Source organism: Cryobacterium fucosi (genome assembly GCF_004403515.1).
Classification (GTDB): Bacteria; Actinomycetota; Actinomycetes; order Actinomycetales; family Microbacteriaceae; genus Cryobacterium; species Cryobacterium fucosi.
In genome coordinates this window covers 1-55,213 of the sequence record NZ_SOHH01000014.1, presented here as the reverse complement: position 1 = coordinate 55,213, position 55,213 = coordinate 1, and the positions used below count along the sequence as shown (strand labels likewise).

Here is a 55,213-nt window from a genome sequence, read left to right as displayed (position 1 = left end):
TGCATGATCGACACCGGCAAGCCCGCCGAGTACGACCGGGATGAACCACGCCGGGTGGCCGAGTCCGTCGTCAAGATGCAGCTGCGTTACGCCACCGTCACCGGTGTCGCCCGCGACGACCAGCCCGACGAGGGCTCATGGATCTACGCCGAGACGATCCGGCAGATCCACCAGCAGAGTCCGGGCACCGGGGTGGAGATCCTCGTCCCGGACTTCTCAGGCAACCCTGACCACCTGGGTGAGGTCTTCTCGGCGAAACCAGAGGTGTTCGCGCACAACGTGGAAACAGTGCCGCGCATCTTCAAGCGGGTTCGCCCGGCGTTCCGGTACGACCGTTCCCTCGACGTGCTCAGCCAGGGCCGCAAGGCGGGCCTGATCACCAAGTCCAACCTCATCCTGGGCATGGGCGAAGAACGGGCCGAGGTCAGCCAGGCCCTGCAGGACCTGCACGACGCCGGCACCGACATCATCACGATCACCCAGTACCTGCGTCCGAGTGCTCGCCACCTGCCGGTCGCCCGCTGGGTGAAGCCGGAGGAGTTCGTCGAACTCAAGCAGGAGGCGGAAGCGATCGGATTCATCGGGGTGCTCTCCGGCCCGCTGGTGCGCTCCTCCTACCGCGCCGGACGCCTCTGGGCCCAGTCCATGCTGGCAACCGGTCGTGAGGTGCCGGCAGAGCTGCGTCACCTGGCGGATGCGACGCTCGGGTTCGCCCAGGCCGTCAGCTGACCCTAAAAACGGTCACCCTCCAGGCGAGCGACTCGGTAGTCTTGGAACCATGGCACGCAGCAAGGACAAGACTCCCCGCACCCCCAAAGAACCCGGCCGCCTGAAGCAAATGTGGCAGGTGTTCCAGATGACGAGGCGTTACGACTCGAACATCGTCCTGTTCATGATCCTGGCGTTCCTGATCCCGGTCGCGATCAGCCTCGTGCTCGCGTTCGTGTTCTCCCCTGGCAACGTCGTCACCATCGTGCTCTGGGTGATCGCCGGGGCCCTCGGCGGCCTCCTCGCCATGCTCATCATTCTCGGCCGCCGCGCCGAGAAGGCCGCGTACTCGCAGATCGAGGGCCAGCCCGGCGCGGTCGGCGCGGTGCTCCGCAGCTCGCTCAAGCGCGGCTGGGTCGGCAGCGAGATGCCGGTCGCCGTCAACGGCAAGACCCAGGATGCGGTCTACCGCGCGGTCGGTCGCGGCGGCGTCGTGCTGATCAGCGAGGGTCCGCGCACCCGCACCGCACGTATGCTCGACGAGGAACGGCGTATGGTCACCCGTCTGGGCGGCAGCATCGCCGTGACCGTGATCTCGGTCGGACCGGACGCCGACGCCGTTCCGCTTCACAAGCTCGCCCGTCGCCTCACCCGGATCAAGCCGACGCTGACCAAGGCCGAGGTCCTCGCCGTGAACAACCGCCTCTCGTCCATGACGAAGAAACTCCCGATTCCCAAGGGCGTCGACCCGATGAAGGCGCGGCCGCAGCGCGGTAACTAGCCGAACCCGGCATCCGTCAACTGCGGATGAGGACGGTGCCCGCGATCTTGTCGTGGAATCCGCGCTGGTCCGAGTCCCAGACCAGCGCGGGGATGGCGAAGCCCAGCAGCACCGAGCGAAGCATGGGGCGCCACACGCCCGGCCGGCCGCCGGTCAAGGAGATGACCCGGAGCCCGGCCAGCCGGTGACCGATGCTGCCACCGAGGGTCGGAATGAACACGATCTGAAGCAGCACGAACATCCCGCTCACGGCAAAGCCGTTGTAGTCCAGGAACGTGTAGTCGAACGCCCAGAATGCGGCCCCCGTGGCGAGAACCTGGTCGATGGCCAGGGCCGCGACCCGGCGGCCGACCCGGCCGACCGAACCGGCGCCGTCGTTCGGCAGGCCCAGTCGCTCCCCCGGCCATCGGCTCGGCGGAAGCTGTCCGAAGGTGGTCGGTTTGGAGGCTGAGGCAGACACGCGATGAGTCTAGCGAGCCGTCCCCGCTGTAACATGTGTGAAACATAAGCGTCACTGTCGGGTAATGCAGCCCCACTAATCTCAATGGAGCCGCAGTGCGCGACTTTTCGAGATTAACGCCCACGTCGTTTGGAGTAAAACCGCATGTTCCGCGATTCGTCAGAAGTGCTCAAATTCATCAAGGACACGGACGTCAAGTTCCTTGACATCCGTTTCACCGACCTGCCGGGTGTGCAGCAGCACTTCAACATCCCCGCGTCGACCGTCGACGAAGAATTCTTCACGGTCGGCCAGATGTTCGACGGTTCGTCGATCCGCGGCTTCGCATCGATCCATGAATCCGACATGCAGCTCATCCCCGACGTCACCACGGCGTACATCGACGCCTTCCGCACCGAGCGCACTCTGATCATGCTCTTCGACATCTACAACCCGCGCAACGGGGAGATCTACTCGAAGGATCCGCGCCAGGTTGCCAAGAAGGCCGAGAAGTACCTTGCGTCGACCGGGATCGCCGACACCGCTTTCTTCGCGCCCGAGGCGGAGTTCTACATCTTCGACGACGTTCGCTACGAGGTCAACCAGTACTCCAGCTTCTACTCCGTCGACTCCAGTGAAGGCGCCTGGAACTCGGGCCGCAAGGAAGAGGGCGGAAACCTCGCCAACAAGACGCCGTTCAAGGGCGGCTACTTCCCGGTCAGCCCGGTCGACCAGCACGCCGACATGCGCGACGACATCTGCCTCAAGCTCATCGCGGCCGGCCTGATCCTCGAGCGGAGCCACCACGAGGTCGGCACGGGCGGCCAGGGCGAGATCAACTACCGCTTCGACACCATGGTGCACGCGGCCGACGACCTGCTCAAGTTCAAGTACATCGTGAAGAACACGGCCAACGAGTGGGGCAAGACGGCGACGTTCATGCCGAAACCGCTTTTCGGCGACAACGGGTCGGGCATGCACACCCACCAGTCCCTCTGGGCCGGCGGCAAGCCGCTGTTCTACGACGAGGCAGGCTACGGCGGGCTCTCCGACGTCGCACGCTGGTACATCGGCGGACTGCTCAAGCACGCCCCGGCCGTGCTCGCGTTCACCAACCCGAGCGTGAACTCGTACCACCGCCTCGTCCCCGGCTTCGAAGCACCGGTCAACCTGGTCTACTCGGCCGGTAACCGCTCGGCGTCCATCCGGATCCCGATCACGGGCACAAACCCGAAGGCCAAGCGCATCGAATTCCGCGCGCCGGATGCCTCCGGCAACCCGTACCTCGCATTCGCCGCCCAGCTGATGGCCGGCCTCGACGGGATCAAGAACCGGATCGAACCGCACGAGCCGGTCGACAAGGACCTCTACGAGCTGCCGCCCGAAGAAGCCAAGAACATCCCCCAGGTTCCGGCGTCCCTCGAGGCCGCGCTGCTGGCCCTCGAGGAAGACCACGACTTCCTGCTCGCGGGGAACGTGTTCACCCCTGAGCTCATCGAAACCTGGATCGACTTCAAGCGCGAGAAGGAAATCAAGCCGCTGGCCCAGCGTCCGCACCCGTTCGAATACGAACTGTACTACGGCGTCTAGACCGTCTGGTCCGTTCGGTGATCGAGCTTGTCGAGATCTCGACAGGCTCGATCACCGGCGTCTCGATCACCGGCGTCTCGATCACCGGCGTCTCGATCACCGGCGTCTCGATCGCCGGCGTCGCAGGGAACAACGGCTCAGCCCCCGAAGGGTCCGGCGCGTTCGACGGGGCCGTAGAATCGACGTTCGAAGACGGCCCGCGCGCGGCGCGTCACGGCCAGGTAGTCCTCTTCGAGCCGATTCGCGGAGCCGGGCGGATACTCGAGCACCCGCGCGACGCCTTCGAGCTGGATCCGGTCGGCGGGGAGCACATCCGCGGTCCGGTTCGTCCAGAGGGTGATCGCGGAACGGCACCGGGAGGCGAACAGCCAGGCGGCCCGGAGGGTCTCGGCATCCGCTTCGCCGACCAGGTCTGCCCCCACGGCGGCCCGGAGCGCACCCAGGGTGGACGAGGTGCGGAGCGCGGGGATGCGCGCCGCATGCTGGAGTTGAAGCAACTGCACAAACCACTCGACGTCGCTGAGCGAGCCGCGCCCCAGCTTGAGGTGACGGTTCGGGTCGGCTCCTTGAGGGAGCCGCTCGCTCTCGACCCTGGCCTTGATCCGCTTGACCTCCCGCACCTCCAGCTCGCCGATGCTCTCCGGGTAGCGCACGGCGTCGGCGACCCGGTCGAAGTCGTGGAGGAGCGCGGTGTCGCCGGCCACTCCCCGACCGCGCAGCAAGGCCTGGGCCTCCCAGGTCAGGGACCATCGCCGGTAGTACGCCTCGTACGATTCGAGGGAACGGACGACCGGCCCGTTCTTGCCCTCGGGGCGAAGGCCCATGTCCAGGTCGAGCGGAAGCCGGTTGTCGTCGGTGAGCCGGTTCAGTTCCCGGACGATGAACGTAGCGCGGTCGTGCGCGGCTCCCCCGTCGAGCGCGCCGGCCCGGAAGACATACATGACGTCGGCGTCGGAGCCGAACCCGAGTTCGGCACCGCCGAAACGACCCATCCCGATCACCGCGAATTCGATGCCGTCGGTGGGCGCGCCCGGCTCCCCCGAGAGGTTCGTCCCACGGATGGCGGCGGTCACGCCCTGGATGATCGTGGCGGTCACGTCGGTGAGCCCCGCCGCAAGCTCGTCGATCGACAGCCGCCCGAGGATGGCGGAGAAGGCCAGCCGGAGCACCTCGCGGCGCCTGGCGGTGCGCATGATCGACGCCGCCGCGTCGGGGCTCTCGTGCCTGGCCAGCACCGCCCTGGTTTCCTCCTGGAGGGTGGCAACGGACCGCGGGCGCAGATCGTCCTCGTTTTCCAGCCAGGCCACTGACTCCGGGATCGTCTCGAGCAGTTCCCCGATGAAGCGGGAGGAGGAGAGCACCCGGGTGAGCCGTTCGGCCGCGCCGGACGAGTCGCGGAGCATCCGCAGGAACCAGTAGGTCGAACCGAGGCTGTCGCTGAGCCGCCGGAAGGACAAAAGGCCGTAGTCCGGATCCGCGCCCTCGGAGAACCACTGCAGCAGCACGGGGAGCAGGTGCCGCTGGATGGTCGCCCGACGGGACACCCCGCCGGTGAGGGCCGCGATGTGACCGAGGGCTCCCTTGGTATTGCGGAAGCCGATGGCGGCAAGCCGCGCCTCGGCCTGAGCGCTGGTGAGGTTGAGTCCCTCGGCCGGCAGTGCGGCCACAGCCGAGAGCAGCGGACGGTAGAACAGTCGCTCATGCAGGCCGCGAACGCGGCGCTTGACCTCGGCCCAGCGCAGGGTCAGCTGCGGGGCACTCGCGGCCAGGCCGGTCGCCCGGGCGAGAATGCGCAGGCTTGCCTCGTCCCGGGGCATCAGGTGGGTGCGCCGCAGCCTCTCCAATTGCAGCCGGTGTTCCATCAGCCGCAGGATGCGGTAATCCCGCGCGAATTCGGCGGCCTCTGCCCGACCGACGTATCCGCTGTCCGCCAGCGCGGTCAGCGCGGGGAGGGTGCCGGCCTGGCGCACGGCAGGGTCGGCCTGACCATGCACGAGCTGCAGCAGCTGCACCGTGAATTCGATGTCGCGCAGCCCGCCGGGTCCCAGCTTCAGCTGCACCGCGACCTCGTCGTCCGGGATGTTCTCGGTGACCCGCTCACGCATCCGCTGCACCGATTCCACGAAGTTCTCGCGGCTGGCACTGGTCCACACCATGGGTGCCACCGCCTCGATGTATCGCAGGCCGAGGCCGAGGTCGCCGGCGAGGGGCCTCGCCTTGAGCAGAGCCTGGAATTCCCAGCTCTTGGCCCAACGCTCGTAGTAAGCAAGATGGGATTCGAGGGATCGCACGAGCGCTCCCGACTTGCCCTCCGGCCGGAGATTCGGATCCACCTCCCACAGCTCGGATTCGATCGTCGGCTGGTTGAGTCCCCGCATCGTGAGGATGGCCAGCCGGGTGGCGATATCGACCGCCCGGGACGTTTCCAGCTCCTCGGCTGGGTCGGCCTCGGCGACGAAGATGACGTCGACGTCGCTCACATAGTTGAGCTCCGCGGCACCCGCCTTCCCCATCCCGATCACGGCGAGCCGGGTCGCCCGCACCTCGGCGGCGGGGAAGACCCCGTGCGAGGCCACGGGACCGCTCGCCATGCTGCGGGCCACGGCCAGTGACGCCTCGAGCGCGGCCGCAGCGAGGTCGGCGAGTGCCCGGGCTATGCCGTCCAGGCCGGCCACCGGGTCGGCCTGCTCCAGGTCGAACGCCGCCAGCTCCGCCAGCCGCCTGCGGTAGCGCACCCGCAGGGCAACCCACCCGGCGTCGTCGACGAGCGTCGCAAAACCGTCGACGGAGCCGACCGAGTCGAGAAGGTCAGCGGTCAGCGCCGGCCCGGCAGGCAGGTCGGCGCGAGCCTCCGCGAGCACTCCCAGTTCCTCGGGGTGCTGGAGGAAGAACTCGGCCAGGCCGCTGGAGGCGCCGAGCACCCTCAGCAAGCGCAGCGGCGCACCGGGGTGGGCCAGCAGAGCCCGCAACTGCGTCGGGGCCTGCCGGAGCAGCGCCAGCAATCCCGTGAGGGCACCGTCCGGGCTTGCCGCCAGGGCGAGCAGGGGCAGGAGGACCGACGGCTCAGGGCCGCCCAGTTCGGTGACCTCCTCGAGCCGGGCCCCGACCTCGCCGAGTTCGACGAATCCGACCCGGGCCAGGTCGGTCAGAGTCAGCGGATCCGGCTTCATTGCGTCCCGTCCCTCAGCCTGCGTCAGAGCATCTCCAGGTTCTTGTCAAGCTCGAACGGAGTCACCTGGGAGCGGTATTCCTTCCACTCCTGGCGCTTATTGAGCAGCACGTAGTTGAATACGTGCTCGCCGAGGGTCTCCGCCACCAGCTCGGATTCCTCCATGAACTGGATCGCGTGGTCGAGGCTCGCGGGAAGCTGACGGTAGCCGAGCGCCCGGCGCTCGGTGTCGCTGAGCCCCCAGACATTGTCCTCAGCCTCCGGCGGCAACTCGTAGCCTTCCTCGATCCCCTTGAGCCCCGCGGCCAGCATGAGCGAGTAGGCAAGGTACGGGTTGGCGGCCGAGTCGATGGCACGGTACTCGATCCGTGAGCTCTGGCCCTTGTTGGGCTTGTAGAGCGGCACCCGAATCAGTGCGGAGCGGTTGTTGTGCCCCCAGCAGACGAAGCTGGGCGCTTCGTCGCCGCCCCAGAGCCGCTTGTAGGAGTTGACGAACTGGTTCGTCACCGCGGTGATCTCCGGCGCGTGTTTGAGCAGGCCCGCGATGAACTGGCGGCCGGTCTTCGACAGCTGGTACTGCGCGCCCGCCTCGTAGAAGGCGTTCGTGTCGCCCTCGAAAAGAGACAGATGGGTGTGCATGCCGGAACCGGGCTGGTCGGACATCGGCTTGGGCATGAACGTCGCATAGACGCCCTGCTCGATCGCGACCTCTTTGATCACGGTGCGGAAGGTCATGATGTTGTCGGCGGTGGTCAGGGCATCCGCGTAACGCAGGTCGATTTCGTTCTGACCGGGGCCGGCCTCGTGGTGGCTGAACTCCACCGAGATGCCGAGGTCTTCGAGCATCCGTACCGACCGGCGCCTGAAGTCGTGGGCCGTGCCGCCGGGCACGTTGTCGAAGTAGCCGGCGGAGTCGACCGGGGTGGGCCCGTTCTTGCCGTACTTCGACGACTTGAGCAGGTAGAACTCGATTTCGGGGTGCGTGTAGAAGGTGAACCCGCGTTCGGCCGCCTTCGCCAGGGTGCGCTTGAGCACGTTCCGCGGGTCGGCGACGGCGGGCTGGCCGTCCGGAGTGGTGATGTCGCAGAACATCCGGGCCGTCGGGTCGACCTCGCCGCGCCAGGGCAGGATCTGGAACGTGGTCGGGTCGGGGTGGGCCAGCACATCCGCTTCGAACGAACGGGTGAGTCCCTCAATCGCGGACCCGTCGAATCCGAGGCCTTCGGCGAACGCGCCCTCGACCTCGGCCGGCGCGATGGCGACCGATTTCAGTGTGCCGACGACGTCGGTGAACCACAGCCGAATGAACTTGATGCCCCGTTCCTCGATGGTCCGAAGAACGAAATCGCGCTGCTTGTCCATTCACGCCCCTTCTTGTTGCTCCCTAGGCTACTGTCTGGCGCCGCATCCGGGGTGTAACAGGCCGCCGGCCGCCCGAATGCCGGCCCTGACTACACTTGAGGCATGCCAGAGCCGACCTCGTCCGACGCGCCAGCGCCCGTCATCCCGCAGAATCCGTTTGTCCCGGCGCCCGCCGGGCCCAAGCGAGTGCGAACCAGGCATTTCCACAACGCCAAGCAGCAGGGCATCCCGATCACGGGGCTGACCAGCTACGACATGCTCACGGCACAGATCTTCGACGCGGCGGGAATCGACTTCCTCCTGGTCGGCGACTCCGCGGGCAACAACGTCTTCGGCTACGAGACGACGCTGCCCGTCACGGTCGACGAGCTCATCCCCCTCACCCGCGCCGTCGCCCGCGCCGTCACCCGCGCCCTCGTCGTCGCCGACATGCCCTTCGGCTCATACGAGACCGGCCAGACCGAGGCGCTGCACACGGCCGTGCGGTTCATGAAGGAGGCGCAGGCCCACGCCGTGAAGCTCGAGGGCGGCGTCCGCAGCTACAAGCAGATCAAACGCATCGTCTCCAGCGGCATCCCCGTGATGGGCCACGTCGGTTTCACGCCGCAGAGCGAGCACGGGCTCGGCGGGCACATCATCCAGGGCCGCGGCGACGACGCCGAGCGCCTGATCAAGGATGCCCTCGCCGTCCAGGAAGCCGGGGCCTTCGCCGTCGTCCTCGAGATGGTTCCGGCGACCGTCGCCGCACAGGTCACCGCCCGGCTCGAGATACCGACCATCGGTGTCGGCGCCGGACCGGACGTCGACGGCCAGCTGCTGGTCTGGACCGACTTCGCAGGGATGACCGACGGCCGGGTCCCGAGATTCGTGCGCCAGTACGCGAATGTCCGCAGCGTCCTGACGGATGCCGTGCACCGCTTCAAGGACGACGTGCAGACCGGCGCGTACCCCGGCCCTGAGCACAGCTACGAGTAGCCGCTAGCGCCCTTCTGCCGCGTCGTCCGCGGCCCATTTGGCGCTGTTCGCGCGCAACTTCTCCAGCGCGTGGGATGCTTCCTCCCTGGTGGCGAACGGGCCGACCCGTTCGACAGACGGGGACTCGAAACCCTGTTCGACTGCGCTGGTGCGCATGTTGTACCAGAACTGCTCGCGCTCATCATCGGACATAAGGTTGATCCTATGCCTAAGGATTCCATCGGTCACCTGCTCCCCGGAACGGTGTCCCCGATCCGACCAGTTCCCCGCCACATCACCCGCCCGGAATATGTCGGGAAGGACGCGCCGGCCCGATTCACCGGATCGGATGTCTACTCCGCGCAGAAGATCGAGCTCATCCGCGAATCCGGACGGATCGCGGCCCGGGCGATTGAGGCTGTCGGCCGGGCGATCCGCCCCGGTGTCACGACCGAAGAGCTCGACGCGGTCGGCCACGACTACCTGGTCGCCAACGACGCGTACCCGTCGACGCTCGGCTACCGCGGGTATCCGAAGTCGCTGTGCAGCTCGGTGAACGAGGTGATCTGCCACGGCATCCCCGACAGCACCGTGCTGGAGGAGGGTGACCTCGTCAACATCGACATCACCGCGTTCAAGAACGGCGTGCACGGGGACACGAACGTCACGTTCATCGTCGGCCAGGCCGGCGAAGACGTCACCCTGCTAGTCGAGCGCACCCGTGAGGCCCTCGCCCGCGGCATCAAGGCCGTCGCCCCCGGCCGCCAGGTCAATGTGATCGGCCGCACCATCGAGTCCTACGCCAAACGCTTCAACTACGGGGTCGTCCGCGACTTCACGGGGCACGGCGTCGGCGAGGCCTTCCACTCCGGCCTGATCATCCCGCACTACGACTCCGCACCGGTCTATGACACCGTGATGGAGGTGGGCATGGTCTTCACAATCGAACCGATGCTCACCCTGGGTTCCCCCGACTGGGACATGTGGGCCGATGACTGGACCGTCACCACGAAGGACAAGGGCATCACCGCGCAATTCGAGCACACCCTCGTCGTCACCGAGACCGGTGCCGAGATCCTGACGCTTCCCTAACCGATAGGTTCTAACCATGAGTTCAACCACGGCAATCGGCATTGACATCGGCGGCACCGGGATCAAGGGGGCGGTGGTCGACCTCTCGACCGGTGCGCTCCTCTCCGATCGAGTGAAACTGCCCACGCCGAAGGGCGGTCGTCCTGCGGACATCGTCGAGACGGTGAAGGATCTGCTGAAGACCGTGTCCGAAAAGGCCGCCGCCCCCGACCTCCCGGTCGGGATCTGTTTCCCGGCCGTGGTCAAGAACGGCCACACGATGTCGGCGGCGAACGTCTCCGACAAGTGGATCGGGCTCGCCGCGGAGAAACTGTTCGAGAAGGGCCTCGGCCACCCCATCCACTTCGTCAACGACGCGGATGCCGCCGGTTACGCCGAGTCGCAATTCGGCGCAGCCAAGGGCGTCCCCGGCGTCGTCCTCCTGACCACCCTGGGGACGGGCATCGGAACCGCGCTGCTGAACGACGGCATCCTGGTGCCCAACACGGAGCTCGGACACCTCCAGATCGACGGCGTCGACTACGAGACCAGGGCGGCGTACTCCGCGAAGGAACGGGAAGACCTGACCTGGGAAAAATGGGCCGGTCGTCTGCAGAAGTACTACTCGACCCTCGAAACGCTCTTCTCCCCCGACCTCTTCATCGTCGGCGGCGGGGTGTCGAAGAACCACCAGCACTTCCTGCCGCTGCTGGACCTGAAGACACCGATCATCCCCGCGGTCCACCGGAACAACGCCGGCATTCTCGGAGCGGCCGCGCTCGCCGTCAAGAACCGCGCCTGACCCGGAAGTGGAATGGGCCGGCTGATACGCCGGGTTCTGTCCCGGTGCGCGAAGCACCCTGGACGGCCATCTATCTGGGGACTACGTTGCCGCAGCCCTCTAGCGGTCTACCCGGAAACTCGGCGAGCCGCCTTAACGTTTCCTGTCTGACCTTGCTCCGGACGAGGTTTACCAAGCCGACCAGGTCACCCTGGCCTCTGGTGGTCTCTTACACCACCGTTTCACCCTTACCTCCGGCCGAAGCCGGGGGCGGTCTACTTTCTGTGGCACTGTCTCGCGGGTTGCCCCGGGTGGGTGTTACCCACCGCCCTGCTCTGTGGAGCCCGGACGTTCCTCGGCATCCGACGCCCTGCGGCACCGGATGTCGCGACCGTCTTGCCGACCCATTCCGAAAGTCAATCCTACAGGTGCGATCCCCGACTCAGATCCCGGACTCCTCCGTGCGAACGAGGATGGCGCCGCAGTCCGGGCAGAACAGCACCTCGTCGGCCGGCGACGAACGGACTGCGTCCAGGTCGCTGCCGGTCAGCGTGATCGTGCAACCGCTGCAGGTGCGGGCGCGCAGCAGAGCGGCCGCGTTGCCTCGCCCCGACACTAACCGCTTCTCGTAGAGCGCAGCCAGGTCGTCCGTGATGCTGCCGGCGATGGCAGCACGGTCACGACGCAACTCGCCGAGTTGACGGTTCAGGTCGTCGAGACTCAGGTCACGGGCCTTCTCGGCGTCGGCGACCCGAACGGCGATAGCATCGCGTTCGGCTTCCACCTCGGCGACGGCGGTCTCGGCCTCCTCGAGCCGTTCCATGACCGCGATCTCGATTTCCTCGAGCGCCAGGAGGCGTTTGCGGAGCGCGACGAGCTCGGTCTCCAGCGCCTGGACGTCCTTCACCGAGGAGGTGTGCTGCACCCGGTCGGAGTCTCGGGCGATCCGTTTCTCGACCACGTCGACATCCGACTCGATCCGGTGCAGTTCGATTCGGATGTCCTCCGCGGCGCCGGCGCGGGTGCCGAGGGTCATCCGCGTCTTGTCGGCGGTGGCGGCGAGTTCCTTGAGCTCGGCGTGCTGCGGGAGCGCCTTCGTCTGGTGCTCGACCTGCTGCAGCCTGATGTCGAGGGCCTGAAGCCGGAGAAGCTCCTTCTGTTCTACGGGAGATGCCTTCACTTGTGTCCTGACCTTCGGGTTATTGGGTTGCGGTAGTGAATGTGAACGGGATGGTGAGTTCTGGGCAGGCTACTGCACGATGACGAAGTCCCACGGATCGGTGCGGAGGTCGCTGACGGTCACGCGCACCCCGGGCAGCGCCGCCCGGAGCACGTCGGCCGCGGTGTCCAGCCACAGCCATTCGCTGGCCCAGTGTGACACGTCCATCAGGGCCGGGGTGTTTCCGTTGAGGCGGGCCTGCTCGCGAGCCTCGGACGCCGGATGGTGCCGCAGGTCCGCGGTGACATACACGTCGCTCCCGACCACGGCGGGGGTGCCGAGGAGCGAGTCCCCGGCGCCGCCGCACACGGACACGGTCTCGACCGTGCTGCCGTAGTCGCCGGACACCCGTACTCCTGACGCGGTGGCGGGCAGAAGATCGGCGACCCGGCGGGCCAGCGCGCCCAGCGTGGTCGGCTGTTCGAGTCGGCCCACCCGGCCGATGCCCGTTCCGGGCACTGACCCTCCGGAGATCGGTCGGGTGTCGATGAGCCCGAGGCGGCGGGCGAGGATGTCCGAAACGCCGTCGGCGACGACGTCCGCGTTGGTGTGCGCGGCGAGCAGAGCACAATCGGCCCGGATCAGGCGGCTGAGGAGTGCGCCCTTGTACCGGTCGGCGGCGACCGACGTGACCCCTCGAAGAAGCAACGGATGGTGCACCAGCAGGAGGTCGGTTCCGGTCTCGATGGCCTCGTCGACGGTGAGTGCCACGGCGTCGACCGCGAGGTGAATGGCCTCGATGCCGCGTGCGGGATCCCCGCTGGCCAGGCCGGGCGCGTCCCAGCTTTCTGCCCCGGCCAGCGGCCACAATTCGTGGACGGTGCGGGTGACTGCGGCGAGCGAAAATGACACGTCGCCAGCCTACCGTCGGCCGGGGTCAGCCGCCTTCCGGGTGACCCGGCACATCGCGGACGGGTGGGATGCCGCGGCGCCTCAGCGCGGCGGCCACCAGCGGCGAAGCCCACGGCGGCGCGGCGCACCGTGGATCACGCTCGCCTCAGGTTCAAGCCGCGGGCTGGCTCGTGGCGGCGAGACCGCGCCCGACACATCGTCCGCGTCGTCGGGCAGGTCCTCGTCCACCCCGGCCGGAAGCACCGGATGGGATCCCGTCACAGCCGCAAGACCATCATCGACACCACCTTGAGGCCGGCCAGGGCCGGCTGGCTCTGGGCCGGCTGGCTCTGGGCCGGCTGGCTCTGGGCCGGCTGGCTCTGGGCCGGCTGGCTCTGGGCCGGGTGATGCGAGGGGATCCTGCCCCGTCGAGGCGAACTCGGGCATGACCCGATTCTACCGAAGAATCCTCAGGTTTTTCGTCGGGATTGCGTCAGACCTGGGTGGCCGCGCCGAGGACCAGACAAATCCCGGCCAGGGGACTCACCAGCCGCGCGTGCCGGGGTCACCCTTGAACGGACCGACCACCCGCGACGTGATCCACCCGCCGTAGAAGTCGCCCGGTTGGGGGCGGACGGCTTCGCCGTCCACCGTGCACGAGTCCATCCGGCCCGGGTAGACGGCCACCCGGTCGGCGAGTTCCTCATAGCCGCTCCACGGCGCCGGATAGGTCCAGGCCGCGGCGTCCTCGCGCCGGCCGCGAGCGACAACGGACAGATAGGCGGCCTGGCCCTTGTACTCGCAGATCGACCGCCCGGCGGCGGGCACGAGACTGCCAGGACGGAACGCCGTGCGCGGCAGGTAGTAGACCGGCGGGTGGCTGGTTTCGAGGACCCTCACCGCGTCGGTTGTGTCCGCGATCACTGTGCCGCCCAGCCTGATCACCACGTGCTGCGTGCTCCGCTCGATTCGGGGCGGACGCGGGTAGTCCCAGACCGATTCCTGCCCGGGGCCGGGAAGGATCGGCTCGATGCGCTCTGACTTCATTCGGCCAGCGTACCGGGACCGAAGGCCCGAACCCCTTCCCTCGCGGCCGGTTCGCGGTTGTGCAGTTCGGCGCCGTACACGGCTGCCTGGGTGCGCCTCTGCATCCCGAGTTTTCCGAGCAGTCCGGAGACGTAGTTCTTGACCGTCTTCTCGGCGAGGTCGAGCTGCTCGCCGATCTGACGGTTGGTCAGACCCCGCGAGATGAGCTCCAGGACCTGGCGCTCCCTGGCGGTGAGGGTCGCCGCCGGTTCGGCCCGATCGGCCCCGAGCGAGGTGACCACGTGCGCCGCCACCGCCCGGGTGACCAGGGTCTCGCCCAGGGCCACCCGTCGGATGCTCTCGATCAGCCGCTGGCCGCGGATGTCTTTGAGGACGTAGCCGGACGCCCCGGCCAGCACCGCGGCATACGTGGCCTCGTCGTCGTCGAACGCGGTGAAGATCAGGCACTGAACCGTCGGGTTCTTGGACCTGATCGCACGGCAGACGTCGATCCCGCTGCCGTCGGGCAGGCGCACATCGAGAACGGCAACGTCCGGCAGCGTCGCGGCGAGCCGCGCCACCGCCTGCCTGGCCGTCGACGCCTCCCCCACGACCTCCAGATCGGCTTCCGCATTGATCAGGTCGGCAATGCCTCGGCGCACGACCTCGTGGTCGTCGACCAGGAATATCCGGATCATTGTGCCGGTCCTTCCCGTTCGCCGGTCAGCCGCGCGCTCCACCGGAGAAGACATCCCCCCGCGTCGATCCCGGTCAGGGCGAGGGCGCCATGCCAGCGTCGGGCGCGCTCCGCAAGGTTGGCCAGGCCGCTTGACGTGACGGCCCCCGCTGGCCCGACCCCGTCGTCGACGATGTCGACCGTGATGGTGTCGCCGGCGACCCCGACGGACACCGTTGACTCGCGTGCCCCGGCGTGCCGGAGAACATTGGTCAGCCCCTCACGGAGGACAGCCACGAGGTCGTCCGCCAGCGCGTCCGGGGTGAGCAGGTCGATCGGGCCGGAGAAGGTGATCCGCGGGGGATGCTCGAAGAGCGGGCCGAGTTCGGCGAGCAGGTCGAGGATTCGGTGCCGGACCGACGGCCGGTCGGGGTGGATCTGGGCCGAGAGGGCGAAGATGGCCGTCCGGATCTCGGCGATGGCGTCGTCGAGCGCGTCGACCTGGGCGAGGATCCTGTATCTGAGGTCCGGCTCGACAACCGTGCGGGCGATGGCCTGCAGCCCCAGCCCCGCGGCGAACAGCCTCTGGATCACCTGGTCATGCAGGTCCCGGGCGATCCGGCTGCGGTCCTCGAGAACGGCCAGTCGCTGTCGCACCGCCCGGCCGCGGGCCAGTTCGAGTGCGACACCGGCCTGCCCGACGAAATCCGCTGCCATCTCCAGCTCGCCGGGCGAGAAGCCAGGTCGCCCCGCCCGGCGGGACGCCGTCAGGACGCCGTAGGGCCGACCGGCCGTCCGTAGCGGAATCACCATTGTCGGCCCGATCAGGATCACCTCGTCCGGATGCCCCGCCGCGCCGTAGGTCAGGAAGGGCTGACCGCTTTCCAGCGCCCGCCCGCACACCGCAGCGGATGCCGGGAAGACGAGCCCGCGGACCTGATCGGCGAGCGCGCCGCGTGCGGTGTCCACCAGGAGAGTCTCGGGGCTTCCCGGCACGACGACGCAGACGAGGTCGGCACCCGCGATCGCCCCCAGCCGATCGGCAAGCAGCGCCCGCGGGTCGTCGGCGCGTTCCGACAGCAGCGCCGCGCTGATCTCGGCGGTGCCGGCCGACCACCGCTGGTGCCGCTGGGTCTCGTCGAACAGACGTGCGTTCTCGATCGCGATTCCGGCGGTGGCCGCGAGCACGCAAAGCAACTCCTCGTCTTCGCCCGTGAACGCGCCCGATGCCGGCTCGGTCAGGTAGAGATTTCCAAAGACCGCCCCGCGAACCCGCACGGGAACCCCCAGGAAGCCGTCCATCGCGGGGTGGCCGTCCGGGAAACCGACGGAACGGTCGTCGTCCCCCAGCCTGGCCAGCCGGATCGGTTGCGGCTCGTCGATCAGGGCGCCGAGCAGACCCAGGCCGACCGGCAGGTGGCCGATCCGTTCGGCCAGGCCATCCGGCATGCCGACGTGGATGAACTGCTCAAGACCGCCGTTCGGCGCGATCACGCCGAGGGCGCCGTAGCGCGCCCCCACGAGTTCGACCGCGACGTCGACGATGCGTCGCAGAACCGAGGAAAGCTCCAGTTGCTCCACAACGGACTGGCTGGCCTGGAGCAGGCTACGCAGGCGAACCTCCGACTCAGTGGCCGAGGTCCGGGGAATCCGGCCGGTCACGGTGCCGAGGATGGGTTCAGGGGGCATGGCCGTGGTCCGCCTCTCGGTCCGTTGCAGGGAGTCTACTCGCGTGGGACGTTCGGCCCTTCCCCGGTCAGGTTCAGCCTGCGAGCCTTGGTGACATCGAGAGAGTCGTTCGATTTTCCAGGATGGAACGGAGCCCGGTCATGGTCGAAAGAGTCGTCGTTGCCGTCGACGGGGGCCCGGCCAGCACGGCCGCCCTCGATTGGGCCCTCGAACGGGCGAAGGTCCTGCCCATCAGCCTGGAACTGACGACCGTCGTCGACTTGGGCTGGGCCCCCGCGGGCGGGCCCGACGACGACTTTCGACCGATCTACGAACGGGCGCTCTCCGACGCGACCCAGCGGGTGGAACATGAGGTTCCCGACATCAAGAAGACGAGCTACGTGCGGCGTGGAGTCCCGGCCGACGAACTGGTCAGGGCATCGGCATCCGCGGACCTGCTGGTCATCGGCACGAACAAGACCGGGTTCCTCGCCGGGGCCGTCTACGGGACTCTTCCGCTGCGTCTCGCCGCACACTCGCACTGCCCGGTGGTTGTCGTGCCTGCCACCTGGAACCCGACGGCCGGGACCGTCGTTGTCGGACTGGAGGACGACGCCACGGCCGAGGTCGCACTGTCCTTCGCCGCAGCCGAGGCGACCCGCCTGGGACGCGTCCTCGACATCATCCACGCGTGGTCGATACCGGCCACTGTTGCGGTCGAATACGGCGCGGTCATCCCGTTCGACGAGCTCCGTGACGCGCACGCCGCGATCCTCGCCGAAGCCGCCGGGCGCGTGCGCACCGCGCACCCCGGGCTGGAGGTCAGGGAAGTGCTCGAACAGGGACCCGCGGCCATGGTCCTCGTCGACGCGTCAGGGGAGGCAGAACTGGTCGTGGTCGGCACGCACGGTCGTGGCGCGGTCGGCAGTCTGTTCCTGGGTTCGGTCAGCCACGACGTGCTGCTCAACCTCACCTGCCCCGTGGCGGTCATCCCGCGACCGGAACGCCTGCCGGACCGGGTGGAGCCGTGACCACCTGCTTCATCGGCGCGGACGGATCCGGCCCGAGTCGCGCGGCCATCCGCTGGGCACTCGCCCGGGCGGCCGGAGACAGCAACCCGGTCGTCCTCGTCCATGTCATAGACGATGAATGGGGTCTGCTCGGCGCCGGCTACGCTGCCGAGGCCGAGCGTCGGGCCCGGGAACTGCTCGCCGTCGAGCTGGCAGACGCGGTGCGCCGGTATCCCGGGGTGGATGTTGGCGCCCGGATCGTGCACGGCAGCCCCGCCTGGACCCTGGCCGGCCTGCCGTCCGCCGACGACCTCCTGGTCGTCGGAACCCACAAGACCGGTTTCCTGCACGGGCGTGTGCTCGGCTCGCGGAGTGTGCAGGTGGCTGCGGCCGCCCGCTGCTCGGTGGCGGTCGTGCCCGACACCACCTTCGACACCCGGCGGGGGGTCGTCGTCGGCGTCGACCGTTTCGACGGGTCGGCCGCGGCCGTGGTTCGCGGGGCGCGCGAGGCCGCCCGCCTGGGCCAGGAGCTGTTACTGGTTCACGCCCCGCCGGTGAGCCACGTGCTCCGGTCAGCCGACCTGCCGAGCAGCACGGGTACGGCGCAACGGCTCCTCGCTGAGGCTGCGGAGCGCGCCGCCCAGGCCGCACCTGAGACCACGGTGCGTCGCCGGCTGGTACACCGGGAACCCGCGGAGGCTCTCCTCGACGCCGGGAACGGCGCTTCGCTGCTGGTGCTCGGAGTCTCCCACCCCCACGCGGCGACCCAGTCCGTGATCGGTTCCGTCACCCACGACGTGCTGATGAACATCACGGTGCCCGTGCTCGTTGCCCGCGACGCCTGACGCGACCATTACCGATTCCGCTGCTAGCGCGTTGGCGGCGCCGCGGTTCAGGAACTTCAGGCCGATGAGGATTCGCCCGACGCGGTCGCGCCCGATTCGGCCGCTCTCGACGCGGCCTCACTCGGTGCGGGCCTGATCACCGCCACGGGGCAGGGCATCGTGAGGACGATCACCTGGCTGACCGAGCCGAGCCAGAACCGCTGCAGGCCGTGTCGTCCATGGCTGCCGACCACCAGCAGCCTGGCGCCGGCGGCGACCCTGGCCAATGTCTCCGAGGGCAGTCCGAGTTCAAGGCGGAGGTCGAGATCGAGGTCGGGATACTGCGCGGCCAGCCCGGCGACGGCCTCGGCCAGCACGAGACGGTCGGAGTCGTCCGGCTCCATCGGCCAGTCGATCACCGCGGTCTCCGCCGTCCATGGGGTCGGCGCGCTCCAGCAGTACACCGCGGTCAGCGGCTCACCGTGCCGGTCGGCCTCCTCGGCAGCGAACCGCACTGCGGCCAGCGACAAATCAGACCCATCCACCCCCACCACTACGCCGCGCCCCGGGGATTGCGTCCGCTCCGGGACCACAACCACCGATCCGGGTGCGCGCGCCGCGATCTGGGCGGCGCGGGTGCTGAACACGTAGTCGCGGAACCGGCCGAGGGCGTGGGAGCCGACGACCAGGAGTTCCGCGCCCGCAGCCCTCTTCGCCAGGGCCGAGGTCGGGGAACCGACGAGCACAGTGGAGTGGATGACGAGGCCCGGCTCCCGGCGGACGGCCTCGGCCACGTCCCTGGCCAGTTCGGTCTCCGCCTGGGCCCGGGCAGATCCCCGGAACCCGGCCGGGATTTCTCCCCAGGTTTCGTCGACCACATGCACCAGATCGACCTCCAACCGGCGCGGCGCGGCGTAGCCGAGAGCCCATCGCATGGCGCCCTCGTCCGTCGGCCGTCCGCTCAGTCCGACCACAATCCGCTTGTTCATCATGCGCTCCTCCGCTGCCCGGCAACGGAACCATGCTCTTCGACCACGTCAGGGACGGATAGAGGCCAACGTCCCGGCCGAGTCGAGGGCGCGTTCGGGTTCAACCAGGGCGTGGGGAAGGATCAGTAGTCGAACTCGTCGAACTGCGGAGAGTCGAGACCGTCGCCGGTCCAGCCGACCAGCGCGGCATCCGTGCCGACGAGCGCGCGGCGGCGCAGATCGTCGGTGGTCCTGCCTTCGACGAGTTCGCGGAGAACCGGCTCGCTCGTCACACTCATGAGCTGGCTGGACGCCCCGATCAGGAACTGGGCCCGGCCCGGCAAACCCCCGTCGGTGAGAACGGGGATGTCGACCATGTCGACCTGGCTGCGGCCGCTCAGCGACTCCGCGTAGTCCATCACGGCGTCGGCGAGAGCGCTGCCCGTGACGACTGAGCCCCCCGGGTGAAAAATGCGTTTCATGGTCGACCCTCCCAAGCTCACCGAATGGCGGTGCTGCCAGGGTCTGGGGCGCAAACTCAGTATAAGCCGATCCAGGCCGGCTAGCGAGTGCCGGGGGCGTTCAGAGGGCCAGGGTGCGGTTGACGACGCCGTCGGCCACGTCGACGAGTGGCAGGCCGTTGTTCCGGGCATAGGACCTCAGCACATCGAAGGCTTCCTCCATGTTCGAGTTGCGGGTGTACGCCACGACGCCCTTTGCCTGCTCGATCAGTACCCGGCTGTTGAGCGCGTGCTGCAACTGCGCCCGCGCGACGCCGCTCTCGCGCAGGGCCCGTTCCTGCAGGATGCCGATGGTGGCCGTGTCGGCCAGGGCCTGCACGGTCAGGAGATCGTCCGCTCCCAGGCCACCGAGCCGGTCCCAGAAGAGGTTGAGCGAACCGATGGTCGTCTGCCGAAGACGGAGGGGAACGGAATGCATCGACTTGAAGCCCAATTCGAGAGCCCCGGCACGAAATCTGGGCCATTTGGGAGCGACGACGTCGAGGTCGGGGATCGCAACGGGCTTGCCCGTCGTGTAACACTCGACACACGGGCCGTTCCCCGCCCGAAGCTGGAGGATCTCGACGAGACGGCTGCGCTCGTTTGTCGAGGCGACAACCTCGAGTTCATCGTTTTCGCCGGCCGAAAGGATGATGCCGACGGCGGACGCCTCGAACAGAAGGGCGCACTTGTCGACGAGTGTGTGCAACAGGTCGACGATGTCGTAGCCGACGACGAGTGTGTCCGCCAAAGTGACGAAGGTCTCAACCAGTTGACCCTCACGTGTCTTGGTCACCATGAACCCATTCTAAAAGGAGGACGCACTAGGAGCCGTCGTATTCTGCCGGAAAAGTGATCTTCCGCGCCACTACATCAGTTGCAACGTCGCGAACCGTCCGTCCGTGAGAAAAAGCATAGCCGCGTAGCACGAGCAGTGCATCCGCCGCCGGGAGGTCGAGCTGCGCCAACAGCATCCCGGTCGCCTGGTGCACCAGCCGCCGCGAATACCCCTCGTCGTCGATCGCGTCGGGCACTCCCGGACGAGCCAGCAATGCTCGCCGGAGTACCTGGCGAGCGGCCAGGGCCACCAGCGCGGAGGCATCATCGATCTGCGACATGGACAGGTTGCCCGGCCGGGTGGAGTAGAGGTCGACCGCCCCGATGTTGAGCGATCCGATGAACATGGGGAAGGCGAACAGCCCCCCGATGTCCGTTGCTTCAATGGCCCGGACGAACATCGGCCAGGCTGCCGACGGGTTCCTGATGTCGGCACTGATCACCGGACGCCGGGTTGACAGAGCCTCCCAGCACGGCCCCTCGCCGAGGTCGAACTGGAACTCGTCGATCTGAGCGGCCCTGTCGTCGCTCGCGCAGACGGTTTCAGTTCCGAACGGGGGGCCGAGGGTCGAAATCGCGGCGCCCGTGATCGGGAGAGTGCGGAGGAACGGCCGGCAGAGATCGGAATTGACGTGATCGGGATCGGAAAGCTCCCGGGACGCTGCGGCGAACACTCGCCGGCCAGACGACGGCATCATGCCCCCCGCCCCGGCATCGAACTGACGAATCGCATGCGGGTTCCAGCTGGGAGCCATGGAAACATTGGCCGTCACGACCCTCTCAGCTCTTCGAAGGAGCGAATGGCTTCCGTACTGGCTGGGAGCGACGCGGATGACCGCACTAGAGCCAGCGTATCGCCGCCCACGGCCAAGGTGAAGTCGGCGATGCCGGGTACACGCTCGGGTGTCCGGCTCCGCTCCGTGAACCGGTCGGGGATTCGGGGTCCAGGGGTGGGCCCTACCGGGCTCGAACCGATGACATCCACGGTGTAAACGTGGCGCTCTACCAACTGAGCTAAAGGCCCCTGCACTTCGACCCTTCCGGGTCGATGACCACTATACAGAGGCCACGTACCGATGCCGATAACCGATGCCGGGTGGCGAGCCGCCACGGGCGGGAGCCGACGGATTCACGCGGGCTGGAGCTCCTCGATCGCGGCCCAATACGCACCCAGGGAACGGGCCTCGCCCGGGGCCGTGATGAAACTCGCCCGGATGATGCCCTGTCGGTCGATGAGGAATGTCGCCCGGTTGGCGAATCCCTTGTTTTCGAGGAACACGCCGTATTCCTTGGAAACTGCACCGTGCGGCCAGAAATCGGCGAGGAGGTTGAACGTGTACTTCTCCTGCTCGCCCCAGGCGCGCAGGGTGTGCTTCGAGTCGACCGAGATGCCGATCACCTCCACCGCGCTATCGGCGAAGAGTCCGATGTTGTCGCGCAGTTCGCACAGCTCACCGCTGCAGATTCCGGAGAAGGCCAGAGGGAAGAAGACCAGCGCCACCGATTTCGCTCCCCGGAACTGGCTGAGCTGGATGCGCTGGCCGAACTGGTTGACCAGTTCGAAGTCCGGTGCCTGCGTGTCGTTTTCCAAAGCCATCGAGCGCTTCCTTTCCCTCGCCCACCGGTGCAGTGGAGCGCAGCGACACAGCCTAGCCCCGCCGGTTGCGGGAACCAAGAACGCCTCCTGCGAACCCCCGGGGAGCCCGGAGCGGGACGTGCGCGGACCCCAGCCGGAATCTGTAGGCTTGCGAAGTGCCATTGGTCCAACCCGACCGCAATCCGGCACGCCTAATTCGGCAGAACAGAACAACGGTCTGCCCAGGACAGAGAGGTCGATTGTGACTGTCAACGACCAGGACCCGTACTCGGTGAACAGCACGGATGCGGACCCGCAGGAGACCGCAGAGTGGTCTGAATCCCTGGATTCACTCGTCGCCGCGCAGGGACACCAGCGCGGCCGGGAGATCATGCTGAGCCTGCTCAAGCGGTCCAAGGAACTGCACCTGGGCGTCCCCATGGTGCCGACCACCGACTACATCAACACGATCGCGGCCGGAAACGAACCGGACTTCCCCGGCGACGAGGACATCGAGCGCCGCTATCGCGCCTGGATCCGCTGGAATGCCGCCGTCCTCGTCCACCGCGCCCAGCGCCCCGGCATCTCCGTCGGCGGGCACATCTCCACCTACGCGTCCTCCGCCGCTCTCTACGAGGTCGGTTTCAACCACTTCTTCCGCGGCCAGGACCACCCGGGCGGCGGCGACCAGATCTTCATCCAGGGCCACGCCTCCCCCGGAACCTACGCCAGGGCCTTCCTCGAAGGTCGTCTCTCGCACGACCAGCTCGACGGCTTCCGCCAGGAGAAGTCCCACGGGCCGAATGGGATCTCCTCCTACCCGCATCCTCGCCTGATGCCCGAATTCTGGCAGTTCCCGACCGTCTCGATGGGTCTCGGACCGATCAACGCGATCTACCAGGCGCAGACGAACCGCTACCTCACCAACCGCGGCATCAAGGACGCCAGCGACCAGCAGGTCTGGGCGTTCCTCGGCGACGGCGAGATGGACGAGGTCGAGAGCCGCGGCCAGCTGCAGGTTGCCGCGAACGAGGGCCTCGACAACCTCAACTTCATCATCAACTGCAACCTGCAGCGCCTCGACGGGCCCGTGCGCGGCAACGGCAAGATCATCCAGGAACTGGAAAGCTTCTTCCGCGGCGCCGGCTGGAACGTCATCAAGGTGGTGTGGGGCCGCGAGTGGGACGACCTGCTGGCGCGCGACGTCGACGGCGCCCTGCTGAACCTGATGAACGTCACTCCCGACGGCGACTACCAGACCTACAAGGCCGAGAGCGGCGCGTACGTCCGCGAGAACTTCTTCGGTCGCGACCCGCGCGCGCTCAAGCTCGTCGAGGGCTACACCGACGACGAACTCTGGAACCTCAAGCGCGGCGGCCACGACTACCGCAAGGTGTACGCGGCGTTCAAGGCGGCATCCGAGCACAAGGGCCAGCCGACCGTCATCCTGGCGAAGACCGTGAAGGGCTACGCGCTCGGCCCGAGCTTCGAGGGCCGCAACGCGACCCACCAGATGAAGAAGTTCACCCTCGACAATCTGAAGACCTTCCGCGACAGCACGCACATCCCGATCACGGATGCCCAGCTCGAGGAGAATCCGTACCTTCCGCCGTACTACCGGCCGGACGACAACGACGAGGCCATCCAGTACCTGCACGAACGCCGCCGCGCGCTCGGCGGCTACCTGCCGGAACGCCGCAGCAAGTACACCCAGGTCAACCTCCCGGGCGACGCCACCTACGCACCGACGAAGAAGGGTTCCGGCACGCAGGAGATCGCCACGACGATGGCGTTCGTGCGACTGCTCAAGGAGCTTCTCCGCGCGAAGGACTTCGGCAACCGGATCGTCCCGATCATCCCGGACGAGGCCCGCACCTTCGGAATCGACGCATTCTTCCCGAACGCGAAGATCTACAACCCGAACGGCCAGCAGTACACCTCCGTCGACCACGCCCAGCTGCTCGCGTACAAGGAGAGCCCGCAGGGCCAGATCCTGCACGTCGGCATCAACGAGGCCGGCGCCATGGCCGCCTTCACGAATGTCGGCACATCGTACGCAACCCAGGGTGAGCCGCTGATCCCGATCTACGTGTTCTACTCGATGTTCGGCTTCCAGCGCACCGGAGACGCCATGTGGGCCGCGGGCGACCAGATGGCCCGCGGGTTCATGATCGGCGCGACAGCCGGTCGCACCACCCTCACCGGCGAAGGCCTCCAGCACGCCGACGGCCACTCTCCCCTGCTGGCCTCGACGAACCCGGCCGTGGTCTCCTACGACCCGGCCTACGGCTACGAGATCGGTCACATCGTCCGGTCCGGCCTCGAGCGGATGTACGGCGGGCAGCACCCCGACCCGAACGTCATGTACTACGTCACCGTGTACAACGAGCCGGCCGTGCAGCCGGCCGAGCCGGACGAGGTCGACGTCGACGGCATCGTCCGCGGCATCCACCGGATCAACCACTCGCCGATCACCGGACCGAAGGCCCAGCTCCTCGCCTCCGGCGTCGCCGTGCCGTGGGCCCTCGAGGCGCAGGCGCTGCTCGCCGCCGACTGGGGAGTGTCGGCCGATGTCTGGTCGGTGACCTCCTGGGCAGAGCTCCGCCGCGACGGCATCGCCGCGGAGGAGCACAACTTCCTCTACCCCGATGAGACACCCCGCACCCCGTACGTCACGGAGAAGCTCGCCGGGGCCGCCGGGCCGTTCGTCGCCGTGACCGACTTCATGCACGCCGTGCCCGACCAGATCCGTCAGTTCGTGCCCGGCGATTTCGCGACGCTCGGCGCGGACGGGTTCGGGTTCTCCGACACCCGGCCGGCCGCGCGGCGCTTCTTCAAGATCGACGGACCGTCGATGGTGGTTCGCACCCTCGAGCTGCTCTCCCGCCGCGGAGAGGTCGACCGCAGCCTCGTCGGCCAGGCGATCGCGAAGTACCGTCTGTACGACGTGACCGCGGGTACCACGGGCTCTGCCGGGGGCGAGAGCTAAGGCCCCCGTGGCACCCACCCCGAAGACGAAGGAACAGACGCTCAGCTGGTTGCGCACCATTTCCGGCGAGCTGTCCACGGCGACCCTGAAGCGTCTCGAGGACACGCTGCCCTGGTATGGCGACATGCCGCCGGGACGCCGGTCCGCCGTCGGACTGGTCGCCCAGGCAGGGATCACGTCGTTCATCTCCTGGTTCGACGACCCGCGATCCACGCCGTGGATCGCGGCGGATGTCTTCGGCGCGGCCCCGCGCGAACTGCTCCGCTCGATCAGCCTGCAACAGACGCTGCAACTGATCCGGGTCACCGTCGAGGTGGTCGAGGAACGAGTCAAGGACGGCAGCGAACTCCTCCGGGAGGCGATCCTGCTCTACTCCCGGGAGATCGCGTTCGGGGCCGCTGACGTCTACGCCAGGGCCGCGGAAGCGCGCGGCCTCTGGGACGTACGCCTCGAGGCCCTCGTCGTCGACTCCATCCTCAGCGGCGAGTACGACGACGAACTGCCCAGTCGGATCGCCGCCCTCGGCTGGCACGGTCACGGCGAGGTGTGCGTGCTCGTCGGCACAACGCCGAAGATGCTCGACGTGGACCAGCTGCGCCGTTCTGCGCGGCACATGGCCGCGGACGTGCTGATCGGGGTGCAGGGCAACCGGCTGGTCCTGGTCATCGGCCGGGCCCACCCGAAACCGACGGATGCCGAGGAAGCCATCGGCACGGCATCTGCCCTCAGCTTCATGGAGATCGCCGTTCAGCTGGAACCGAGCTTCGGGGCCGGCCACCTGGTGCTCGGCCACGAGGTTCCCAACCTCGTCGACGCGTCGAAGAGCGCCAAGGCCGCGCTGGCCGGGTTCGCCGTGGCCCGCTCCTGGCGGAACGCCCCCCGCCCCGTGCAGGCGGACGATCTTCTGCCCGAACGGGCCCTGGCCGGCGACCCGCTCGCCCGGGCCACGCTGATCCACCGCATCTACCGTCCGCTCCAGGCGCACTCGACCGAACTGCTCACCACCCTGTGGTGCTACCTCGACAACGGCCGGTCGCTCGAGGCCACGGCCCGGGAGCTGTTCGTGCATCCCAACACCGTGCGCTACCGGCTCAAACGCGTGTCGGAGGTGATCGGCTACGACGCCACCGGGGCCAGGGAGGCCCTGATCCTCCAGGCCGCCCTGATCATCGGGTCGATCAGCGATCACGACGGTTCGACCAGGCGCAGGTGAACACGGCGTCCGATCTGGTGACTATCGACAAACGTTTCGCGAATACTTGGTGTGCAGTCGACACCCGTCCGGGAAATGGGCTTGGGAGACTGGAAACATGATTGTTGTCGTCTGCCCCGGCCAGGGTTCACAAACCCCTGGATTCCTCGAACCGTGGCTCCGCGAGGCAGGCTTCGCCGCCGGCCTGGAAGAGATCTCGGATGCCTGTGGCATCGACCTCGTCCGTCACGGCACGATCAGCGACGCCGACACGATCCGCGACACGAAGATCGCACAGCCGCTGATCGTTGCGGCGGGTCTGCTCACCCTCGACGCCCTCCTCGCCGGTGGACGCCGCGGCAAGATCGCCGGCATCGGCGGGCACTCCGTCGGTGAGATCACCGCCGCCGCGGGCGCCGGCATCCTGAGCCCCGCCGAGGCGGTCGGCTTCGTGCGCGACCGCGGCAGCGCCATGGCGCAGGCAGCCGCCCTCGAACCATCGGGGATGAGCGCGGTGATCGGTGCGGACGAGGCAGAGCTGCTGGCCCGCCTCGACGAACTCGGCCTCGAGCCCGCGAATTTCAACGGAGGCGGCCAGATTGTCGTCGCTGGTTCGCCCGCCGCCCTCGCCGCCCTCGCCGCAGCGCCGCCTGCCCGGGCCAGGGTCATCCCGCTCCAGGTCGCCGGGGCCTTCCATACCCGGTACATGCAGCCGGCCGTCGAGCATCTCACCCAGGTCGCGGCCGAGCTGAACCCCCACGATCCCACCCTGCCGATCTGGTCGAACCGGGACGGAACCCTCGTGTCCAGCGGCGCGCGGTTCGTGGACCTGCTGGTGGCGCAGGTGTCCTCGCCGGTACGGTGGGACCTGTGCATGGCGTCCTTTGCCGCCGCGGGAGTGACCGGAATCATCGAGGTCGCACCGGCGGGAGCCCTCGTCGGCCTTGCCAAGCGCGCGCTCAAGGGCGTGCCCAGCGTTGCGATCAAGACGCCGGACGATCTGTCCGCAGCGTTCGACCTGATCGACCAGCAGAACCAAGCCTGACCGAAAGAGAACATGACCAAGCCAACACTCCAGCAGTCGCACGGTCCCCAGTACACCCGCATTCTCTCCGTCGGCGCCGCCCGCGGCGACCTTTCGGTACCCAATGCCGAACTGATCGGGCCGATCGACTCCTCGGACGAGTGGATCCAGCAGCGCACCGGGATCATCAGTCGCAGCCGGGCCAGCCAGGACATCGAGGCCGTGGACCTGGCAACGGATGCCGCGCACGAGGCCATCGAGAAGTCGGGCATCGATCCGAAACTGATCGACGCCGTCATCGTCGCCACCATCAGCAATGGCCGCCAGACGCCGTCGATGGCCGCTGTGCTGGCCGACCGCGTCGGCGCCAACCCCGCCGCCGCCTACGACGTGAACGCCGCCTGTGCCGGCTACACCTACGCGATCGCCCAGGCCGACGCCCTGATCCGCACCGGCGTGGCGCACTACGCCCTCGTCGTCGGCGCGGAGAAACTCTCCGACCTGGTCGACCCGACCGACCGGAGCATCTCGTTCCTGCTCGGCGACGGCGCCGGCGCCGTCGTCATCGGGCCGAGCGACTACCCGGGGATCTCCAGTACCGTCTGGGGATCGGACGGGTCGAAGGCCGACGCGATCACCATGAACAGCACCCTGCAGGAATACCGCCGGGGCGAGACAGAGTGGCCGACCCTCCGCCAGGAGGGCCAGACCGTCTTCCGCTGGGCCGTGTGGGACATGGCCAAGGTCGCCAAGAAGGCCCTCGAGGCCGCCGGGATCACGAGCGACCAGCTCTCCGCCTTCATCCCCCACCAGGCCAATATGCGCATCATCGACGAATTCGCCAAGCAGCTGGGGCTCCCGGATTCCGTGGTCATCGCCCGCGACGTGGCCACCACCGGGAACACATCCTCGGCCTCGATCCCGCTGGCCACCCACCAGCTGCTCCAGGAACACCCGGAACTGAGCGGCGGCCTCGCCCTCCAGATCGGCTTCGGAGCCGGCCTGGTCTTCGGCGCGCAGGTCGTCGTCCTCCCGTAGATCCCCCGCAAGACCTCTAAACTGAATCTCGGTCAAACGAGACACCCCCAAGGAGAAAAAAATGGCATTGTCCACCGAAGAAGTTCTTGCCGGCCTGGCCGAGCTCATTAATGACGAGACGGGCATCGCGGCCGACACGGTTGAGCTGGGGAAGTCGTTCACCGACGACCTGGACATCGACTCGATCTCGATGATGACCATCGTCGTCAACGCGGAAGAAAAGTTCGACGTCAAGATCCCCGACGAAGAGGTCAAGAACCTCAAAACCGTCGGCGACGCCGTCGACTTCATCGTCAAGGCACAGGACTAACCCCACCAAAGGACAGGCCGGCCGGCGCCTGCCGACCGGCCTGATCTGTGGGTCAGCCCCACCGTTTTCTACGCTCATAGAGAGTCTCGTCATGACCAAAAAGATCGTTATCACCGGCATCGGTGCGACCACCCCGCTCGGCGGCACCGCCGCCGAAAGCTGGGCCTCCCTCCTCAACGGCGAATCCGGGGCCAGCACGCTGGACCACGAATGGGTCGTCCGCACCCAGCTTCCGGTGACCTTCGCCGCCCAGGCGAGAGTTCCCTCCACCGAGGTCCTCGCCCGCCACGAGACGAAACGCCTCGACCCCTCCAGCCAGTTTGCCCTGATCGCCGGGCGCGAGGCGTGGGCGGATGCCGGCTCCCCCGAAGCAGACCCCGAACGCCTCGCCGTCGATTGGGCCACTGGCATCGGCGGGGTCTGGACCCTGCTCGATGCCTGGGACACGCTGCGCGAACGCGGCCCCCGCCGGGTCCTCCCGATGACGGTCCCCATGCTCATGCCGAACGGCCCCGGAGCCGCGATCGGGATGGACCTGCACGCCCGCGCCGGCATCACCACGGTCGTGTCCGCGTGCGCCTCGAGCACTGAGTCGCTCGTCAACGCCTACAACCGTCTCCAGGCCGGGCTCGCCGACATCGTCATCGCCGGCGGGTCGGAGGCCGCGATCCACCCGCTCCCGATCGCGTCCTTCGCCGCCATGCAGGCGCTGTCCAAACGCAACGACGACCCGGCGACCGCGTCCCGTCCCTACGACATCACCCGTGACGGCTTCGTGCTGGGCGAGGGCGCCGCCGCGCTCGTCGTCGAAACCGAGGAACACGCCAAGGCCCGCGGGGCCCGCATCTACGCCGAGCTGGTCGGCGGCGCCGTCACCAGCGACGCGTACCACATCACCGCTCCTGACCCCGAGGGCTCGGCCGCCGCCCGCGCGATGATCGCGGCCATCCACAATGCCGGGGCCTCCCTGTCGGATGTCTCGCACATCAACGCGCACGCCACCAGCACCCCGGTCGGCGACATCGCCGAATACAACGCGCTGCGCCTGGTCTTCGGGGACCTGCTCGAGGGCATCCCCGTCTCGGCGACCAAGGCGTCGACCGGCCACCTGCTCGGTGGTGCCGGCGCGATCGAGGCGCTCTTCACCGTGCTGGCACTCGCCGACCGCATCGCGCCGCCGACCATCAATCTGGCCAACCAGGACCCGAACATCCCCCTCGACGTGGTGACCACGCCGCGGGCGCTGCCGGCCGGGGACCTCCTCGCCATCAGCAACTCGTTCGGTTTCGGCGGCCACAATGCCGTCGTCGGGTTCCGTTCGGCCTAGCCAGACGGCTGGTGCAGACGGAATGACCCCGACCGGGTGCCGGTCGGGGTCATTTCTTTTGAGATCCCTCGCATTTCGCTCACGCGCCACCGGGAAGAGTCAACCGGTCAACGCGCCATGCGCCATCCTCGGGCAGTCGATGCCGTTCAGCCGACCTTGTGCAGCCAGACGACGGAGTTGAAGTCGCTCGCGTGGCGGAACGGTTCGAGTTCGTCGTCCCAGGCCTGCCCCAGGGCGATACGGAGTTCGCGGTGCAATTCGAGGGCGTTCGCGCCGGCGCGTTCCATGGCGCTGCGCACCCGGTCCTCCGGAATGACCACGTTGCCGGCGGTGTCGGTCTGGGTGAAGAAGATTCCCAGGTCGGGAGTGTGCAGCCAGCGGCCGCCGTCGCTGCCGAGCCCGGCGTCCTCGGTCACCTCAAAGCGCAGATGTTCCCAGCCGCGAAGCGCCGACGCCAGGATCGCGCCGGTTCCCTGGGCGCCCTCCCAGTAGAACTCGGCGCGCTGGGCGCCCTTGAGCACGGGTTGGTCGGACCAGGCGAAGTTCACCGCCTCGCCGAGCACGCGACCGACCGCCCACTCGACGTGGGGGCTCAGCGCACGCGGCGAAGAGTGCACGAAAAACACCCCTCGCGCAGACGGTGCCTGACGAGCCTGTGTTGCCGACATCGTTGTTGCCGCCATCGTTTCTTCCTCCGTTCTGTGAGATGCGTCTTCCCCAACGACCTCTGAACGAAACACTGCTGAATAAACGATGCCAATGCAGCGAAGATATGAACTTGTGCGACCCTCCGGCCGCTAGCGCAATTATGCCCCAGGCAACCGGGAAATCACAAGGATCCGCGCGGCCTTGCCAGATCCGATTGGGCATACTCGGTATGGTTATCGAGGAATCTATCGGAGGCCCAGTGTCCGTTCGCACCACCCTGTTGGCGATCCTCACGATCGGACCGGCGTACGGTTTCCAATTGCACGGCGAATTGGAGGCACGAACCGCCGCTCGGCGCCCGGTCAACGTCGGCCAGATCTACGGCACCCTGGAGCGACTCGTCAAGCAGGGCGCCGTCGAGTCCGGCGGAGCCACGCCCGACGGCCTGCCGCTGTACCGCCTCACGGCCGAGGGCCGGGCCGAAGCCCTGGACTGGCTCACGTCCGTCGAGAGCACGCGCGGGGAGGAATGGAACGACCTGGTGGACCGTGTCCTGATCGCGTCCTCGCTCCCCCACGTCGACACGCTTGCCCTGATCACCCGCTACCGCGAACACTGGCTGGCCGCGGCCGCGTCCTCGGCGCTCCTCGCGTCTCCGATCGGACAGGACCTGCTGGAGGCCGGTGCGCGCGCCGCCCTCGCCACGGCTGCGGTCGCGTGGCTGGACTCCGCCGGGGAGTCGCTGCGGGGTCCGCGCGCCGACGCGTTCCAGCGAGGATTGAGTGACGTGAGGCCGCGCCGCGGACGGCGCCCCGTGCCGGTCGCCTAATCCGAACCGGCCGGCCCGGTGGCGGCAGGTTCAGCGCCGTCGCCGTCTCATTTCGCCTGATCGTAGCTGTCGACGGTGGCAACGGTGAGCAGGAAGTCGACCGGGAAATCTCCGAACAGGTGCCGGCCTGCTGTGGCCGCGGCCCGGACCACGATCTGCTCGACCTCCTCCGCCAAGCCCGCGGGGGTATGCACGATGACCTCGTCGTGCAGGAAGAAGACGAGGTGCGGGGCGTGCGTGAAAACCGGGGAACGCCCGGGAACGGTCCCCTCCGGCGCCTGCAGCAGGCGGAGTTCCCGGCGGATCTCGGCCATCCAGCAGAGCGCCCACTCCGCGGCGCTGCCCTGCACGATGAAGTTGCGGGTGAACCGGCCCCAGTCCCTCGCCTGGCTGCGCGCCCGGCGCTCGTCGGCATCCGTGGCCCCTGGGTGGTAGGCCTGGGCCTGGGCCTGGGTCGCCAGCCAGCTCTCGCCCGGCCGGGGTGAGGAGCGGCCCAGCCTGGTCGTCACCGCCTCACCGCGTTCGCCGGCCCTGGCCGCCGTCTCGGTGAGTCCGAGCGCTCGAGGATAGGCCCTGGCCAGGCGGGGAAGCAGGCGCCCGCTCTCCCCCGTGGTCGCGCCGTACATCGCGCCGAGCATGGCCACCTTGGCGTGGTCGCGGGTTTCGACGACGCCGCTGGCGACGATTCCGGCGTAGAGGTCGGTGCCCCGGCCGGCGGTGGCCATGGCTGTGTCGGCCGACAGCGCGGCCAGGATGCGCGGTTCGAGTTGCGCCGCATCGGCCACGACGAGCTTCCAGCCGTCATCGGCGATGACGGCCCCGCGCACCTGCCTGGGCAGTTGCAGCGCTCCCCCGCCGCGGGTCGCCCAGCGGCCGGTCACCACCCCGCCGGGCACGTACTCGGGGTGGAACCGGCCGTCGACGATCCAGGTGTCCATCCAGTACCAACCGTTGGCGCTGAGGAGCCGGGCGAGCTTCTTGTATTCCAACAACGGTGCGATCGCCGGGTGTTCGAGTTTCTGCAGTTCCCAGGCACGGGTCGAACTCATCGTCAGCCCGGCCCGCTGCAGGGCACGCAGCAGGTCCTGCTGGGAGTCCGGGTTGACCTGGGGGTCGCCCAGTTCGAGACGGATGCGGCGGGCAAGGTCCTCCAGCCTTTCCGGCCGGAGGCCGGGGGCGACCCGGGGGCCCAGCTCGCGGGTGAGGAGCCGGTCGTGCACCTCGGTGCACCAGGGCAGACCGGCGAATTGCATCTCCGCCGCGATCAGGGCCCCGGCCGATTCCGCGGCGAGGAGGAGGCGGAGCCGCCCGGGCTCCGCAGAGGCGGCCACTGCCGTGAGCTGCCGCCGGAACTCGGCCTGCGCATCGTCTTCGGCCGGGTCCTCGTCCAGCCCGTCGTCGGCGAAGCCGAGGTCGAACAGGGTCGAGTGGGGTTCGGGGGCCTCCGGCTGGGCCGCGGGGCCGCTGTCCCACCGGCTCGGGGCAGCCGTGGCGAGCTCGCTCGTCGAGGTCAGCGCCGACTGGCGGAGGATGGCGTGGCAGAGGCGCAGGTCGTGCCCGCGCTGCACCCGCACACCCGCGGCCAGCAACAACGGGTAGAGCCGTGAGGTGTCTTCCCAGACCCAACGCGGTAAGCCCTGTTCGGCCGCGACGACCTCGCCCAGGAACTCGGCGAAGGAGAGCCGGCGCGCCGGCGCGGTCTCCAGGCCCGTCGAGTCGAGCGGAACGACGAGGAACTCCCCGTTGCCGGTTCGTCCGGCGAGTAGGTACACGTTCCATTCTGCCCGGTGCGGCCGACAACGACGTGCACCGCGAGTCTCCCCGGGCATCGTCAGCGACGCGTCAGCCACCAGTCCAGGCGGCACGAAGCAAATCGGCCGTTTCGTCGTCGGAAAGCTGGTGGAAGTCCCGGTAGAACGGGCCGATCGCCCAGAAGTCCCCGGGTGACTCCAGGACGACGACCTGGGCCGCTTCGGCCGAGAGCTCCGCGACGAGCCGGGCCGGAGCAACGGGGACCGCGATCACGGTGACGGCTGCACCCTGTCGTCGAAGGTCGGCCAGCGCCGCCCTGATCGTGGCCCCGGTCGCGATCCCGTCGTCGACGACCACCGCGGTGCGCCCTTCCGCGCTCACCGGCGCGCGATCGCCGCGGTAGTGGATGCGACGACGCTCGAGTTCGACCGCCTCGCGGCGCGCTGCCCGGCCGGCCCCGCCGTCGCCTGATCCGCCGACGAAGAGGAGGTCGAGGGGTGCGTGCAGCCGTTCGGCGATCCGGGCCGCGACCGGAACGCCTCCCCTCGGCAACGCGTAGATCACCGGGTCGGGAAGACCCATCGCGGCCAGCCGATCGGCCAGCCTCCGGCCGGCGTCGCTCCTGTCCTCGAACATCGCGCTCAGCCGGTCGGCCCGCCGATCTTGTCTCCGCTCGGCGTCAGGGCCCACCACACTCCGCCTACTCCCTGGCCCGCGACCGTCCCGGCAGCCGTGTCGCCGGCGAAGGTGTAGAGCGGCCAGCCGTTGAGGGTGACCTGTTTCGCGCCGTCCGTGCGGGTGATCGTGCCCACCGTGCCGGTCACGCCGTCGACGACGGGCACGGGATCGGTGGCGACGACGGTCGGCCATTTGGCCAGGCAGTCGCCTTCGCAGACGCTCGTCCCGGAATTGGCGGTGTCCTTGTCGAAAAGGTACACCGTGAGCCCAGTGCCGTCGACGACGATGTCGCCGAGGGAGGTCGAGGCCGTCGCCAGCACGGGCTGGGCGGGTGGTGTCGCCGGTTCGCTGCTCGACCCGGTCGCTTCCCCTGAGGACGTCGTCGACCCGCCGGCGGAGCAGCCGGCGAGGGCGAGCACCCCCAGCGCGACCGCTGCGCACGTGATCACGAGTTTTCGATTCATGGCGGATCCTGCTTCCGGTTCGATTGCGGCTTCTTGGCACCCTCGTTGCCCTGCACCCAGGGCGTCGGTCCCCTGTCAAGAACACGAGACCGGGGACACTACGGTTCACCGCGCCGGAGAACCGAGGTTCGCGGGCCTGCCCTCGGGGGCATCGTGACGTCGGTGGGTCTCAGCCGAGAATCCGGCGCCTGGACGAGACCATCGGCGCGGGCCACCGGTGCACTTAAATGCCCGGCAGGAGGCGGGAATCCTGTCATTTCGCCGAGCCGTGACGCCGCCCCGGTCTGATTGACATCCGGTGAGCCCGGGAGCACTATGTGAATCACATCCGCCCATCGATTGGACCGGGCGCGCCGCGACCAGGAGGCATTGTGCAAATACCGGCTCAATTCGACTACGTACGCGCGAGCACGATCGAAGACGCCCTCGCCCAGCTTGAGTTGCACGGCCCGGAATCCCGCGTCGTCGCCGGGGGGCACAGCCTCCTGCCGATGATGAAACTCCGGCTGGCCAGGCCCGAGTGGCTGATCGACATCAACGACCTGTACGAGCTCGACTTCATCCTCCCCGAGGCGACCCAGCTACGGATCGGCGCACTGACCCGTCACTCGACGCTCCTGGAGTCGGCCGATGTGGCCCGCCTCTTTCCGATCGTGATCGACGCCGAGCGGGTGATCGCGGATCCCATCGTGCGGAACCGGGGAACCATCGGCGGTTCGCTCTGCCAGGCCGACCCGGCCGAAGACCTTGCCACCGTGTGTGACGTCCTGCGCGCGCAGGCCGTCGTCCGCGGTCCGGCAGGTGAGCGCATCCTGTCGATGGACGAGTTCCACAAGGGACCCTACGAGACCGCGGTCGCGCAGAACGAGTTGTTGGTCGAGATCCGGTTCCCGATCCGGCCACGATCGGGCAGCGCGTACGAGAAGGTCGAACGCCGGGTCGGCGACTGGGCCGTCGTGGCGGCCGGCGCCGCCGTCAGCCTCGCCGAGGACGGCTCCGTTGACGATGTGGCCATCGGCCTCACCGCAGTAGGCCTTGACGGCACCATCGCGGAGGCGGAGGCGGTGCTCCGCGGCCGGCAGCCCTCCCAGGCGCTGTTCGAGGAGGCAGGCAGGCTCGCGGCGCTGGCCTCCCTGCCCGTCGCAGACCAGCGAGGACCGGTCGACTACAAGCGGCATCTCGCCGACGAACTCACCCGCAGGGTCCTGCGCCGCGCGTGTGCGCGCGCACTCGAGACCCAGACCACGACAACGCAGGAAGGCTGAAGCCAATGCAAATCAGCATGACCGTCAACGGCGACGAGATCACCCGCGCGGTCGAACCGCGCGTTCTGCTCGTCCACTTCATCCGGGATGAGCTGAGGCTGACCGGCACGCACTGGGGCTGCGACACGTCCAACTGCGGGACCTGCGTGGTCCTGATGGACGGCGTGCCGGTGAAATCCTGCACGGTGCTCGCGGCGATGGCGGACGGCCATGCCATCACCACGGTCGAGGGGCTGGCAACCGGCGCCACCCTCGACCCGGTGCAGCAGGGCTTCATGGAGGAACACGGGCTGCAATGCGGTTTCTGCACCCCGGGCATGATGCTCACCGCGCGGGCGCTGCTCGACCGGAACCCGCACCCGGATGACACGGAGATCCGCGAGGCCATCTCCGGCCAGATCTGCCGTTGCACCGGGTACGCCACCATCGTGCGATCGGTGAAATGGGCTGCCGACCACCCCGTTGTCGCAGAAGACGCTGAAGAAGAGGTCCCGGCATGACCATCACGGAGACCCACGCCCCGAACCCCGCGGCGGGCGACGCCGATCGCCCGATCGGCTACGGACGCATCCAGCGCAAGGAAGACCCTCGCTTCGTGCGCGGCAAGGGACACTACGTCGACGACATTGTGCTCCCCGGAATGCTGCACGGAGCCATTCTGAGGTCGCCGGTGGCGCACGCCCGCCTCGTCTCCATCGACACCACCCGGGCCCTCGCGCACCCCGGTGTCGTGGCCGTCATCACCGGCAAGGACCTTCTCGGGCTCAAGCTGGCCTGGGCGCCGACCCTGTCTGCCGACGTGCAGGCCGTGCTCGTCACCGACAAGGTTCGGTTCCAGGGGCAGGAGGTCGCGTTCGTCATCGCCGAGGACCGCTACGCCGCCCGCGACGCCCTCGAACTCATCGACGTCGACTACGACGTGCTCACCCCGGTGATCGATGCCCGCCGTGCCCTCGACCCGGGCGCCCCCGTCATCCGCGACGAAATCGAGGGGCGCACCGACAACCACATCTTCGACTGGGAGGCCGGGAACGCCGCGGAAACCGACGCGGTCTTCGCCACCGCCGACGTCATCGTGAAACAGGAGATTGTCTATCCGCGGTCACACCCGGCCCCGATGGAAACCTGCGGGGCGGTCGCCGACTTCGAACCGATCGAAGGTGCCCTCACCCTCTACGAGACCAGCCAGGCCCCGCACGCGCACCGCACCCTGTTCGCGATCGTGTCCGGCATCCCCGAGCACAAGATCCGGATCGTGTCGCCCGACATCGGCGGCGGGTTCGGCAACAAGGTCGGCATCTACCCGGGTTATATCCTCGCCGTCGTCGGGTCGATCGTCACCGGCCGCCCGGTCAAGTGGGTCGAGGACCGCTCGGAGAACCTCATGTCGACGTCGTTCGCCCGCGACTACATCATGCAGGGGGAAATCGCGGCAACGAAGGATGGGAAGATCCTGGCTGTGCGCACAAACGTGCTCGCCGATCATGGGGCATTCAACGCCACGGCTCAGCCCACGAAGTACCCGGCCGGCTTCTTCCACATCTTCACGGGCAGCTACGACATCCAGGCCGCGCACTGCAAGGTCACCGGCGTGTACACCAACAAGGCCCCGGGCGGGGTGGCCTACGCCTGCTCCTTCCGGGTGACCGAGGCCGTCCTCCTGATCGAACGCCTGGTCGACATGCTCGCCCACAAGCTGGAGGTCGACCCGGCGGAGCTCCGGCTGAAGAACCTGATCAAGCCGGAGCAGTTCCCGTACAAGAACAAGACGGGCTGGGAGTACGACTCCGGAGACTACGAACGGGCGCTGCGCCTGTCGATGGAGATCGCCGGCTACGACGACCTGCGGCGAGAGCAGAAGGAGAAGCGCGCCCGCGGCGAACTCATGGGGATCGGCGTCTCGTTCTTCACCGAGACCGTGGGTGCCGGACCGCGCAAGCACATGGACATCGTCGGCCTGGGCATGGCGGACGGCGCCGAGTTGCGCATCCACCCGACCGGCAAGGCCGTCGTGCGGATCTCCGTGCAGAGCCAGGGCCAGGGCCACGAGACCACCTTCGCCCAGATCGTGGCCGAAGAGATCGGCATCCCGCCGGAAGACATCGACGTGGTGCATGGCGACACGGACCAGACCCCCTTCGGCCTCGGCACCTACGGCAGCCGGTCGACCCCGGTCAGCGGGGCCGCGGTGGCCCTCGTCGCCCGCAAGGTACGGGAGAAGGCGAAGTTCATCGCCGCCGCGATGCTCGAAACCCGGCCGGAAGACCTCGAGTGGGAGAAGGGACGCTGGTTCGTCAAGGGCGACCCCAGCGTCGGCAAGACCATTGCCGAGATCGCCATGGGCGCGCACGGCACCGTCGCGTTGCCGGAAGGCATCGACGGCAACCTGGATGCCGAGGTGACCTACGACCCGCCCAACCTCACCTTCCCGTTCGGCGCCTACATCTGCGTCGTCGACGTTGACCCGGGGACGGGCCACGTCAAGGTTCGCCGGTTCATCGCCGTCGACGACTGCGGCACCCGGATCAACCCGATGATCATCGAAGGGCAGGTGCACGGCGGCCTGACCGACGGCGTCGGGATGGCCCTGATGCAGTTCATCGGGTTCGACGAAGCCGGCAACAACCTCGGCGGGTCGTTCATGGACTACCTCATCCCCACCGCGATGGAGGTTCCGAACTGGGAGACCGGGTTCACGGTGACTCCGTCGCCGCACCACCCGATCGGTGCGAAAGGTGTCGGTGAGTCGGCAACGGTCGGGTCACCGCCCGCCATCCTGAACGCCGTGGTCGACGCCCTCTCCCCCCTCGGCGTCACGCACATGGACATACCGTGCACCCCGGCCAGGGTCTGGGCCGCCATGCAGGGCCGCGCGACACCGCCGATCTAGCATGCCGATCTTGGGCGGGGCACTGGAACAGCGTGCCCAGGAACTCGCCGGGCGGCGTGAGGCGTTCGTTCGCGCCACGGTGGTGCGAGCCCAGCGGCCGACGAGCGCCCACGCCGGTGACACGGCGCTCCTGCATTCCGACGGGCGCCTCGACGGATTCGTCGGCGGCGCCTGCGTGGAGGCCTCCGTGCGCGAATACGGGCTGCAGGCGTTGTCTGCGCGGGAGCCGCTCCTGCTCCGGGTCGTCGCCGGGGAGCCCTCGCACACCAGGGAGGACGGCGCCGTCGAGGTGTCGAACCCCTGCCTGAGCGGCGGCGCCGTCGAGATCTTCCTCGAACCCTCCGTTCCGGCACCGCGCGTCGTCGTGGTCGGCGCGACCCCCGTCGCGCTCGCCCTGGCAGCGCTGGGCGCCGGGCTCGGGCTCGAGATGGAGCTGGTGGACGGGGCGGCGACGGAGCCCCTGCCCGACGACGCGGCCCTGATCGTGGCATCGCACGGCCACGACGAAGAACCGTCCCTCGAGGCCGCACTCAGGGCGGGTGTCCCCTACGTTGCCCTCGTGGCCAGCTCGAAACGGGGAGCCGCCGTTGTCGCGTCCCTCAACGTCGACGACGGGCTGCGCGCCCGCGTGTTCAGCCCGGCCGGGCTGGACATCGGCGCGAGGACCCCGGCCGAGGTCGCCCTGTCAATTCTGGCCCAGCTGGTGGCAGAGGGGGCCAGGGACCGGGCGGCGCACGCAGCGGCATCCGTGTCACCGGCCACGCCGGCGACCGCCATCGACCCGGTATGCGGGATGAGCGTCGCCGCGGTCGACGCGACCCTGCACGTGGAGCGCGACGGCGTCACGACCTACTTCTGCTCGGCGGGCTGCCGCGCCGCCTTCCTCGCCGATCCGGAGCGGTATGCCAGCCAGACCTGAAACGAGGGTCGCCGACGCCCTTGGGCGGACTCCGTGACCGCGTCGGCCCGCGCGGGCGCCGAAGACGCGGTGAAGGCGCTCATCCCCGACGTGGACTCCCTGCTGCAGAAACTCGACGAGATCGACTACCTGGCCGATCCCGGACTGGCCACCGCGCTGTTCCTGGCCGTGCGGATGCCGCAGCCCATCCTGCTCGAGGGCGAGCCGGGCGTCGGCAAGACCGAGGCGGCGAAGGCGCTCGCCCGCGTGCTCGACACACCGCTGTTCCGCCTGCAGTGCTACGAGGGCATCGACGCCGGCGAGGCCCTGTACGAATGGAACTACCCTCGCCAACTGCTGGGGATCCGACTGGCCGAGGCGCGCAATGTGGCGCTGGCCGAGACGGAGCTGTTCGGTCCGGAGTACCTCCTGCGCCGCCCGCTGCTGGCGGCCATCGAGCATCCGGGGCCGCGCCCCGCCGTGCTGCTCCTCGACGAGATCGACCGTGCAGACGCCGAGTTCGAGGCGTTCACCTTCGAGCTGCTCGCGGAGGCCGCCGTGACCATCCCGGAGCTCGGCACCGTGCGGGCCAGCCACCCGCCCGTCGTCATCCTGACCTCGAATCGCACCCGTGACCTGCACGACGCGCTCACCAGGCGCTGCCTGTACCACTGGATCGACTACCCGGTGCCCGAACGCATCGCCGAGATCGTGCGGCGGCGCGTTCCGACCAGCGCGGAGCCGCTCGCCCTGCAAGCTGCCACCGCCATCACCTCGCTGCGTTCGCTCGACCTGGCGAAGCCGCCCGGCATCGCGGAGGCCATCGACTGGGTGTCGGCGCTGGCCGTGCTCGGTGTCGACCGGCTCGGGCCCGCGAGCATCGACCACACCTGGGGTTCGATCCTCAAGAACCGGGACGATCTCGACCTGGCCAGGTCACGCGGGACCGCCTGGCTGATCGGTGCGAATCATGGCTGAGCACCAGGCGCTCCGGAACGCGCCCCGGGTGGAGGCCGCCGCCCTCGCGGCCGGCTTCAGCACCGCCCTGCGCCGGTCGGGGCTCCCGGTGTCCCTGGACCGGGCCGCCCGGCTCGCCGAGGCGCTCCGCCTCGTGCCGCCCCACGCCCTCGGTCCGTTGTACTGGACCTGCCGGGTCGTCCTGGTCAACTCCCGCGAGCAGTTGCCCGTCTTCGACCGCGTCTTCGCGGCCGTGTTCGGCGGGTTCCTCGACCCCGCCGACAGCCGCGGCGACAACGCCGCACCGCCGCCGATCGGCTCCGAACCACGCTCCCGGCCGTCCCCCGCCGACAACCGTCCCCTCGGCTCCGATCGCGCCGAGCGCGCACCGCAGCCGCCCGCCCTCGTGCCGGGAGGCGACTCGCCCGGCCAGGACGGCCCGGAGCGGGAGGCTGTCCTCGTGATGGCCTCGGCCGCGGAACGCCTGCACGACACGTCCTTCGCCGAACTGACCGACGACGAGATCACCCGGATCCGGCACCTGGTGCGCCGGATCGCCCTGGCAACTCCGACGCGCCTCAGCCGGCGCACCCGCACCTCGACCACGAACACCGCCCGGCTGGACCTCCGCCGCACGGTGCGGGCCGCGGGCCACACCGGCGGGGACCCCGCGCGGCTGGTCTATGCCAGGCGGCGCCCGAGGCCGCGCCGCCTGGTGCTGCTCTGTGACGTGTCCGGGTCGATGGAGCCGTACACCCGTGTCTTCCTGTCCCTGCTCCAGGGAGCGGTCTCGGACGCCCAGGCGGAGGCATTCGTCTTCTCGACCAGGCTGACCCGGCTGACCCGGCAGCTGGCGCTGCGGGACCCTGACCAGGCCCTGGCCCGGGCCGCCGCCGGCGCCGAGGACTGGGCCGGCGGCACCCGACTCGCCGACAGCATCCGCCGATTCATCGACGACCATGGACGCCGCGGCCTTGCCCGCGGCGCGGTGATCGTGGTGATCTCCGACGGTTGGGCCCAGGACGACCCGGCGGAAGTGGACGCTCAGATGGCGAGGCTTCGCCGCCTGGCCTTCCGGATCGTCTGGGTCAACCCGAGGAAGGTGGCGCCGGGTTATCAGCCGCTCGTGGGCGGCATGGCCGCCGCCCTGCCCTACATCGACGCCTTCGTCAGTGGTCACAGCTACACGGCCCTGGCGGAAGTGGCGGCGGCGATCGGCGCCGACCGCGTTCCACAACCCGCGAACAGAGGGACGAAATAATGCAACTCGACAGCACATTCACCGTTGTGGCCCCGATCGACACGGTGTGGGAAACCCTGATGGACTTCGAACGCGTCGCCGGCTGTGTCCCCGGGGCAGAGGTGCTCAACAAGCTTTCCGACGACGCTTACCAGGTGGGAATGAAGGTGAAGCTGGGCCCGGTGTCAATGCAGTACAAGGGGTTGATGAACGTGATCGAACGGGACGCGACCGCGCACCGCGCCGTGTTCCAGGGCCGCGCCCAGGAGACTCGCGGCCAGGGCACAGCCCAGGGCACGGCCACCCTGTCCCTCGTCGAGTCCGACGGCACGACCACCGGCACGGTCAGCGCGGAGGTGGACCTCTCCGGTAAGGTCGCTGCCATGGGGAAGAGCATCATCGGCAGCGTGACCGACCAGATGATGGCGCTCTTCGCAGACAACCTGCAGGCCATGGTCGCCGGCACCGACACCGGCACCGAGCCGGCCACGACGGCACCTGCCGGCGGGAAACCTGCCACGGCCACGGCAGGTTCGGCACCCGGGCCCGACCAGACCGGATCGTCGGCGATGCCGCACCCGGCGACCCGTCCGCTGCAGCACCAGGCGCCGCGCACGGCCGACACCAGCCTCAACGCGCTCGCCCTGGCAAAGGGGATGCTGGCCGACCAGCTCAGCAACCCGGGGAAACTGATCGGCCTGCTCGTCGGCGTGGCGTTCCTCGCCTATCGCGTAGGCCGAGCCGTCGGCCGGCGGGGCTCCCGATGACGCGCTCCCCCGGCGATCATGCGTGACATCATCGGTGCCCTGATGCCGGGTTGGCGGAGCGGAGCCACCGCCGGCCTCGCGACCGTGGTGCGCACATTCGAGTCCGCCCCGCGCCCGGCCGGCGCGTCGATGCTGGTCGCCCCTGACGGAACGGTCACCGGTTCGGTGTCCGGCGGATGCGTGGAGGGGGTGGTCTACGACCTCGCGAGCCAGGTCGCCGCCGACGGCCGGCCCGTCCTGGTGCGCTACGGCATCAGCGACGATGATGCGTTCTCGGTCGGGCTCACCTGCGGCGGCATCCTCGACGTGTTCGTCGAACCCGTCTCGCAGCAGACGTTCGCCCAGCTCGAGGCCGTCCGGGCGGACATCGACGAGTCCCGGCCGGTGGCGGTGGCAACGGTGATCGAGCATCCGGATGCCGATATGGTCGGCCGGCACCTCGTGGTCAGGCCGACCGGGTTCGAGGGAAACCTCGGGTCGGACCGGGCGAACCGCGCCGTGAGCGACGACGCCCGGGGCCTGCTGGCCGCCGGCCGCAACACCACACTGACCTACGGCCCCGACGGCGAGAGGCAGGGCGAGGGCATGCGGGTGTTCGTCAACAGCCAGGCGCCCCGGCCGCGGATGTTCGTGTTCGGCGCCATCGACTTCGCCGCCGCCCTGACCCGCCTGGCCGCGTTCCTCGGCTACCGGGTCACCGTCTGCGACGCGCGGGAGGTGTTCGCGACCCCGGCGCGTTTCCCGGGCGCCGACGAGGTGATCATCGCCTGGCCGCATCGGTACCTTGCCGAGCAGATCACGGCCGGTCTCGTGGACTCGCGCTCGGTCATCTGCGTGCTCACCCACGACCCCAAATTCGATGTCCCCCTGCTCGAGCTCGCCCTGCGCGCCCCGCAGGTGGCCTACATCGGTGCGATGGGCTCCCGGCGCACGCACGCCGACCGCCTCAGCCGGTTGCGGGATGCCGGGCTCGTCGACGCCGAGCTGGCCCGGCTGCATAGCCCCATCGGCCTCGACCTCGGGTCGAGGACCCCCGAGGAGACGGCCGTGTCGATCGCCGCCGAGATCATCGCCGGGCAGTGGGGTGGGACCGGTGAGCCGCTCGGGAACCTCGGCGAGCGCATCCACCACGACGACCTCCCCGAACCGGCCGAACGCGCGGCGCGGTGACCCCTTGCCGAGGCTGGCACACCTTTCTAGACTCTGGGCATAACCGGCGACCGGCCGATTCGAACGGCGACAAGCGAGGAGACCGCAATGGCACTCAAATTCGGAGTATTGGCCTTGGTCGAGGCGCGACCCGGCAAGGAAAAGGACGTGTGGGACTTCCTCAACGGTGGCAGGGACATTGTTCTCGGTGAGCCGGACACCCGCACCTGGTACGCGTTCCGGGTCGACGATGTCACCTTCGGGATCTTCGACACGTTCGAATCCGAGGCGGGCAGGCAGGCCCACCTCGGCGGCGCCATCCCCGCCGCCCTCGCCGAGCACGGGCCGACCCTCCTGGCGAAGGATCCGGACATCCGGCTGGTCGAGATCATCGCGGTGAAATGAGCCTGCCGCCGGCCCGATCGTGAGTTCCGTGGACGAGACCCTGGTCCTTCTCCCCGAGCCGGCGCGCCGGAGCCGGATGACTCCTCCCGAGCTCGAGTGACATACTGGCGGTGACCCTGGAGAACACAGGCGTCGTGGGGTGGAAATGGCCGGCGGGGACTTTGCACGGTGGATGTACCGGGGCACGCGGCCCAACCGGGTCGCCCGGTTCCTCAATTCACTCTGGAGTTGGGCCGGTTCCACCGGGCTGATGGCCGGATGGCTCGTCCGCCTCGAAACGACAGGGCGCGCGTCGGGCCGGACGTATTCGCTCCCGGTCGTCACCGCCGTCGTGGACGGTGAGCGCTACCTCGTGTCGATGCTGGGCGAGGATGTGAACTGGGTGCGCAACGTGCGCGCCGCCGACGGCGCAGCCGCGCTGGTGCGGGGTCTGCGTGAACAGGTCCGCCTCGACGAGGTCGAGGTGAGCCGGCGCGCGCCCATCCTGAAGGCGTACCTGAAACGGGCGCCCGGAGCCCGGCCGCACATCCCGGTCGACAAGGATGCTCCGCTCCCGGCATTCGAGAGCATCGCCGCGGGCTTCCCCGTCTTCCGGGTGGTGCCTCAGTCGCGGCGCGAACGTTGAGGACTGGCGATGGCTGTCAGGCGGTGCCTATCCGGGAGGGTGGAGGGGAGTTATTCTGGCGGCATGAATGAGACTGGTACTCACGGGAATGGTCTTGGCGAGCGATACGTGCGCTTCATCAACCGGTTGGATCGCGGGCTCGTACGAGCCATGGGTCCGGCGCCCCTGGGCCCCTATGACCAGGTTGAGAAGAGAGTCGGCGAGGCGGTGTGTCCCGTCTGTGGCCGGCCGATGTTCGAGCACACTATCGACCACTCCACTTCGAATGCGATCCTCAATTGCCCGGCGGGGCACAAACCGGAGCCACCGGCCGGACCGGTCAACGAATTCGGCATGCCCAAACCGCAGGGCTGAAGTTCGATGGTGCGCTTGATGGGAGCGTCGAGGAGGTGAACCAGCCAGCCACTATCACCGCCGACCGCATCAAGAAGACGCTCGGAGACAACGCCGTGCTGCGGGGCGTGCCCCTCGAGGTCGGCACCTCCGAGACTCAGGCCCTGATCGGGCTCAACGGCGCAGGAAGGCCTCGCCGATGCGTAGGCTGCCCGGGGTGCTCACGCCCGGCAGCGGCCGGCCGCGCCGCTTGGGCCCGAAGTGTGCACTAAGGCGACGAGGGGAGGTGGGCGCTCAGGAAGAACCCGCTGTCCCTCGGCCCCCATTCGATGCTCCCCCCGGCGACTTCCACTCTCTCTTTGAGCCCCACGAGCCCAAAACCTGTACTACCGTCATGAGGGCTTTCGGGCTTTCCGGCTCCGTCGTCGGAAATGTTGAGAATTAGCGCCCGAGGCTCCCACCGAACCTCAATGAGCGCATTCGTTCCAGATCCAGCGTGCTTGGTGATCACACCGTGTGGCTTTAAGAGTCTCAGAAGGCGTGCAAGTTCCTGCGTCGCTTCGCTCCCGCTTGACGGTGAGGTGTTCGGCGGTCCCGCGGCCGGACACATCTGGGGCGAGTACCTGCGGGTCGAGGATGCCGAGACGGTCGCGACGTTCACCGACGGTGCGCTCGGCGGCTGGCCAGCGGTGACCCGGCGGGGAACAGCTGGCGGAGCCGGGTGGTACATGGCCACGCTCCCGGAGCCCATTGCACTGCGCCGCCTCGCCGAACGGGTCACCCTGGACGCTGGTATCGAGTTGCCGCCCGTGATGGCGAGCGGCGAACAGGCGGAGGTGGTTCGCCGCGGCGGGTCGCTGTTCGTGATCAATCACGGAGCGGATGACGCGGAGTTGCTCATTGACGGCACCGCCGGCCCGGTCTCCGTCGCCGAAAGCTGGGATCGCCTCCGCACCGACAGCGCCTTCCACGCGGTGCTGTGGATCAGCGAATGGCCCAGGTCCCAGGTGTTCCCCGGCTTCCTCTCGCCCCTGGTCTTTACCAACGGCATCCTTCGCACGGTGTCGCTGCACTACCTACCCGTGCGCGCGGATCAGGCCGCGCGGGACCTCCGCAAGAAGAAGACCGAGCTGATCAGCGACGCTTACCAGCGCAAGCGCATCGGCCAGATCGAGGATGCCGGGGCGACCGCGGAGTACGACGACCTGCTGCACCAGGAGGCAGACCTCACCGCCGGACACGGGGTGCTGCGCACGACCGGTCTCGTGTGCGTCACCGCGCCCACGGTCGACGTGCTGCGCGGGCGCGTGAGGACGTTGCCGACCCCTGGGTCGCCATGCGAGACCGATCCGCAAATTACGCCAGGCACACGGTCGCGCTGTGAACAACGCCAGTGAGAATGAGCGTATGCACACAGCTGCGCTGGTCGAGCCGCGTGGCCCATCCGCCGCTGCTCGGCCAGGAACCTGTCCGCATCCGCGAACGACGCCTCCCACAGAGGCCCGGTCATCGACCGGGCGAACTCGATGATCGTCGCCCGCGTGGTGCGGATATGCCCATCGCTGAGCCCAGCGGCGGCCATCGCCATCGCGTACTCGTCAACTACCTCCTGCTCGAAGTCCTCGACATCCTGAGCAGTCCGCAGCACCTCATCCGCGGCACCACCGCCGCGCAGCGCGACGAGCCTCATGGAGTCTCGGGTTCACGCTGGTCGATCATGCGTCAACCATACCGACGAAAGATCAGCCAAGGTGAGCATTTGTCACAGCGTGTCGCACCCACGCGGAGCCCGCAACCACAAGGGAACCGGGATCTTCACGGCCCGCGGTCCAAGGCGGAACTTCGATGCATGGAGATTGGAGCCTAGACGTTCCGTAGGTTTTTACGGTTTTCGCCGGGTGCCTCGATTAGAACGCTCGCGTAGCGCGGGGCTCGCGTCGGCGACCCGACGCTCCAAGCCCTCCAGCAGCAGCTCCAACCCATAGTCGAACTCGTCCGCGAACGCGTAACCGCCCCCGCCGAACAGCTCGGCGCGCGACCGCGCAATGTGCGGATACAGCTCCGCCGGCGCCGCGACCTTGACGGCGAACGCCTCCTCGGCGCCGTCCCCCGGTTCGAACGGCAGGCTCGTCTCGGTCAGCGCGAACCCGTACACGTAGGCGTCGATCGCGGAGAACGCGTGTGTCGCGAGCGCGGCGCTGAAGCCCTCGGTCATCAGCACGCCAAGTAGCCGGTCGTGGTGCTGCAGCAGCGCCGGGCCGGGGTTGGGGCGGGATTCCATCATCCCCAGCGCCCACGGATGAGCGGTGAGCACCGACCGTGCCGATCGTGCCCGGGCGGTCAGCGCCTCTCGCCAGGTATCGCCGACCTCGGGCAGCTCGATCCTCTCGAACACCCAGTCGGCGAGGTCGTCGAGCAGTGCTTCCTTGCTTGGCACGTGATGGTAGAGCGACATCGCCTCAACGCCGAGCACCTTCGCGACACTGCGCATGCTCACGGCGGTGACACCCGCTTGGTCGGCTACGGCGGCGGCCGCGCCAATGATCCTCTCCCTGCTCAGTGGTGTGCGCCGCGTCATCTTCCCATCCTTGCGCACTTACGCTCGTAAGGCTACGCTTGGGACCGGTTCTTACAACCGTAAGTCCCGATCTATCGAATCAAGCCAAGGAGCATTGTGATGAGAACGCCTCAATCCCACACCGCACTGGAGAATCCGCCGTCCCAGAGCACGCTGGAAGATCTGCGCATGCCCGTGCAGGCCAAGCTTGCGGCTGCCTGGACCAGCCTCATGTTCCTCGTCATCTACATCGGCTACTTCCACCTCTACCAGCCCGGCGAAATCGACGAAATCCGGGGTGGCGACATCTTCGAGTTCGACATCAGCGGAACGTTGATGTCCATATTCTTCGTGATCATCGCGATCCCGGCCCTGATGGTGATGCTCTCCATGACGCTGCCCGCCCGGGTGAACCGCGCCACGAACCTCGTCGTTGCATCGCTGTACATCCCCATCATGGTGTTCAACGCGGCAGGGGCGACCTGGGACTATGCCCTCTACTACGCCCTCACCATCGGAGTCGAGGTGCTGATCCTGGCCTTCATCCTGCGCTCCGCCGGGACCTGGTCACGCCGCACCGCATCACCGGCGACCCTGGCAGCCAGCCTCGACAGCGAGCCACTCCGCACGACGCAGCAGGCGTGACTGCCCACCCAATGCTGAGACAGGTGACCGCGCCCCCGGGTGGCGCGAGCGAAGGATGGCGGGCGCGCTGCCCTCCATGGCCGCCACCCACAACATCAAGGCCTCCCGGGTCAGCAAGGTCATCGAGATGACCGGCCTGGCCGGGGTAGCGACCAAGCGCGTCGGAGGATTCTCCCTCGGCATGGGCCAGCGCCTGGGCATNTTCACGCCCTCCTCGACGTCGGCCTTCTTCAGCCAGTTCGCCAGGCAGGACTCCGAGATCCCGAAGTCCTTCGCGATCTGGTTCAGCGGTGCTTCGTGCTTCCTGGCCACGGCGACAACGTCGCGGCGGAACTCGGGTGGGTAGGGCTTCGGCATGATGAACATCCTTCCAGCGAAGACGAATCTCCACAGGTCCGGAGTCAACCAAACCGGGGGCAGTCCCAACCGTCGCATCAAACTGTCAGCACCCGTAACGTCGATCGGACGCCGCCATCGACCGGTTCGAAAGACGATGTCGCACGAGACGGCTGACCTGTCGGCAGGGCAAGAGATCAGCGGGGAGAGCCGCCATCGCCTAACGCGTCCACGACGGCGTCCAGGGAAATCAATGTTTCGTGCAAGGAATCGACCTGTGCCGAGATCCGTGCCCGTTCGCCGATGAGTCGGTCTCGGAGCAGTGGTGTTCGTGCGGCCGGATCCGTGATGCAGGGAAGAAGTTCTGCGATCGTCGAGCTGCACAGGCCGGCCTGGTAGAGACGCTGGATAAGAAGAACGCGCTCTGTCGCCTTCTCGGAATAGATCCGTTGGCCGCTGGTAGAACGACTCGATGAGAGCAGATGTTGCTCCTCGTAATAGCGGAGTGACCTCGGGCTTGCACCAGTTACTCTCGCCAGTGCCCCAATCCGCATCAATGCTTGCCCCTCACATCCATGTCAGGTTTTAGTGCAGCGATCATGAGTACACACACGAATGCTTCAGCCAACGTCCTCCAACTCCGGGTCATTGTGGAGGCCGAGGACTTCGAAGCGGCCATCGCCTTCTACCGCGACGCTCTGGGGCTGCACGAACAGGCCGCATTCGAGGGAGACGGCGACGCGCGTGTTTCGATTCTGGATGCCGGCCGGGCCACCCTTGAAATCTCAAGCCCAGCCCAGAAACGGATGATCGACCACGTTGAGACCGGGACACGTCAGGGCCCCGGCATCCGGCTTGCATTTGAGGTGACCGACGGCCGCGGCGTCACCACCAGACTTGCGGCGGCCGGGGCCACCATCGTCGGTGAACCACGCGAGACACCGTGGCGATCACTCAATTCCCGACTCGACGGCCCCGCCGGGCTGCAGATCACCGTGTTCGAAGAACTCGAGGATGCGGCCGACCGAACACAGCGCGCCGGATTCGGAACATCCGCGGGCCGCTAACGGCAGGAAGCCAAACGCGCACTGCGCGCGTTAGGTCTGCGACGGAACCCGTGGCGCATCCAGCAGGGTGGGTGAAGCCGACAGGATTTCCAACCCGGCGGCATCGGTCGAGCCGGGTTCGGCCGAATGCGTCAACATCCGTTGCCCGCGGGCACCAGGCAGGTGGAGGACCTCGAAACTCAGATCGAGGTCCCCGACCTCGGGGTGGCGGAATCGTTTGACCCCGCTCACACACTGTTGAACGGGGTGCTTCGCCCACATCGCGGCGAATTCGGCGCTTTTGAGTGTCAGTTCGCCGATGAGCTGGGTCAGCTCGGCGTCGTCCTGGTGCTGTGCGGCGGTGAACCGCAAGGACGCGACGGCGAGGGCGGCCTCGTCACGCCAGCTGCGATAGAGCTCTCTTGTGTGGGGGTCGAGGAAAAGCATCCGGGTCAGGTTGGGCCGATCCGCTGGACGGGTTGGCGAATCAAAGTCGGTGTGTCCGGCGACGAGCAGATGTCCGAGCGGGTTCCAGGCCAGGACTTCGTTCCGTTGGCCCATGATCACGGTCGGCACATTCTTCATGGCGTCGAGCAGGCGAATCGTGCCGGGCCGAGCATGGTCGGGTTTGCTGAAAGCGCGGCGCTTGGCTTTAGTGGGACGCGCCAAGTCCTGCAGGTGCACTTTCTCATCGTCGTTCAGGTTCAACGCTCGCCCGATCGAGTCGATGACGGACTCGGAGGCGTTCCTAGATTGGCCCTGCTCCAACCGCGTGTAGTAGGTGGCCGACACGCCGGCCAGCTGAGCGAGTTCCTCACGCCTGAGCCCCGGCACCCGACGGGCTCCGTACGAGGTGATGCCCGCATCGTCTGGCGTGAGTTGTGCACGCCGAGTTCGAAGGAACTCGCCGAGATCGTCTGTGGGGTTCATACCAGCCATGGTTACATTCTCAACTGTCTGAGCCGATCAAGCCTGACCCTGTCAGTGCTAGGCACCGCGGTGGTCGGATGACGCGGGTCTGGTTGATGCGCGCACGGTGGCCCAGAGTGGCAAAGCACCAACTTTCCGACGCCGACGAATCGGTTCTCCCTCTATCGAAAGGACGGGTATGTCCAGCACCGTTCAAGCCGCCGACCACGCCGTCAACCATTCAGGCCCCGGCGCGGATGCCATGAGATTGAGGGGGCGGCAACGCCTCGCTCTCCTCGTCCTGCTCACGGCCAGTTTCACCCTGGCCGTGGATTTCTCGATCCTGAACGTGGCGTTACCCACCATCGGTGCCGACATTGGATTCAGCCTCGATCACTTGCAATGGATCGCGACCTCGTTTGCCCTGTGCGCGGCAGGGTTCACTCTGTTCTTCGGGCGCATCGCGGACCTGTTCGGTCGTCGTCACCTCTTCCTCCTCGGGATGGCCCTACTTGGTGTCTCTTCGCTCGTCGGCGGTCTCGCACAGGAACCGGTGTTGATGATCATCGCCCGGGTGGCCCAGGGGCTCGCGACGGCGATGGTCGTGCCAGCCGCACTATCGCTCCTGACGACGTCGTTCCCCGAAGGACCGCAGCGAAACAGGGCGCTCGGCCTCAACGGTGCTTTGATGGCCGCAGGGTTCACGACCGGGGCGATCCTCGGCGGCGTCCTCACCGATCTCCTGAGCTGGCGGTGGGCATTCTTCATCAACGTTTTCGTCGCAGTTGTGGTCCTCCTGATGGCTCCTTTCGTCCTGAACGAAAGCCGGCCCAACGAACGCCCCAGACTTGACTTCGCCGGCGCTGCCGCCGTGACCCTCGGGCTTCTCGCTCTCGTCTACGGGCTGACCACGGCGGGCGAAACCTCCTGGGGCAACCCGCTCGCTTGGGGGTCGATCCTGGCCGGCTTCGTCTTCCTGGTCGTCTTCTGGGAGATCGAGAAGCGGGTGGCGCATCCATTGGTTCCCGTCGCAATCCTCAAACGGAAGTCTGTCGCCTGGGGCAACATTGCGGGGCTGCTGGCCTTCGCTACCGAGACCTCACTGGTGTTCCTGCTGACCCTGTACCTGCAGAAAATACTCGGCTACTCGCCACTTGCAGCTGGACTTTCGTTCGCCGTCCTCGGAGCGGGCACCGTACTGGGCGGAATCATCGGCCCGAAAGCCATTGGCAAACTCGGCTCACGCCGTGCAATCGTCGCCGGGTTCCTTCTCCAGGCAGCCGCCACGATTCCCCTGATGTTCCTCGGCCCCGACTCCCGCTGGATCCTTCTCCTGCTCGTCGCCACCTTCATCGGGGGTATCGCAAACCTGGTCGCGATTGTCGGATACGTCGTCACCTCCACCTCCGACCTGCCCGACACGGAACAGGGACTGGCGACCGGCCTGGTCACGATGAGTCAACAGGTCGGAATCACGATGGGAATCCCGATCATGTCCGCGATTGTGACCGCACGAATAAACGCCCTCGGCGACACCGGACCCGCCGCGGTTCTCGGCGGCATCACGACCGCCATCGGCGTGAACGCATTACTGTGCGTGCTGGCCGCCGCAGCCATTGCGCTGTTCCTGCGTGCCGCAAAGTCAGACATGGTCAGCGCATGAACAAGCCCACCGTCCTCATCGTTGGGCCATACGGAGTCGTAGGAGGTGCAATCGCCCGAAGGATGGCCGCCGACTCTGCGTGGGACGTGATCACCGTCTCACGCCGCGATGCAACGGATGGTCTGAACGCCACACAACTCAGCGTCGACCTGCTGGACCCGCAGGCTCTGGCCGGCACCGAGATCCTCAGCCGTGTCACCCACCTCGTCTACGCCGCCTATCTTGAACGCCCAACGATGGCCGAGACCACCGCACCGAACCTCACGATGCTCGCCCATACCCTCGACGGCCTCACAGCAGCCGGCGCACCGCTCGAACACGTTATTCTCACTGGCGGAGGAAAGTCGTACGGGGAACACCTCGGTGCGTACAAGACACCGGCGAAAGAATCCGATCCAAGACTCCTCGGACCGATCTTCTACAACGATCAAGAAGACCTCCTCGCCCTCCGTGCCGACCGAGACGGGTTCACCTTCACAGTTCTTCGCCCCGACGTGGTGATCGGGTTCAGTCTGGGCTCGCCAATGAACCTGCTCAACGCCATCGGCGTCTACGCCTCACTATCCAAAGCGGCCGGCGTGCCGCTCCGATTCCCCGGGACAGCAGGCGCGTGGACAGCATTGCATCAGATCACCGATGCCGACCTCCTCGCCTCCGCAGTGAGCTGGGCGCTTACCGCTGAAAGTGCTCGAGGCGAGATCTTCAACGTCACCAACGGGGACCAGTTTCGATGGCAACACATCTGGGACGACATCGCCAACGCATTCGACATGCCGACGGCCGCCCCACAACCGATGAGTCTCGCTGCGCAGATGTTCGACAAAGAGCCAGCCTGGAACGCCCTTCGCGCAGCCCACGGACTGCGGCCGACTCCGTATGAACAACTCACCTCGTGGGAATTTGCGGATAGCCTCTGGGCCGCAGACTTCGACATGGTCCAAAGCACCATCAAAATCCGCCAGGCTGGCTTCGCCGGCAGCCTCGACTCCCATCACAACATCGCCACCAAGCTCCGGCAGCTTCGACGAGACAAATTCCTGCCATGAGAGGAAGCCGCCCAGCCACAACTTGGTCGAAAGAAGTCGTCCAGCGCCCACATCCATCGTGCGCTAGCGCAAGTAGGACCGCTAAGAGTTTGACATCTGGCAGTGCGCACTTCGGCTCACCGCGGCGGTTGGATAGGGTGAACCGATGACTGCTGCGCCAAGCCCCTACGTCGAGATCGATGGGCGCCGGCCAGAAGTCGAAGACCTCATCCATCCAGCCCTCGTGAACTTTGGGCACTTCACGGCCATGCAGGTGCGCGGTGGGGCCGTTCGCGGCCTCCACAAGCACCTCCGTCGACTGCGAGTTGCTCACGTCGAAATGTTCGGTACCGAAATCGAGACAGAAGCGATTCGGTCACACATGCGCAGCGCGGTGTCCCGCCGGGCGAATTCTTACCTTCGCGTGACCCTGTTCGAACCGCACCCGGGCTCGATACGGACGATGTCAGCGGTGCGGCCGCCACTCGACGCACCCACGACTCCCCAATCCCTGAAGTCTATTTCGTACTCTCGCCCGGTGCCACACATCAAGCATGTCGGATCGTTCGCCCAAATCTTCCATAGTCTGAAAGCAAGAGAACAGGGTTTCGATGACGCTCTCCTCACCTCTCCTGACGGGGAGGTGTCGGAGACAACACGTGCCAACATCGGCTTCTACCGTGGCCATCAGGTCGTATGGCCCAAGGCTCCCTCGCTTCATAGAATCACTTGGCAGATCCTTGACGAGCATCTGGGCGAGCACGGTTTCTCAGTCCATCCTGAGCACGTCGCGCTCAGGGACGTCGCACGTTTCGATGGGGCATTCCTTGCCAACTCCATCGGCGTCGTCGGCGTGGGACGAATCGACGGGCACCGCTACCCGCCCGAGTTGGACATGGCCAGCGAGCTGTCTGCTGCCTATGCGGCGGCACCCTGGGACGAAATCTGATTCCGTGTGTCGCAGTCGGCTCATGACCAAACAATGTCCGTAGGGCAGTGGCCTTCACGGTTCCACCGATCGCCACGGCGATCGAACGTCGTGTTAGCGGAGAATCGGGACATCTTCTGCTGATCTCCTGGTGAGTTGCTCTGCCCGGGAGTTGTGAGGTGGTCGGAGGCGGCCCTGGCCAACGAGGATCGCCAGGACGACGATGATTCCACCGACGACTTGATTCCAGAGAATCGTCTCTCCGAGGATCAGCACCCCGAGGAGTATTCCGGTAATCGGGGTGAGGTAAGTAACTGTGGAGGCGCTGGGGGCGCCCCAGGCGTTGATGACGTTGGTGTACCAGACGTAGGCGATGCCCGTCCCTATCCCGCCGAGAACGATCACGCTCCCGACGATACCGGGCGTTAGTGAAACAGGACTCATACCGATGAACGGCGTGAGCAGCAGGATTATTACCGCTCCCGCTCCAATCTGAGAGGCGGAGACGGTGATCGCGTCATAGGAGTATCCGCGCACGAATCGCCGAGTGTAAGAGAAGCCGAGGCCATAGCAAGTAGTCCCTCCCAAGCAGGCCAGCTGCGCCCAGAAGAACATGCCGTTGGTCGTGTCGGCAATAGCATCCCACGGTGCGGCGACCAGGATGACGCCGCCGGCCGCGACAAAAAGGCCAGCCGTCTTGATCTTGGTGAGCCGCTCGTCGGGAAGGATCGCCAACGCTAGGAGCATCGTGGCGATCGGGGTAGTTGCGTTGTAAATGCTCGACAGCCCCGACGGCAGGTATTGGGCGGCCCAGGAGAACAGGAGGAACGGGGCGACGCACATGATCGCCCCGATCGCCGTCAGATGACTCCACACTCGGAGGCCGCGGGGCCACCTCCGCCGTGTGACCAGCATGATCATGGTTAGGACGAGAGCGCCGAAGACCAGGCGGCCGAGTACGACTTGCGCGGGTGAGAGGCCGTCGATGGCGACCTTGATAAACAGGAAGCTCGCCCCCCACACTGCGGCCGCCCCCAGGTATTGGGCACTGAGCGCGATGCCGCGTCTGTCCAGTGACGCAGAACGCTTCTTCGTTTCCATGTTTCCCCTTCGTTCTGTTCAGTCTCAGCTAAGCCTCGATCCACCGGTCGGATTGAGGAGTTAGCGGCGCGTTAAACAGAGAATGTCCTTTTGATCAGGAAAAATAGGGCTTACCACGGCAACTATTTACCAAATCAAGAGGACATCTCGTAGATGCAACTGAACCATAGATCCACGTCCCTGTCAGCGACCTTCGACGATACGAATCTCGTGTCGGCCGCCGGACTCGTCCC

The 55,213-nt window shown here is 67.6% G+C and carries 55 protein-coding genes, 1 tRNA gene, 1 other RNA gene and 2 pseudogenes (1 of these 59 cut by a window edge); 34 read left to right on the top strand and 25 right to left on the bottom strand.

Translation table 11 applies throughout. The features are described 5' to 3' along the window. Positions 1-729, top strand: partial view of a lipoyl synthase gene (gene lipA / locus E3T48_RS01120; protein ID WP_134522039.1) — the 3' portion only. It extends 261 nt beyond the left edge of the window; 729 of the gene's 990 nt are visible here — the last part of the coding sequence; its start codon lies off the left edge, out of view; it ends in the stop codon at positions 727-729. A 49-nt stretch (positions 730-778) separates the two neighbouring features. Further along, the gene (locus E3T48_RS01115; protein ID WP_134522038.1) at positions 779-1,489 is read left to right on the top strand and encodes a DUF4191 domain-containing protein; all 711 of its coding nucleotides are present in this window, start codon (positions 779-781) and stop codon (positions 1,487-1,489) included. Between the two features lie 16 nt (positions 1,490-1,505). Here the strand turns inward: E3T48_RS01115 and E3T48_RS01110 are convergent, their stop codons facing one another. After that, complete coding sequence (locus E3T48_RS01110; RefSeq protein ID WP_134522037.1) at positions 1,506-1,949, bottom strand: RDD family protein; 444 nt, start codon at positions 1,947-1,949, stop codon at positions 1,506-1,508. A gap of 144 nt (positions 1,950-2,093) precedes the next feature. Between E3T48_RS01110 and glnA the strand changes: the two genes are divergently transcribed. Beyond that, positions 2,094-3,518, top strand: a complete 1,425-nt coding sequence (glnA, locus tag E3T48_RS01105; protein WP_134522036.1) for a type I glutamate--ammonia ligase — start codon at positions 2,094-2,096, stop codon at positions 3,516-3,518. A 137-nt stretch (positions 3,519-3,655) separates the two neighbouring features. On the opposite strand, the gene E3T48_RS01100 is transcribed toward glnA, so the two are convergent. Continuing rightward, complete coding sequence (locus tag E3T48_RS01100; protein ID WP_134522035.1) at positions 3,656-6,688, bottom strand: bifunctional [glutamine synthetase] adenylyltransferase/[glutamine synthetase]-adenylyl-L-tyrosine phosphorylase; 3,033 nt, start codon at positions 6,686-6,688, stop codon at positions 3,656-3,658. A gap of 23 nt (positions 6,689-6,711) precedes the next feature. After that, positions 6,712-8,049 carry a glutamine synthetase family protein gene (locus E3T48_RS01095; protein ID WP_134506403.1) on the bottom strand — a complete coding sequence of 446 codons (1,338 nt, stop codon included), beginning with the start codon at positions 8,047-8,049 and terminating at the stop codon, positions 6,712-6,714. Positions 8,050-8,151: 102 nt separating this feature from the next. Here E3T48_RS01095 and panB point away from each other — a divergent pair, with 102 nt between their 5' ends. Next, complete coding sequence (gene panB / locus E3T48_RS01090) at positions 8,152-9,024, top strand: 3-methyl-2-oxobutanoate hydroxymethyltransferase (RefSeq protein ID WP_134522034.1); 873 nt, start codon at positions 8,152-8,154, stop codon at positions 9,022-9,024. Positions 9,025-9,027: 3 nt separating this feature from the next. On the opposite strand, the gene E3T48_RS01085 is transcribed toward panB, so the two are convergent. Then, a complete protein-coding gene (locus tag E3T48_RS01085; protein WP_134522033.1) occupies positions 9,028-9,216 on the bottom strand; it encodes an SPOR domain-containing protein in 189 nt (62 codons plus the stop codon). 12 nt (positions 9,217-9,228) lie between these two features. On the opposite strand from E3T48_RS01085, the gene map reads away from it, so the two are divergent. Together map and ppgK are read left to right on the top strand one after the other, a co-directional pair. Continuing rightward, entirely contained in the window at positions 9,229-10,095 is an 867-nt protein-coding gene (map, locus tag E3T48_RS01080; RefSeq protein WP_134522032.1) for a type I methionyl aminopeptidase, read from the top strand. A 16-nt stretch (positions 10,096-10,111) separates the two neighbouring features. Further along, the gene (ppgK, locus tag E3T48_RS01075) at positions 10,112-10,876 is read left to right on the top strand and encodes a polyphosphate--glucose phosphotransferase (RefSeq protein WP_134522031.1); all 765 of its coding nucleotides are present in this window, start codon (positions 10,112-10,114) and stop codon (positions 10,874-10,876) included. Between the two features lie 9 nt (positions 10,877-10,885). On the opposite strand, the gene rnpB is transcribed toward ppgK, so the two are convergent. The 3 genes from rnpB to E3T48_RS01060 all read right to left on the bottom strand — a co-directional run bounded on the left by rnpB (position 10,886) and on the right by E3T48_RS01060 (position 12,926). Further along, an RNA gene (gene rnpB, locus E3T48_RS01070) (RNase P RNA component class A) lies at positions 10,886-11,262 on the bottom strand. Positions 11,263-11,297: 35 nt separating this feature from the next. Next, positions 11,298-12,035: a zinc ribbon domain-containing protein gene (locus tag E3T48_RS01065; protein ID WP_134522030.1), complete on the bottom strand. Its 738-nt coding sequence runs from the start codon at positions 12,033-12,035 to the stop codon at positions 11,298-11,300. Between the two features lie 69 nt (positions 12,036-12,104). Further along, positions 12,105-12,926 carry a Nif3-like dinuclear metal center hexameric protein gene (locus E3T48_RS01060; protein ID WP_134522029.1) on the bottom strand — a complete coding sequence of 274 codons (822 nt, stop codon included), beginning with the start codon at positions 12,924-12,926 and terminating at the stop codon, positions 12,105-12,107. A 246-nt stretch (positions 12,927-13,172) separates the two neighbouring features. Here E3T48_RS01060 and E3T48_RS16585 point away from each other — a divergent pair, with 246 nt between their 5' ends. After that, positions 13,173-13,313 (top strand): hypothetical protein, encoded by a 141-nt coding sequence (locus E3T48_RS16585; protein WP_166789585.1) that lies wholly within the window; start codon positions 13,173-13,175, stop codon positions 13,311-13,313. Positions 13,314-13,448: 135 nt separating this feature from the next. Here the strand turns inward: E3T48_RS16585 and E3T48_RS01050 are convergent, their stop codons facing one another. From E3T48_RS01050 to E3T48_RS01040, 3 genes are read right to left on the bottom strand one after another with little or no spacing between them, the layout of a single operon-like run. Next, positions 13,449-13,952 (bottom strand): DUF427 domain-containing protein, encoded by a 504-nt coding sequence (locus tag E3T48_RS01050; RefSeq protein ID WP_134522028.1) that lies wholly within the window; start codon positions 13,950-13,952, stop codon positions 13,449-13,451. Beyond that, positions 13,949-14,629, bottom strand: coding sequence for a response regulator (locus tag E3T48_RS01045; RefSeq protein WP_134522027.1), 681 nt, complete (start codon positions 14,627-14,629; stop codon positions 13,949-13,951). The genes E3T48_RS01050 and E3T48_RS01045 overlap by 4 nt, the downstream gene beginning before the upstream one ends. Continuing rightward, positions 14,626-16,296 carry a sensor histidine kinase gene (locus tag E3T48_RS01040; protein WP_134522026.1) on the bottom strand — a complete coding sequence of 557 codons (1,671 nt, stop codon included), beginning with the start codon at positions 16,294-16,296 and terminating at the stop codon, positions 14,626-14,628. The genes E3T48_RS01045 and E3T48_RS01040 overlap by 4 nt, the downstream gene beginning before the upstream one ends. A gap of 140 nt (positions 16,297-16,436) precedes the next feature. Here E3T48_RS01040 and E3T48_RS01035 point away from each other — a divergent pair, with 140 nt between their 5' ends. Further along, a complete protein-coding gene (locus E3T48_RS01035) occupies positions 16,437-17,306 on the top strand; it encodes a universal stress protein (RefSeq protein WP_166789584.1) in 870 nt (289 codons plus the stop codon). Further along, positions 17,303-18,130 carry a universal stress protein gene (locus E3T48_RS01030; RefSeq protein WP_134522024.1) on the top strand — a complete coding sequence of 276 codons (828 nt, stop codon included), beginning with the start codon at positions 17,303-17,305 and terminating at the stop codon, positions 18,128-18,130. Before E3T48_RS01035 ends, E3T48_RS01030 begins: the two co-directional genes overlap by 4 nt. Positions 18,131-18,186: 56 nt before the next feature. Here the strand turns inward: E3T48_RS01030 and E3T48_RS01025 are convergent, their stop codons facing one another. From E3T48_RS01025 to E3T48_RS01000, 6 genes are all read right to left on the bottom strand, one after another. Beyond that, positions 18,187-19,098, bottom strand: a complete 912-nt coding sequence (locus E3T48_RS01025) for a universal stress protein (RefSeq protein ID WP_166789583.1) — start codon at positions 19,096-19,098, stop codon at positions 18,187-18,189. Positions 19,099-19,220: 122 nt separating this feature from the next. Next, the gene (locus E3T48_RS01020; protein WP_134522022.1) at positions 19,221-19,559 is read right to left on the bottom strand and encodes a hypothetical protein; all 339 of its coding nucleotides are present in this window, start codon (positions 19,557-19,559) and stop codon (positions 19,221-19,223) included. A gap of 100 nt (positions 19,560-19,659) precedes the next feature. Then, complete coding sequence (locus E3T48_RS01015; protein WP_134522021.1) at positions 19,660-20,376, bottom strand: GAF and ANTAR domain-containing protein; 717 nt, start codon at positions 20,374-20,376, stop codon at positions 19,660-19,662. Between the two features lie 25 nt (positions 20,377-20,401). Next, positions 20,402-21,169 carry a GAF and ANTAR domain-containing protein gene (locus E3T48_RS01010; RefSeq protein WP_241986507.1) on the bottom strand — a complete coding sequence of 256 codons (768 nt, stop codon included), beginning with the start codon at positions 21,167-21,169 and terminating at the stop codon, positions 20,402-20,404. 196 nt (positions 21,170-21,365) lie between these two features. Then, a tRNA-Val gene (locus E3T48_RS01005) sits at positions 21,366-21,438 on the bottom strand. 105 nt (positions 21,439-21,543) lie between these two features. After that, positions 21,544-22,011, bottom strand: coding sequence for a peroxiredoxin (locus E3T48_RS01000; RefSeq protein ID WP_134522020.1), 468 nt, complete (start codon positions 22,009-22,011; stop codon positions 21,544-21,546). 241 nt (positions 22,012-22,252) lie between these two features. Between E3T48_RS01000 and aceE the strand changes: the two genes are divergently transcribed. From aceE to E3T48_RS00970, 6 genes are all read left to right on the top strand, one after another. Then, a complete protein-coding gene (gene aceE / locus E3T48_RS00995) occupies positions 22,253-24,979 on the top strand; it encodes a pyruvate dehydrogenase (acetyl-transferring), homodimeric type (protein ID WP_134522019.1) in 2,727 nt (908 codons plus the stop codon). Between the two features lie 7 nt (positions 24,980-24,986). Next, the gene (locus tag E3T48_RS00990; RefSeq protein WP_241986505.1) at positions 24,987-26,192 is read left to right on the top strand and encodes a PucR family transcriptional regulator; all 1,206 of its coding nucleotides are present in this window, start codon (positions 24,987-24,989) and stop codon (positions 26,190-26,192) included. Positions 26,193-26,289: 97 nt separating this feature from the next. Next, the gene (locus E3T48_RS00985; protein WP_134522017.1) at positions 26,290-27,216 is read left to right on the top strand and encodes an ACP S-malonyltransferase; all 927 of its coding nucleotides are present in this window, start codon (positions 26,290-26,292) and stop codon (positions 27,214-27,216) included. A gap of 12 nt (positions 27,217-27,228) precedes the next feature. Continuing rightward, a complete protein-coding gene (locus E3T48_RS00980; protein WP_134522016.1) occupies positions 27,229-28,233 on the top strand; it encodes a beta-ketoacyl-ACP synthase III in 1,005 nt (334 codons plus the stop codon). 61 nt (positions 28,234-28,294) lie between these two features. After that, a complete protein-coding gene (locus tag E3T48_RS00975) occupies positions 28,295-28,543 on the top strand; it encodes an acyl carrier protein (protein WP_134506361.1) in 249 nt (82 codons plus the stop codon). A gap of 91 nt (positions 28,544-28,634) precedes the next feature. Continuing rightward, positions 28,635-29,870: a beta-ketoacyl-[acyl-carrier-protein] synthase family protein gene (locus E3T48_RS00970; RefSeq protein ID WP_134522015.1), complete on the top strand. Its 1,236-nt coding sequence runs from the start codon at positions 28,635-28,637 to the stop codon at positions 29,868-29,870. 146 nt (positions 29,871-30,016) lie between these two features. Here the strand turns inward: E3T48_RS00970 and E3T48_RS00965 are convergent, their stop codons facing one another. Next, positions 30,017-30,538 carry a DUF3145 domain-containing protein gene (locus E3T48_RS00965; protein ID WP_134522049.1) on the bottom strand — a complete coding sequence of 174 codons (522 nt, stop codon included), beginning with the start codon at positions 30,536-30,538 and terminating at the stop codon, positions 30,017-30,019. 239 nt (positions 30,539-30,777) lie between these two features. Here E3T48_RS00965 and E3T48_RS00960 point away from each other — a divergent pair, with 239 nt between their 5' ends. Further along, entirely contained in the window at positions 30,778-31,347 is a 570-nt protein-coding gene (locus E3T48_RS00960) for a PadR family transcriptional regulator (RefSeq protein WP_166789582.1), read from the top strand. 47 nt (positions 31,348-31,394) lie between these two features. Here the strand turns inward: E3T48_RS00960 and E3T48_RS00955 are convergent, their stop codons facing one another. The 3 genes from E3T48_RS00955 to E3T48_RS00945 all read right to left on the bottom strand — a co-directional run bounded on the left by E3T48_RS00955 (position 31,395) and on the right by E3T48_RS00945 (position 34,241). Continuing rightward, on the bottom strand, positions 31,395-33,119 hold the full coding sequence (locus tag E3T48_RS00955; protein ID WP_241986503.1) for a bifunctional 3'-5' exonuclease/DNA polymerase: 1,725 nt from the start codon (positions 33,117-33,119) through the stop codon (positions 31,395-31,397). Positions 33,120-33,189: 70 nt separating this feature from the next. Beyond that, entirely contained in the window at positions 33,190-33,735 is a 546-nt protein-coding gene (locus E3T48_RS00950) for a phosphoribosyltransferase (protein WP_198417598.1), read from the bottom strand. A 5-nt stretch (positions 33,736-33,740) separates the two neighbouring features. Continuing rightward, positions 33,741-34,241, bottom strand: a complete 501-nt coding sequence (locus E3T48_RS00945; RefSeq protein WP_134522013.1) for a COG4315 family predicted lipoprotein — start codon at positions 34,239-34,241, stop codon at positions 33,741-33,743. 371 nt (positions 34,242-34,612) lie between these two features. Here E3T48_RS00945 and E3T48_RS00940 point away from each other — a divergent pair, with 371 nt between their 5' ends. From E3T48_RS00940 to E3T48_RS17555, 12 genes are all read left to right on the top strand, one after another. Continuing rightward, positions 34,613-35,506 (top strand): FAD binding domain-containing protein, encoded by an 894-nt coding sequence (locus E3T48_RS00940; RefSeq protein WP_134522012.1) that lies wholly within the window; start codon positions 34,613-34,615, stop codon positions 35,504-35,506. A 5-nt stretch (positions 35,507-35,511) separates the two neighbouring features. After that, positions 35,512-36,006: a (2Fe-2S)-binding protein gene (locus tag E3T48_RS00935; protein WP_134522011.1), complete on the top strand. Its 495-nt coding sequence runs from the start codon at positions 35,512-35,514 to the stop codon at positions 36,004-36,006. Then, positions 36,003-38,396, top strand: a complete 2,394-nt coding sequence (locus E3T48_RS00930; RefSeq protein WP_134522010.1) for an aerobic carbon-monoxide dehydrogenase large subunit — start codon at positions 36,003-36,005, stop codon at positions 38,394-38,396. The genes E3T48_RS00935 and E3T48_RS00930 overlap by 4 nt, the downstream gene beginning before the upstream one ends. A 1-nt stretch (position 38,397) precedes the next feature. Next, a complete protein-coding gene (locus E3T48_RS00925) occupies positions 38,398-39,315 on the top strand; it encodes an XdhC family protein (RefSeq protein WP_134522009.1) in 918 nt (305 codons plus the stop codon). Between the two features lie 33 nt (positions 39,316-39,348). After that, positions 39,349-40,272: an AAA family ATPase gene (locus E3T48_RS00920; protein WP_174844116.1), complete on the top strand. Its 924-nt coding sequence runs from the start codon at positions 39,349-39,351 to the stop codon at positions 40,270-40,272. Continuing rightward, a complete protein-coding gene (locus tag E3T48_RS00915; RefSeq protein ID WP_134522008.1) occupies positions 40,265-41,512 on the top strand; it encodes a vWA domain-containing protein in 1,248 nt (415 codons plus the stop codon). The genes E3T48_RS00920 and E3T48_RS00915 overlap by 8 nt, the downstream gene beginning before the upstream one ends. Continuing rightward, positions 41,512-42,258 (top strand): SRPBCC family protein, encoded by a 747-nt coding sequence (locus E3T48_RS00910; RefSeq protein WP_134522007.1) that lies wholly within the window; start codon positions 41,512-41,514, stop codon positions 42,256-42,258. Before E3T48_RS00915 ends, E3T48_RS00910 begins: the two co-directional genes overlap by 1 nt. Before the next feature lie 18 nt (positions 42,259-42,276). Further along, positions 42,277-43,428 (top strand): XdhC family protein, encoded by a 1,152-nt coding sequence (locus E3T48_RS00905; protein ID WP_134522006.1) that lies wholly within the window; start codon positions 42,277-42,279, stop codon positions 43,426-43,428. A gap of 87 nt (positions 43,429-43,515) precedes the next feature. Continuing rightward, entirely contained in the window at positions 43,516-43,812 is a 297-nt protein-coding gene (locus E3T48_RS00900; protein WP_134522005.1) for a putative quinol monooxygenase, read from the top strand. Positions 43,813-43,984: 172 nt separating this feature from the next. Continuing rightward, a complete protein-coding gene (locus E3T48_RS00895; protein WP_134522004.1) occupies positions 43,985-44,437 on the top strand; it encodes a nitroreductase/quinone reductase family protein in 453 nt (150 codons plus the stop codon). Positions 44,438-44,500: 63 nt separating this feature from the next. Further along, complete coding sequence (locus E3T48_RS00890) at positions 44,501-44,791, top strand: hypothetical protein (RefSeq protein ID WP_134522003.1); 291 nt, start codon at positions 44,501-44,503, stop codon at positions 44,789-44,791. A 560-nt stretch (positions 44,792-45,351) separates the two neighbouring features. After that, a complete protein-coding gene (locus E3T48_RS17555) occupies positions 45,352-46,167 on the top strand; it encodes an SCO6880 family protein (RefSeq protein ID WP_166789581.1) in 816 nt (271 codons plus the stop codon). A gap of 485 nt (positions 46,168-46,652) precedes the next feature. On the opposite strand, the gene E3T48_RS00875 is transcribed toward E3T48_RS17555, so the two are convergent. After that, the gene (locus E3T48_RS00875; RefSeq protein ID WP_134522001.1) at positions 46,653-47,348 is read right to left on the bottom strand and encodes a TetR/AcrR family transcriptional regulator C-terminal domain-containing protein; all 696 of its coding nucleotides are present in this window, start codon (positions 47,346-47,348) and stop codon (positions 46,653-46,655) included. 99 nt (positions 47,349-47,447) lie between these two features. Here E3T48_RS00875 and E3T48_RS00870 point away from each other — a divergent pair, with 99 nt between their 5' ends. Further along, a complete protein-coding gene (locus E3T48_RS00870) occupies positions 47,448-47,972 on the top strand; it encodes a DUF6326 family protein (protein ID WP_134522000.1) in 525 nt (174 codons plus the stop codon). 67 nt (positions 47,973-48,039) lie between these two features. After that, positions 48,040-48,171, top strand: a pseudogene (locus E3T48_RS00865) (ABC transporter ATP-binding protein); the annotation flags it as partial. Here the strand turns inward: E3T48_RS00865 and E3T48_RS00860 are convergent. Continuing rightward, positions 48,168-48,329: pseudogene (locus E3T48_RS00860) on the bottom strand (transposase); the annotation flags it as partial. The pseudogenes E3T48_RS00865 and E3T48_RS00860 overlap by 4 nt on opposite strands. A 176-nt stretch (positions 48,330-48,505) precedes the next feature. Continuing rightward, on the bottom strand, positions 48,506-48,862 hold the full coding sequence (locus tag E3T48_RS00855) for a MerR family transcriptional regulator (protein WP_134522045.1): 357 nt from the start codon (positions 48,860-48,862) through the stop codon (positions 48,506-48,508). Positions 48,863-48,907: 45 nt separating this feature from the next. On the opposite strand from E3T48_RS00855, the gene E3T48_RS00850 reads away from it, so the two are divergent. Beyond that, positions 48,908-49,375 (top strand): VOC family protein, encoded by a 468-nt coding sequence (locus tag E3T48_RS00850; protein ID WP_134521999.1) that lies wholly within the window; start codon positions 48,908-48,910, stop codon positions 49,373-49,375. 30 nt (positions 49,376-49,405) lie between these two features. Here E3T48_RS00850 and E3T48_RS00845 read toward each other — a convergent pair whose 3' ends face one another. Next, the gene (locus E3T48_RS00845) at positions 49,406-50,284 is read right to left on the bottom strand and encodes a helix-turn-helix transcriptional regulator (protein WP_134522044.1); all 879 of its coding nucleotides are present in this window, start codon (positions 50,282-50,284) and stop codon (positions 49,406-49,408) included. Positions 50,285-50,462: 178 nt separating this feature from the next. Between E3T48_RS00845 and E3T48_RS00840 the strand changes: the two genes are divergently transcribed. The 3 genes from E3T48_RS00840 to E3T48_RS00830 all read left to right on the top strand — a co-directional run bounded on the left by E3T48_RS00840 (position 50,463) and on the right by E3T48_RS00830 (position 53,900). After that, entirely contained in the window at positions 50,463-51,926 is a 1,464-nt protein-coding gene (locus tag E3T48_RS00840) for an MFS transporter (RefSeq protein WP_134521998.1), read from the top strand. Continuing rightward, on the top strand, positions 51,923-52,972 hold the full coding sequence (locus E3T48_RS00835; protein ID WP_134521997.1) for an SDR family oxidoreductase: 1,050 nt from the start codon (positions 51,923-51,925) through the stop codon (positions 52,970-52,972). The genes E3T48_RS00840 and E3T48_RS00835 overlap by 4 nt, the downstream gene beginning before the upstream one ends. A gap of 145 nt (positions 52,973-53,117) precedes the next feature. Continuing rightward, complete coding sequence (locus E3T48_RS00830) at positions 53,118-53,900, top strand: aminotransferase class IV (protein WP_134521996.1); 783 nt, start codon at positions 53,118-53,120, stop codon at positions 53,898-53,900. A gap of 93 nt (positions 53,901-53,993) precedes the next feature. Here E3T48_RS00830 and E3T48_RS00825 read toward each other — a convergent pair whose 3' ends face one another. Next, positions 53,994-54,980, bottom strand: a complete 987-nt coding sequence (locus E3T48_RS00825) for a DMT family transporter (protein WP_198417596.1) — start codon at positions 54,978-54,980, stop codon at positions 53,994-53,996. Between the last annotated feature and the right edge of the window lie 233 nt (positions 54,981-55,213).

Excerpts from the sequence above, each read along its gene's own strand:
- E3T48_RS00870 (WP_134522000.1), top strand. The coding sequence starts at position 47,448 with ATGAGAACGCCTCAATCCCACACCGCACTGGAGAATCCGCCGTCCCAG.
- E3T48_RS00895 (WP_134522004.1), top strand. The coding sequence starts at position 43,985 with ATGTACCGGGGCACGCGGCCCAACCGGGTCGCCCGGTTCCTCAATTCA.
- map (WP_134522032.1), top strand. The coding sequence starts at position 9,229 with ATGCCTAAGGATTCCATCGGTCACCTGCTCCCCGGAACGGTGTCCCCG.
- E3T48_RS01025 (WP_166789583.1), bottom strand. The coding sequence starts at position 19,098 with ATGAACAAGCGGATTGTGGTCGGACTGAGCGGACGGCCGACGGACGAG.
- E3T48_RS00910 (WP_134522007.1), top strand. The coding sequence starts at position 41,512 with ATGCAACTCGACAGCACATTCACCGTTGTGGCCCCGATCGACACGGTG.
- E3T48_RS00935 (WP_134522011.1), top strand. The coding sequence starts at position 35,512 with ATGCAAATCAGCATGACCGTCAACGGCGACGAGATCACCCGCGCGGTC.
- E3T48_RS00845 (WP_134522044.1), bottom strand. The coding sequence starts at position 50,284 with ATGAACCCCACAGACGATCTCGGCGAGTTCCTTCGAACTCGGCGTGCA.
- E3T48_RS01020 (WP_134522022.1), bottom strand. The coding sequence starts at position 19,559 with ATGAAACGCATTTTTCACCCGGGGGGCTCAGTCGTCACGGGCAGCGCT.
- E3T48_RS00965 (WP_134522049.1), bottom strand. The coding sequence starts at position 30,538 with ATGTCGGCAACACAGGCTCGTCAGGCACCGTCTGCGCGAGGGGTGTTT.
- E3T48_RS00950 (WP_198417598.1), bottom strand. The coding sequence starts at position 33,735 with ATGTTCGAGGACAGGAGCGACGCCGGCCGGAGGCTGGCCGATCGGCTG.
- E3T48_RS01100 (WP_134522035.1), bottom strand. The coding sequence starts at position 6,688 with ATGAAGCCGGATCCGCTGACTCTGACCGACCTGGCCCGGGTCGGATTC.
- E3T48_RS16585 (WP_166789585.1), top strand. The coding sequence starts at position 13,173 with ATGGGATCCCGTCACAGCCGCAAGACCATCATCGACACCACCTTGAGG.
- E3T48_RS01050 (WP_134522028.1), bottom strand. The coding sequence starts at position 13,952 with ATGAAGTCAGAGCGCATCGAGCCGATCCTTCCCGGCCCCGGGCAGGAA.
- E3T48_RS00850 (WP_134521999.1), top strand. The coding sequence starts at position 48,908 with ATGAGTACACACACGAATGCTTCAGCCAACGTCCTCCAACTCCGGGTC.
- ppgK (WP_134522031.1), top strand. The coding sequence starts at position 10,112 with ATGAGTTCAACCACGGCAATCGGCATTGACATCGGCGGCACCGGGATC.
- E3T48_RS00930 (WP_134522010.1), top strand. The coding sequence starts at position 36,003 with ATGACCATCACGGAGACCCACGCCCCGAACCCCGCGGCGGGCGACGCC.
- E3T48_RS01095 (WP_134506403.1), bottom strand. The coding sequence starts at position 8,049 with ATGGACAAGCAGCGCGATTTCGTTCTTCGGACCATCGAGGAACGGGGC.
- E3T48_RS00975 (WP_134506361.1), top strand. The coding sequence starts at position 28,295 with ATGGCATTGTCCACCGAAGAAGTTCTTGCCGGCCTGGCCGAGCTCATT.
- E3T48_RS01085 (WP_134522033.1), bottom strand. The coding sequence starts at position 9,216 with ATGTCCGATGATGAGCGCGAGCAGTTCTGGTACAACATGCGCACCAGC.
- E3T48_RS00900 (WP_134522005.1), top strand. The coding sequence starts at position 43,516 with ATGGCACTCAAATTCGGAGTATTGGCCTTGGTCGAGGCGCGACCCGGC.
- E3T48_RS00925 (WP_134522009.1), top strand. The coding sequence starts at position 38,398 with ATGCCGATCTTGGGCGGGGCACTGGAACAGCGTGCCCAGGAACTCGCC.
- E3T48_RS00945 (WP_134522013.1), bottom strand. The coding sequence starts at position 34,241 with ATGAATCGAAAACTCGTGATCACGTGCGCAGCGGTCGCGCTGGGGGTG.
- E3T48_RS00835 (WP_134521997.1), top strand. The coding sequence starts at position 51,923 with ATGAACAAGCCCACCGTCCTCATCGTTGGGCCATACGGAGTCGTAGGA.
- E3T48_RS00905 (WP_134522006.1), top strand. The coding sequence starts at position 42,277 with ATGCGTGACATCATCGGTGCCCTGATGCCGGGTTGGCGGAGCGGAGCC.
- E3T48_RS01040 (WP_134522026.1), bottom strand. The coding sequence starts at position 16,296 with ATGCCCCCTGAACCCATCCTCGGCACCGTGACCGGCCGGATTCCCCGG.
- E3T48_RS01045 (WP_134522027.1), bottom strand. The coding sequence starts at position 14,629 with ATGATCCGGATATTCCTGGTCGACGACCACGAGGTCGTGCGCCGAGGC.
- E3T48_RS00830 (WP_134521996.1), top strand. The coding sequence starts at position 53,118 with ATGACTGCTGCGCCAAGCCCCTACGTCGAGATCGATGGGCGCCGGCCA.
- glnA (WP_134522036.1), top strand. The coding sequence starts at position 2,094 with ATGTTCCGCGATTCGTCAGAAGTGCTCAAATTCATCAAGGACACGGAC.
- E3T48_RS00875 (WP_134522001.1), bottom strand. The coding sequence starts at position 47,348 with ATGACGCGGCGCACACCACTGAGCAGGGAGAGGATCATTGGCGCGGCC.
- E3T48_RS00890 (WP_134522003.1), top strand. The coding sequence starts at position 44,501 with ATGAATGAGACTGGTACTCACGGGAATGGTCTTGGCGAGCGATACGTG.
- E3T48_RS01010 (WP_241986507.1), bottom strand. The coding sequence starts at position 21,169 with ATGGCTCCCAGCTGGAACCCGCATGCGATTCGTCAGTTCGATGCCGGG.
- E3T48_RS00970 (WP_134522015.1), top strand. The coding sequence starts at position 28,635 with ATGACCAAAAAGATCGTTATCACCGGCATCGGTGCGACCACCCCGCTC.
- E3T48_RS00980 (WP_134522016.1), top strand. The coding sequence starts at position 27,229 with ATGACCAAGCCAACACTCCAGCAGTCGCACGGTCCCCAGTACACCCGC.
- E3T48_RS01000 (WP_134522020.1), bottom strand. The coding sequence starts at position 22,011 with ATGGCTTTGGAAAACGACACGCAGGCACCGGACTTCGAACTGGTCAAC.
- panB (WP_134522034.1), top strand. The coding sequence starts at position 8,152 with ATGCCAGAGCCGACCTCGTCCGACGCGCCAGCGCCCGTCATCCCGCAG.
- E3T48_RS01115 (WP_134522038.1), top strand. The coding sequence starts at position 779 with ATGGCACGCAGCAAGGACAAGACTCCCCGCACCCCCAAAGAACCCGGC.
- E3T48_RS00985 (WP_134522017.1), top strand. The coding sequence starts at position 26,290 with ATGATTGTTGTCGTCTGCCCCGGCCAGGGTTCACAAACCCCTGGATTC.
- E3T48_RS01015 (WP_134522021.1), bottom strand. The coding sequence starts at position 20,376 with ATGGTGACCAAGACACGTGAGGGTCAACTGGTTGAGACCTTCGTCACT.
- E3T48_RS01035 (WP_166789584.1), top strand. The coding sequence starts at position 16,437 with ATGGTCGAAAGAGTCGTCGTTGCCGTCGACGGGGGCCCGGCCAGCACG.
- E3T48_RS00855 (WP_134522045.1), bottom strand. The coding sequence starts at position 48,862 with ATGCGGATTGGGGCACTGGCGAGAGTAACTGGTGCAAGCCCGAGGTCA.
- E3T48_RS00915 (WP_134522008.1), top strand. The coding sequence starts at position 40,265 with ATGGCTGAGCACCAGGCGCTCCGGAACGCGCCCCGGGTGGAGGCCGCC.
- E3T48_RS00840 (WP_134521998.1), top strand. The coding sequence starts at position 50,463 with ATGTCCAGCACCGTTCAAGCCGCCGACCACGCCGTCAACCATTCAGGC.
- E3T48_RS00825 (WP_198417596.1), bottom strand. The coding sequence starts at position 54,980 with ATGGAAACGAAGAAGCGTTCTGCGTCACTGGACAGACGCGGCATCGCG.